The 57671-nt window shown below is 63.0% G+C and carries 53 protein-coding genes and 2 tRNA genes (2 of these 55 cut by a window edge); 11 read left to right on the top strand and 44 right to left on the bottom strand.

What is annotated here, in order from left to right; genetic code table 11:
* From OXH56_04810 to OXH56_04770, 9 genes are all read right to left on the bottom strand, one after another.
* Positions 1–228, bottom strand: partial view of an XdhC family protein gene (locus OXH56_04810; protein ID MCY3554623.1) — the 5' end (the start) only. It extends 882 nt beyond the left edge of the window; only the first 228 of its 1110 coding nucleotides appear in the window; it begins with the start codon at positions 226–228; its stop codon lies beyond the left edge, outside the window.
* 21 nt (positions 229–249) lie between these two features.
* Complete coding sequence (locus OXH56_04805; protein ID MCY3554622.1) at positions 250–819, bottom strand: Mov34/MPN/PAD-1 family protein; 570 nt, start codon at positions 817–819, stop codon at positions 250–252.
* Complete coding sequence (locus OXH56_04800; GenBank protein ID MCY3554621.1) at positions 819–1643, bottom strand: Mrp/NBP35 family ATP-binding protein; 825 nt, start codon at positions 1641–1643, stop codon at positions 819–821. The genes OXH56_04805 and OXH56_04800 overlap by 1 nt, the downstream gene beginning before the upstream one ends.
* An 81-nt stretch (positions 1644–1724) precedes the next feature.
* Positions 1725–2048, bottom strand: a complete 324-nt coding sequence (erpA, locus tag OXH56_04795; protein ID MCY3554620.1) for an iron-sulfur cluster insertion protein ErpA — start codon at positions 2046–2048, stop codon at positions 1725–1727.
* A 260-nt stretch (positions 2049–2308) separates the two neighbouring features.
* Complete coding sequence (locus OXH56_04790) at positions 2309–4219, bottom strand: S8 family serine peptidase (protein MCY3554619.1); 1911 nt, start codon at positions 4217–4219, stop codon at positions 2309–2311.
* A 213-nt stretch (positions 4220–4432) separates the two neighbouring features.
* On the bottom strand, positions 4433–4978 hold the full coding sequence (locus OXH56_04785; protein MCY3554618.1) for a DNA translocase FtsK 4TM domain-containing protein: 546 nt from the start codon (positions 4976–4978) through the stop codon (positions 4433–4435).
* A 22-nt stretch (positions 4979–5000) separates the two neighbouring features.
* Positions 5001–5849: a phosphoribosylformylglycinamidine synthase subunit PurQ gene (locus OXH56_04780; protein ID MCY3554617.1), complete on the bottom strand. Its 849-nt coding sequence runs from the start codon at positions 5847–5849 to the stop codon at positions 5001–5003.
* Between the two features lie 136 nt (positions 5850–5985).
* On the bottom strand, positions 5986–8415 hold the full coding sequence (gene purL / locus OXH56_04775) for a phosphoribosylformylglycinamidine synthase subunit PurL (GenBank protein MCY3554616.1): 2430 nt from the start codon (positions 8413–8415) through the stop codon (positions 5986–5988).
* Positions 8412–8900, bottom strand: a complete 489-nt coding sequence (locus OXH56_04770; GenBank protein ID MCY3554615.1) for a phosphoribosylformylglycinamidine synthase subunit PurS — start codon at positions 8898–8900, stop codon at positions 8412–8414. The genes purL and OXH56_04770 overlap by 4 nt, the downstream gene beginning before the upstream one ends.
* A 575-nt stretch (positions 8901–9475) precedes the next feature.
* On the opposite strand from OXH56_04770, the gene OXH56_04765 reads away from it, so the two are divergent.
* Both OXH56_04765 and secA read left to right on the top strand, forming a co-directional pair.
* Positions 9476–10276 carry an RNA polymerase sigma factor RpoD/SigA gene (locus OXH56_04765; protein ID MCY3554614.1) on the top strand — a complete coding sequence of 267 codons (801 nt, stop codon included), beginning with the start codon at positions 9476–9478 and terminating at the stop codon, positions 10274–10276.
* Positions 10277–10520: 244 nt separating this feature from the next.
* Positions 10521–13538 (top strand): preprotein translocase subunit SecA, encoded by a 3018-nt coding sequence (gene secA / locus OXH56_04760; GenBank protein MCY3554613.1) that lies wholly within the window; start codon positions 10521–10523, stop codon positions 13536–13538.
* Positions 13539–13600: 62 nt separating this feature from the next.
* Here secA and OXH56_04755 read toward each other — a convergent pair whose 3' ends face one another.
* The 20 genes from OXH56_04755 to OXH56_04660 form a co-directional block, all read right to left on the bottom strand.
* Entirely contained in the window at positions 13601–14377 is a 777-nt protein-coding gene (locus tag OXH56_04755) for an ABC transporter ATP-binding protein (GenBank protein MCY3554612.1), read from the bottom strand.
* A gap of 89 nt (positions 14378–14466) precedes the next feature.
* Positions 14467–15129 carry an ABC transporter permease gene (locus OXH56_04750; GenBank protein MCY3554611.1) on the bottom strand — a complete coding sequence of 221 codons (663 nt, stop codon included), beginning with the start codon at positions 15127–15129 and terminating at the stop codon, positions 14467–14469.
* Positions 15126–15521 carry a PqqD family protein gene (locus OXH56_04745; GenBank protein ID MCY3554610.1) on the bottom strand — a complete coding sequence of 132 codons (396 nt, stop codon included), beginning with the start codon at positions 15519–15521 and terminating at the stop codon, positions 15126–15128. The genes OXH56_04750 and OXH56_04745 overlap by 4 nt, the downstream gene beginning before the upstream one ends.
* 58 nt (positions 15522–15579) lie before the next feature.
* On the bottom strand, positions 15580–16533 hold the full coding sequence (locus tag OXH56_04740) for a hypothetical protein (GenBank protein ID MCY3554609.1): 954 nt from the start codon (positions 16531–16533) through the stop codon (positions 15580–15582).
* Positions 16530–17090 (bottom strand): CDP-alcohol phosphatidyltransferase family protein, encoded by a 561-nt coding sequence (locus OXH56_04735; protein MCY3554608.1) that lies wholly within the window; start codon positions 17088–17090, stop codon positions 16530–16532. Before OXH56_04735 ends, OXH56_04740 begins: the two co-directional genes overlap by 4 nt.
* 51 nt (positions 17091–17141) lie before the next feature.
* Positions 17142–18839: a DNA repair protein RecN gene (gene recN, locus OXH56_04730; protein MCY3554607.1), complete on the bottom strand. Its 1698-nt coding sequence runs from the start codon at positions 18837–18839 to the stop codon at positions 17142–17144.
* Positions 18840–18942: 103 nt separating this feature from the next.
* Positions 18943–19824: an NAD(+)/NADH kinase gene (locus tag OXH56_04725; protein ID MCY3554606.1), complete on the bottom strand. Its 882-nt coding sequence runs from the start codon at positions 19822–19824 to the stop codon at positions 18943–18945.
* Positions 19824–20921: a polyprenyl synthetase family protein gene (locus OXH56_04720; GenBank protein ID MCY3554605.1), complete on the bottom strand. Its 1098-nt coding sequence runs from the start codon at positions 20919–20921 to the stop codon at positions 19824–19826. The genes OXH56_04725 and OXH56_04720 overlap by 1 nt, the downstream gene beginning before the upstream one ends.
* A 59-nt stretch (positions 20922–20980) precedes the next feature.
* Positions 20981–21247: an exodeoxyribonuclease VII small subunit gene (xseB, locus tag OXH56_04715; GenBank protein ID MCY3554604.1), complete on the bottom strand. Its 267-nt coding sequence runs from the start codon at positions 21245–21247 to the stop codon at positions 20981–20983.
* Between the two features lie 17 nt (positions 21248–21264).
* The gene (xseA, locus tag OXH56_04710) at positions 21265–22572 is read right to left on the bottom strand and encodes an exodeoxyribonuclease VII large subunit (GenBank protein ID MCY3554603.1); all 1308 of its coding nucleotides are present in this window, start codon (positions 22570–22572) and stop codon (positions 21265–21267) included.
* Between the two features lie 125 nt (positions 22573–22697).
* On the bottom strand, positions 22698–24254 hold the full coding sequence (gene rny, locus OXH56_04705; protein MCY3554602.1) for a ribonuclease Y: 1557 nt from the start codon (positions 24252–24254) through the stop codon (positions 22698–22700).
* Between the two features lie 53 nt (positions 24255–24307).
* Positions 24308–24658 (bottom strand): cell division protein ZapA, encoded by a 351-nt coding sequence (locus OXH56_04700; protein MCY3554601.1) that lies wholly within the window; start codon positions 24656–24658, stop codon positions 24308–24310.
* 84 nt (positions 24659–24742) lie between these two features.
* Positions 24743–25006, bottom strand: a complete 264-nt coding sequence (gene zapB / locus OXH56_04695) for a cell division protein ZapB (protein ID MCY3554600.1) — start codon at positions 25004–25006, stop codon at positions 24743–24745.
* A 42-nt stretch (positions 25007–25048) separates the two neighbouring features.
* The gene (pheT, locus tag OXH56_04690) at positions 25049–27469 is read right to left on the bottom strand and encodes a phenylalanine--tRNA ligase subunit beta (protein MCY3554599.1); all 2421 of its coding nucleotides are present in this window, start codon (positions 27467–27469) and stop codon (positions 25049–25051) included.
* A gap of 110 nt (positions 27470–27579) precedes the next feature.
* On the bottom strand, positions 27580–28590 hold the full coding sequence (pheS, locus tag OXH56_04685; protein ID MCY3554598.1) for a phenylalanine--tRNA ligase subunit alpha: 1011 nt from the start codon (positions 28588–28590) through the stop codon (positions 27580–27582).
* A gap of 44 nt (positions 28591–28634) precedes the next feature.
* Entirely contained in the window at positions 28635–28991 is a 357-nt protein-coding gene (gene rplT, locus OXH56_04680) for a 50S ribosomal protein L20 (GenBank protein ID MCY3554597.1), read from the bottom strand.
* 104 nt (positions 28992–29095) lie between these two features.
* A complete protein-coding gene (gene rpmI / locus OXH56_04675) occupies positions 29096–29290 on the bottom strand; it encodes a 50S ribosomal protein L35 (protein MCY3554596.1) in 195 nt (64 codons plus the stop codon).
* 16 nt (positions 29291–29306) lie between these two features.
* On the bottom strand, positions 29307–29819 hold the full coding sequence (infC, locus tag OXH56_04670) for a translation initiation factor IF-3 (GenBank protein MCY3554595.1): 513 nt from the start codon (positions 29817–29819) through the stop codon (positions 29307–29309).
* 31 nt (positions 29820–29850) lie between these two features.
* Positions 29851–31794, bottom strand: coding sequence for a threonine--tRNA ligase (gene thrS, locus OXH56_04665; GenBank protein MCY3554594.1), 1944 nt, complete (start codon positions 31792–31794; stop codon positions 29851–29853).
* A 162-nt stretch (positions 31795–31956) separates the two neighbouring features.
* On the bottom strand, positions 31957–33414 hold the full coding sequence (locus OXH56_04660) for a magnesium chelatase (protein MCY3554593.1): 1458 nt from the start codon (positions 33412–33414) through the stop codon (positions 31957–31959).
* 187 nt (positions 33415–33601) lie between these two features.
* On the opposite strand from OXH56_04660, the gene OXH56_04655 reads away from it, so the two are divergent.
* A complete protein-coding gene (locus OXH56_04655) occupies positions 33602–34549 on the top strand; it encodes a hypothetical protein (protein ID MCY3554592.1) in 948 nt (315 codons plus the stop codon).
* 31 nt (positions 34550–34580) lie between these two features.
* The gene (locus tag OXH56_04650; GenBank protein MCY3554591.1) at positions 34581–36959 is read left to right on the top strand and encodes a PBP1A family penicillin-binding protein; all 2379 of its coding nucleotides are present in this window, start codon (positions 34581–34583) and stop codon (positions 36957–36959) included.
* A 58-nt stretch (positions 36960–37017) separates the two neighbouring features.
* Here OXH56_04650 and OXH56_04645 read toward each other — a convergent pair whose 3' ends face one another.
* On the bottom strand, positions 37018–37314 hold the full coding sequence (locus OXH56_04645) for a hypothetical protein (GenBank protein MCY3554590.1): 297 nt from the start codon (positions 37312–37314) through the stop codon (positions 37018–37020).
* A gap of 227 nt (positions 37315–37541) precedes the next feature.
* Between OXH56_04645 and OXH56_04640 the strand changes: the two genes are divergently transcribed.
* The 6 genes from OXH56_04640 to OXH56_04615 all read left to right on the top strand — a co-directional run bounded on the left by OXH56_04640 (position 37542) and on the right by OXH56_04615 (position 42012).
* Positions 37542–37613 (top strand) — tRNA-Gly (locus OXH56_04640).
* A gap of 9 nt (positions 37614–37622) precedes the next feature.
* Positions 37623–37694, top strand: a tRNA-Cys gene (locus tag OXH56_04635).
* 232 nt (positions 37695–37926) lie between these two features.
* Positions 37927–38979, top strand: a complete 1053-nt coding sequence (locus tag OXH56_04630) for a hypothetical protein (GenBank protein MCY3554589.1) — start codon at positions 37927–37929, stop codon at positions 38977–38979.
* Positions 38980–39073: 94 nt separating this feature from the next.
* Entirely contained in the window at positions 39074–39910 is an 837-nt protein-coding gene (locus tag OXH56_04625; protein MCY3554588.1) for a phytanoyl-CoA dioxygenase family protein, read from the top strand.
* Positions 39910–40728 carry a glucose 1-dehydrogenase gene (locus OXH56_04620; protein ID MCY3554587.1) on the top strand — a complete coding sequence of 273 codons (819 nt, stop codon included), beginning with the start codon at positions 39910–39912 and terminating at the stop codon, positions 40726–40728. The genes OXH56_04625 and OXH56_04620 overlap by 1 nt, the downstream gene beginning before the upstream one ends.
* Before the next feature lie 231 nt (positions 40729–40959).
* Positions 40960–42012: an outer membrane beta-barrel protein gene (locus OXH56_04615; GenBank protein MCY3554586.1), complete on the top strand. Its 1053-nt coding sequence runs from the start codon at positions 40960–40962 to the stop codon at positions 42010–42012.
* Between the two features lie 32 nt (positions 42013–42044).
* On the opposite strand, the gene acs is transcribed toward OXH56_04615, so the two are convergent.
* From acs to OXH56_04600, 3 genes are all read right to left on the bottom strand, one after another.
* Positions 42045–44012, bottom strand: a complete 1968-nt coding sequence (gene acs / locus OXH56_04610) for an acetate--CoA ligase (GenBank protein ID MCY3554585.1) — start codon at positions 44010–44012, stop codon at positions 42045–42047.
* Between the two features lie 64 nt (positions 44013–44076).
* Entirely contained in the window at positions 44077–44862 is a 786-nt protein-coding gene (locus OXH56_04605) for an SAM-dependent chlorinase/fluorinase (GenBank protein ID MCY3554584.1), read from the bottom strand.
* Positions 44863–44864: 2 nt separating this feature from the next.
* A complete protein-coding gene (locus tag OXH56_04600) occupies positions 44865–45680 on the bottom strand; it encodes a class I SAM-dependent methyltransferase (protein ID MCY3554583.1) in 816 nt (271 codons plus the stop codon).
* 237 nt (positions 45681–45917) lie between these two features.
* Here OXH56_04600 and OXH56_04595 point away from each other — a divergent pair, with 237 nt between their 5' ends.
* The gene (locus OXH56_04595; protein MCY3554582.1) at positions 45918–46355 is read left to right on the top strand and encodes a hypothetical protein; all 438 of its coding nucleotides are present in this window, start codon (positions 45918–45920) and stop codon (positions 46353–46355) included.
* Positions 46356–46427: 72 nt separating this feature from the next.
* Here OXH56_04595 and OXH56_04590 read toward each other — a convergent pair whose 3' ends face one another.
* From OXH56_04590 to OXH56_04540, 11 genes are all read right to left on the bottom strand, one after another.
* Positions 46428–47411 carry a sugar kinase gene (locus OXH56_04590; protein MCY3554581.1) on the bottom strand — a complete coding sequence of 328 codons (984 nt, stop codon included), beginning with the start codon at positions 47409–47411 and terminating at the stop codon, positions 46428–46430.
* Between the two features lie 8 nt (positions 47412–47419).
* Positions 47420–48049, bottom strand: a complete 630-nt coding sequence (locus OXH56_04585) for an O-methyltransferase (GenBank protein MCY3554580.1) — start codon at positions 48047–48049, stop codon at positions 47420–47422.
* A 26-nt stretch (positions 48050–48075) separates the two neighbouring features.
* Positions 48076–49005, bottom strand: a complete 930-nt coding sequence (locus tag OXH56_04580; protein MCY3554579.1) for an MlaD family protein — start codon at positions 49003–49005, stop codon at positions 48076–48078.
* 14 nt (positions 49006–49019) lie between these two features.
* Complete coding sequence (locus OXH56_04575; GenBank protein ID MCY3554578.1) at positions 49020–49796, bottom strand: ABC transporter permease; 777 nt, start codon at positions 49794–49796, stop codon at positions 49020–49022.
* Between the two features lie 46 nt (positions 49797–49842).
* Complete coding sequence (locus OXH56_04570; protein MCY3554577.1) at positions 49843–52005, bottom strand: sodium-translocating pyrophosphatase; 2163 nt, start codon at positions 52003–52005, stop codon at positions 49843–49845.
* 119 nt (positions 52006–52124) lie between these two features.
* A complete protein-coding gene (locus OXH56_04565; protein MCY3554576.1) occupies positions 52125–52865 on the bottom strand; it encodes an energy transducer TonB in 741 nt (246 codons plus the stop codon).
* Positions 52862–53380, bottom strand: a complete 519-nt coding sequence (locus OXH56_04560; protein ID MCY3554575.1) for a biopolymer transporter ExbD — start codon at positions 53378–53380, stop codon at positions 52862–52864. Before OXH56_04560 ends, OXH56_04565 begins: the two co-directional genes overlap by 4 nt.
* A 6-nt stretch (positions 53381–53386) precedes the next feature.
* Complete coding sequence (locus OXH56_04555; GenBank protein MCY3554574.1) at positions 53387–53872, bottom strand: biopolymer transporter ExbD; 486 nt, start codon at positions 53870–53872, stop codon at positions 53387–53389.
* A 34-nt stretch (positions 53873–53906) separates the two neighbouring features.
* Positions 53907–54602 (bottom strand): MotA/TolQ/ExbB proton channel family protein, encoded by a 696-nt coding sequence (locus OXH56_04550; GenBank protein ID MCY3554573.1) that lies wholly within the window; start codon positions 54600–54602, stop codon positions 53907–53909.
* A gap of 306 nt (positions 54603–54908) precedes the next feature.
* Positions 54909–56906 carry a tetratricopeptide repeat protein gene (locus OXH56_04545; protein MCY3554572.1) on the bottom strand — a complete coding sequence of 666 codons (1998 nt, stop codon included), beginning with the start codon at positions 56904–56906 and terminating at the stop codon, positions 54909–54911.
* Between the two features lie 33 nt (positions 56907–56939).
* Positions 56940–57671, bottom strand: partial view of a substrate-binding domain-containing protein gene (locus OXH56_04540; GenBank protein ID MCY3554571.1) — the 3' portion only. The gene runs 189 nt beyond the window's last position; 732 of the gene's 921 nt are visible here — the last part of the coding sequence; its start codon lies off the right edge, out of view; its stop codon occupies positions 56940–56942.

The raw sequence follows: 57671 nt of genomic DNA, 5'->3' as shown, positions 1-57671 counted from the left end.
GTGCTGCAACCTGGGAGCGGAGCGGTCCATGACTTCGCGGGCCTCGGCCCACACGTCGGCTTCCAGGCAGCCGCCGCCCACCGTGCCGGTGAACGAACCGTCGCCCTTGACGAGCATTTTCGCCTTCTTGCTCATCGGCAGCGATCCCTTGCTCGACACGATGGTGGAAAGCGCCGCCTTCTCACCTCGCGACAGGACGTTCACGACCTCGTCGAAAACTTCTTTCATGCGCACATCTCCACTAAAGTATCAGACCAGTTCCACGGGCAACTCCTCGAAACCCGTCTTATCGTCCACCCAACGGAACATCTTGATATCGCTTACGACGCCCCTCGTGACGGAAAGGACCAGGTAACCGGGTTCCGGGTCCAGCCAGCCGGTCAGAGCGTCCATCCGGTCCTTCTCCGAGAAATAGGCCGGCGCGTCCGGATGGGAATGATAGAATCCCTGGACCCGCGCACCCGGAGGGTCGAACTTCCCGAAGAACAGCCGCTCCATGTCCTCCCGGCTGAATGCGTACGCGGTGCGGGCATCCCGGGGATGTTCCGCCGGGTCTTTCGCGTGCAGCTCGTCCTGGATGTTCCTGCACCGGTGCACCTGCCAGGATGCCGGGTCTACCGAGTCGACCGAGTCGAAAGGTTCCGTCGGGTTGGCGGGGTCGGCGAGGTCGCCCGGATCGCCCGGATCGCCCGGATCGCCCGGATCGCCCGGATCGCCCGGATCGCCCATACCGGTCAGGAACCCGCAGCACTCCTTTGGATACTCCGCCACGGCATGGGCGGCCATGCCTTCGTAGACGGTCCGGGGAAGCCGCAGCATCAGGTCCGGACCGGACCGGGCAATGGCGCCGGCTGGTTCTCGATCTCGGCCTCGACGGCCGCCCGGACACCCTTGAACGCCGCAGTTTCGACGGTGTTCCCGGGCTCGAGGAAGATGGGTTTTCCTGCGTCTCCTCCCGCGCAGACGGCCGGCGAGAGGGGAATCTCACCCAGAAAGGGCAGGCCCAGTTCATCGGCCAACGCACCGCCGCCGCCCCGGCCGAAGATGTGGGTCCGTTCACCCGTCGCGGCGTTAAGAAAATAACTCATGTTTTCGACGATGCCCAGGACGGGGACCCGCAACCGCTGGAACATGGCAATCGCCTTGCGCACGTCAGACAGGGCGACCTGCTGGGGGGTCGTGACGATGACGGCCCCGGTGAGTTCGACCGACTGGGCTAGGGTCAGCGACGCGTCGCCGGTGCCGGGCGGCAGATCGACCACCAGGTAGTCCAGTTCCCCCCATGAAACGTTCCCGAGGAAACTCTTCACCATCTTGCCGACCAGGGGGCCCCGGTAGATCACCGCGTCAGACGGCCCCGCGACGAAACCGACGGAGACCAGCCGGATACCATGATTTACAACGGGTTGGATGCTGCCGGAAGGATCTTTCTCGAGGGACCCGGAAACGCCCATCATCTGGGGCACGTTCGGGCCGTAAATATCCGCGTCGAGCAGGCCCACCGCATGGCCGGCTTCCGCGAGGGCGAGGGACAGGTTGACGCTTACCGTCGACTTGCCCACGCCGCCCTTGCCGCTGGCCACGGCGATGACGTGTCGGATACCGGTCAGCGCGTCACGGGGGATATCGGTTTCCGCAGCCAAAGTGCTCGATCCGCGTTTACGGACTACCTGGGCTGTCCGAGCTGTCCGGGATGCGCGGGACCGATCCCGCGCCTTTCGGACCTATACGTAAAACGACTCGCCGCAGCCGCAGGTGCCCTTGGCATTGGGATTGCTGACCTTGAACCCGGCGCCCATCAGCCCTTCCACATAGTCCAGTTCCGCACCCATCAGGTAGATGGCGCTCTTGTTGTCGACGAAAACCTTGATGCCGTTCTGCTCGATAATCTGGTCGTTGTCGGTCGCGTTCTTGTCGAAAGCAAGCTTGTACTGAAAACCGGAACACCCACCACCGGAGATCATGACGCGCAGTCCGAGATCCGGATTTTCCTGGTCCTCGATCATGGTTTTGATCTTGTCGGCGGCAACGTCCGTCACGGTGACCATGATGTCCAACCCCCTTGCGAATGAATGGCGTAAGTAGCTTTGTTTGCGCTGACTTGTATCCGTCATGCACGACCGGAAACCTGTACCGTTAGTCGCTAAGGCTATATAAACCAGAACCTTCCTGGATGTCAACCTCTTTATCGAAGATCACCGGACTGCCTTCACCGCATTTCGACGTGCCGTAACGGTGCTTCGGCCAGCCTGAAACCGCATGACGCGACCCCGATTCACGCCGCCCCTGAAGCGGCAGCGCGCCGCCCCTAACGCAGCAGCAGCATCTTGCCACTCTGCTCGATTCCGCCCGCGGTCATGCGGTACAGGTACACGCCGCTGGGTACGGCGCGGCCGTCGCCGTCCATGCCGTTCCAGGGCAGGGCGTAACGGCCAGGTCCATACATCCGGTCCGCCAGGACCCGTACTCGCCTTCCTAGCAGATCGTAGATCGTCAAGTTGACCGTAGTAGATTCCGTCAGTTCAAAGCGAATATCCGTTCTACCGGCGAAGGGATTCGGCGCGTTCGGATAGAGGACCGCCGCCAGTTCACCGGACGCGCCGGACTCGTAGTCGATGCGAATCACGACCGGTTCCGCCGTCAACGCCAGCCCCGCGCGGCCCATGGGCTGCAACCGGTACTCGTAGGATGTTCCCGGTTGCGCGGCCGTATCCGTATAGTCGTAAGCGTTCGAGCCCGGGGGAGCTTCCCCGGACCGGGTTACCGGTACCGAGGCCAGCACTTCGAATGTTCCATCGGGATAGTCCCTGCGTTCGATCCGGTAGGACCGCAGGTTGATTTCCAACCCTGCAGTCCAGGAGAGGAACACACCACTCGGTCCGCTTTCGGCAGTGAATGACCGCACGGTTCCTCGCGACTCGGTCATCAGGGCATCGGCAGCCTGGACGATGCCGTACCCGTACAGGGTATCCGGGGCGGCGGTCTGGCTAGCCGTCTGGTGAAGAACCTTTTGCACTTTTTCAGGGGTCCAGTGGGGGTAGGCCTCCAGCAGTAGCGCGACGACCCCGGCCACCAGGGGCGTGGAAAAAGATGTGCCGTTGGTGCGGGCATAGGACTGGGCGGAAAACGGCTGCACTGTGTAGACGCCTTGGCCCATGGCCATCACGTCCGGCTTTATACGTCCGTCGTACGTAGGTCCAATAGACGAAGATGCCCACCGATTACCTGAGGCGTCGACAGCGCCAACGGATATCACCTTCTCCGCGTCAGCGGGAGCGCTCATCTTCTCGTAGGGCTGGCCGCCTAAGTTGCCCATGGCGCTCACAACTACGATGCCGCGGTCCGCCGCCATGGAAGCCGCCCGGGAAATCATGGCGGATTTGCCGTCCATGTCTTCAAAGGCATACCAGTCGATGTAGCCGAGTGAACTACTGATTACGTCCACGCCGAGGCTGTCGGCCCACTCCAGCGCGGCAATCCACCAGTCCTCCTCTATCTCGTCCTCGAAGGTAACGGCCTCCGTACTCGCGAGGAGGTAACGGGCGCCGAAGGCCGGTCCGACCAGTTTACCCGGCGCAAACCCACCAATTGCCGCGAGCACCTGGGTGCCATGCAAATCGTAAGGGGATCCCGCCATTCCCAAGTGATCCTCCACGAAATCGCGCTGTGCCTCCACCCGGGTTCGCAGGCTGTCGAAGGCCACGTGCTGCAGGCTGAATCCCGTGTCGAACAACGCCACCAACACGCCCTGGCCCGACAAGCCGATATCGTGCAACGCAGGTATCTGCAACTGGTTCAATTGGACGAAAGACGGTCCATAATCGAATCGATTGGCCAGGGTCCGACGATGACTCGGTGTTGTCTCCTGCGACACGGACGGGCGCGGTAAAACAGGTCGCGGACGTCGCAGGCGGTCGACCGCTTCTATCCTCAGGACGAAGGGCAGTTCTGCAAGGCTTTGAATCACCTTCGCATCGCCCGATACGCTTACCGCGTTGTGCCAGCGGGACATATGGTGGATCAGTCCGCCCGACTCCGCGATCCGGTTTACATAGGGTGTGTGGATCGGGATGTCTTCCCATCCAGCAGGACGATTCCCTCTGACCGCGAGTCTGCGCCGTGTGCGTGGGGTCAGTCGGTCTTCCGCCGCAGCCACGGCCAGGGCGTATCCTGTACCGTTGGCGTCCCCCTTATCCGCCAGGTAGATCCACACTTTCATGTGGTCATCCGGCAATCCAGTCGAAAGCGCTTCCTGTAGGCTTTCGGAAATTCTGAGCGCCAACGGAACAGCACCAGGCTCGAAGGTACGTTGGTCAACCGGATCCGCAACGATCGCCGGAGATGCGGCGAGTATGAACAGAATTACGGCACATTGCTTCATAGACATTGCTCTGGTTTGGTCCGGTCGAGGCCATGGGTGGACCTCGCTGGTTCAGGAGCTGGATTTGACCTGCCGGCGTGCACGGCGCCTGACAGTCCAATACAACATGGCCACCAGGACAACCAGAAATAAGGCGCCGCCCAGTACCAGAGACCAGTCCACACCCAGCGCACCCGCCATCCGACCGCCCAGGTAGAACCCCAGCACGCCGCCGATCCTGAACCTGAGGGTCTCGGGAAGCACCGGTATCAGGCTCCCCGTGGAAACCCCGGCTAATACGAGCACCAGGAGCCAGGCGGCTTGCACGCACAGTCTCACCGGGTGCTGCCCCCGGATCCGGTTCCATGCCAGCAATCCAATGAGGACGGGGACGACGTATCCCCCGTATCCCAGGGCGAGCATCACGCCGTGAGATACCAGGGCGCCGGGCAGACCGCCCAGGTTGGTGACTTCACCCGGACTCCGGCTCGAATTGGGGTAGTCGGTTTCGGCGTGGGTTACGAGACTGAGCAGCACGAAGAGCGCGACGGGGACCAGGAGGATCCCGATCACGTACATGCGGCGTTCGATGGCTCGGGTGAACGGAGGGAAGCTCATTTAAGCGCGCTCCCTTCGGCAGCTACAGGACCCCGCGGACATAGTTCACGGCGTTCCGGAAGATATGCAGGCCGTCCGGCTCCCTGCCTCCCTCCCGGGTCCACCGGGGATGATGGGTCGGGTGGGTATAACGCTCCGGATGAGGCATGAGCCCGAAGATCCGTCCCGTGGCGTCGCAGATCCCGGCAATGGCGTCCACCGAGCCGTTGGGACTCCAGGGATAGGCCGTCTCAGCCGTTGCCTCCAGGGCGGCCGCCCCGATCACCTCACTCGTGGCCGCCCCTACATCCACCCAGGGCGGGTTGACGTACTGCAATGCGATGTGGCCGCCCGGCCCCAGCCGAAGCCGCACATCCTCGGACGCCAGCATGACCTTGCCTTCCCCGTTCGCGACCGGTATGTAAATAGTCTCCGGCATGTCCCGGGTGAAGACGCAGGGACTGCCGGGGTTCCTGCGCAGGTAGACCCAGCGGCACTCGAACTTGCCGGAGTCGTTGTAGAACACCGTTGCTTCCTGCCGCCTGCCACCCGTTTCCGTCTGGGGAAGCAGCCCCATCTTGACCAGCACCTGGAATCCGTTGCAGATGCCGAGGATGAGTTTGCCTGCCCCGATGAACGATTCCACGTCCTCCATCAGCTTGCACTGCATCTCGTTGGCGAGCACTTTGCCTCCGGAGAGATCGTCGCCGTAGGAAAACCCGCCGGACAGGACCAGCACGTCGTACTCGGACAGGCGGCGGCGCCCCTGGATGAAGGCATTGATGTGGACGGGATCCACCCGCTCCGCGCCGGCGAGGCGGAAGGCGTGGGCCGTTTCCTCGTCGCAGTTGATCCCCGCGGCGCGCAGTATCAGGACCGAGACTTTGGACATGGATGCTCCAGGGTCATATAGGAACGGCATGGAGGACGGCCGCTGGACGCGACGCCACCGGTTGGGCCGACGTTCGCCGGGACGCTGCCGGACGGGTCGCCAGCCATCGAGCCCCCGTACGGCCTCCCTCGCGGCATCACCACCGCAGGGGCCGCTGCCATGCTTCCTTCAATATGGACAGTTCCGTAGAAACGATCTCATCGCCGCCCAGTCCGCGCACGAGGAAGCGGTCCTCCCCGGTCACGGTCCCCACGCGGCCGAATGGGCTTCCTTCCAATTGGGCTTCGAATTCGGCTTCCCGGCCACCGGGCACCTCCACCACGAAGCGGCTGTTCGACTCGGAAAAGAGGACGGTGTCGTCACGGTCCGATTCCGGGTCCCGGGGCAGGGCGCTTAAGTCCAGGGCCATGCCGTATCCACCCGCGAAGGCCATTTCCGCCGCGGCCACGGCAAGGCCGCCCTCGGAGCAGTCGTGGCAGGCGGCCACGAGGCCTTGCGAGATGGCCCCGTGCAACCGGTTCATGGTCCCGCTCCCGGCGGCGGCGTCCACGGTCGGCACGTTCCGGCCGATGTATCCGAGCATGCGGTAGTACCGGGAACCGCCCAGTTCGTCGCCCGTGCGTCCCACGACGTAAATGCTGTTTCCGGGCGACTTGACGTCCATGCTGACCGCTTTGCGGACATCGTCCATCACGCAGATGGCTGAAATGAGCAGCGTGGGCGGGATGGCGATGGTCCGTTCGCCGTCGGAGAACTCGTTATAAAAACTGTCCTTCCCCGAGATGAAAGGCGTGCCGTAGGCTACCGCGACGTCGTAACAGGCCTTGGCCGCGCGGACCAGCGCGGCGAGGCGGTCCGGTTTGTCCGGGTTGCCCCAGCAGAAGTTGTCCAGCAGCGCGGTCCGGTCGATACGGCCTCCGACGCAAGTGATCTGGCGCAGGGCCTCGTCGATGGCCGATGCCGCCATCCAGTACGGATCTACGTCGCCATAGGCGGGGTTGATGCCGTTTGCGACGATGACGCCCCGGTCCGACGAGAGCACGGGACGCACGATAGCGGCGTCGCCCGGACCGTCGTTGCGAGCGCCCTGCAGCGGTTTCAGCACGCTTCCGCCCTGTACCTCGTGATCGTACTGGCGGACGACCCACTCCTTGCTCGCCACGTTCCAGGACGACAGCAGCCGGACCAGGCTCTGCGCGGGACCGGGGCGGCCGGCCACGGGAGGCTCGGGATGGTCCGGAGGATCCCACCGGGCCGTCCGGACGATGCGCGGCACCCCTTTGTGCAGGAACTCCATATCCAGGTCCGCGACGGTGATCCGGCTTTCTCCCGCATCGGGCTTGTGGGTGACCCTGAGCCGCCGGTCGCCGGTGAATTCGCCGATCACCGAGGCCTCGACATCCTCGCTCGCGCAGAGGTCCCTTAAGGACTCGATGTGCTCGGGGGGAACGGCCAGAATCATGCGTTCCTGGGATTCCGAGAGAAAGATCTCCCACGGTTTCAGGCCGCCGTATTTCAAGGGCGCCTTCTCCAGGTGCACTTCCGCGCCCGTATCCTCTCCCATTTCGCCGATGGCCGATGAGAACCCGCCGGCGCCGCAGTCGGTGATGTTCCGGTAGAGCCCGCGGTCCCGCGCCTGCATCAGGACGTCGAGGATCTTCTTCTCCTCGATGGGATTCCCGATTTGAACGGCCTGCGTGGCGGTGGATTCCGAAGCGTCGGTCAGTTCGATGGACGAGAACGTGGCCCCGTGGATCCCGTCTCGGCCCGTCCGCCCGCCGATGGTGACGACGAGATCGCCCGGTTTGGCCGATTTCTCGCAACGGTCGACCGGTATGATGGCCGCCGTGCCGCAGTAGACCAGCGGGTTGCCCAGGTACCGCTCGTCGAACAGGATGGCCCCGTTGACGGTCGGTATGCCCATGCGGTTGCCGTAATCCCGGACGCCGGCCACGACGCCCTTGAAGACGCGTTTCGGGTGCAATACGCCTTCCGGCAGATCCTCATAGGGGAAGTCGGGCGGCGCGAAGCAGAAGACGTCCGTGTTGAAAATGGGCTTGCCGCCCAGGCCCGTCCCGAGCGGATCGCGGATGACCCCGCCGATGCCCGTGTTGGCGCCGCCGTAGGGATCCAGCGCCGAGGGATGGTTATGCGTTTCTACCTTGAAGACGAGATGATAGTCGTCGTCGAATTCGATGATCCCGGCGTTGTCGACGAACACGGATACACATCGGTCCTTCGGCCCCTGGGCCTGGCGGATGTCTTCGGTCGCCTTCCTGATGGTGCGGGCGAAGAGGTTGTCGATACGCTCCGTCTTCCGGCCCGATACGTAGTCGATGACCCCGTTGAAGACCTTGTGCTTGCAGTGCTCGGACCAGGTCTGGGCGAGCGTCTCCATTTCCACGTCCGTCGGGTCGCGGCCCAGCACGCTGAAATGTTGCCGGATCGACCGCATTTCCTCCAGGTTGAGCGCCAGCATGCCGTCCCGGCTCAGCTGCGTCATTTCATCGTCGGTCGCCTTCAGCAGGGAGAAGGTCTCGACGGTGTCGTCGGACTCGAAGGTCATTGTCCCCCTTCGTAACACGCGTATCTTTCGATCACGTCGTTGGCCAGCAGCCGACGGCAAATGGTGTCGACCTGCGACCGGATGAGCGAACCCGCAAGGATGTAGCCTCGCCCGGTGTCCACCGATTCAATCCCCGCGACGCCCAGGTCGCGGCTGCCTTTCAGTGCCGTTTCGCCCACGGCGTCGGTCACTCCGGGCCTGAACCACACTTCCACGCCCCACTCTCCGGGGACGACAGGCAGGCCCGTTTCGGCGATTTCGAGATGTTCCTGGGTGACCGGATCGGCGAGCAGACCGGTGGTGATCCGGTCCAGTTCGGCGGTCGACAGGGCGCCGTGGAGCGCGTAGAGGCGGACGTGCCGAACGCCCTCGACGCCCCCGATGCCCAGGTCGAGGATATCGCCGCGGAGACCTTCGCCTACGGCGTCCACCACGTCTTTCCTGTTCACGACGGCAATACGCCGGGTCTTCGATTCCGCGGCCATCCGCTCCTGTTTCCTTCGCGGGAAGGATCTCCATTCGTGGGGTCGGCGTCCGGTTTTGAGCGTGCCCAATCTATCCACCGGCCCTTCACCTGTCAATCTTAAAGGGAAAACACTTGACTTGACGGGCGTTTCGGTATAATTTACTCACACTGGGACCGTTCGTCCGGGCCAGTCCTTGTCGATGGTCCGTATGGACCTTGCATGTTGGATCGCGGTCGCATTCGACGGCGGTCCATCCCGGTTCCCACTGGCTTAAGCAACGACGCAATTATCGATTTCGAACGCGCACCCGCTGTATTGTCCTTTCCGTCTGTCTGACGATGGCGTCTATGCCGTTCGCATATTCTGGACAGCTTTTACAGGACCCCGTATGGCACGCATCGTTCAGCACACCGTTCACACCACATTCGATCACGGGATAACGGGAAACGGGCCCGCATAGGCCGGAGCGGACGGGACAGAAGCGCATTGCGCATGTCGCGAGGGGGAGGTGAGGCAAGATCGGCACATCATACCAGGAATCCTATGGAAACGGGGCCAGGTACGAGCAGGCGCTGTACCGCTATCTGGCCGAAATGTCGAAGTATCCCTTGATCACGGCCGAGGAGGAAGTGCGGCTGGCCCGTCTGATCAAGCAGGGCGACCAGAATGCGCTGGACAAGCTGGTGAAGGCCAATCTCAGGTTCGTCGTCAGCGTGGCCCGTCAGTACCAGAACTACGGCCTGCCCCTGCTGGACATGATCAACGAGGGCAACATGGGCCTCATGCGGGCCGCCAAGAAATTCGACGAAACCAGGGGTTACAAGTTCATCTCCTATGCCGTCTGGTGGATACGCCAGGCCATCATACAGTCCATCGCCAACCAGTCGAGGACCGTTCGCGTACCCGTCAACCGCTCCGAAGAACTACGCCGCATCAAACAGACCTCGAAGCATTTGCAGCACGAACTCGGCCGCAAGCCCGATATCGATGAAATCGCCGAGGAAATGGATATTTCGGTCGAAGAGATCAACGAGGCTCTCAGTTCGTTCAGCCACTGCATTTCCCTGGACGTACCCTTCAATCACGACGACGACCGCAGCCTGCTCGACCTGCTGCCCGATGAAATGCAGACGGCGCCGGACGAGAGCACCATGCTGCAGTTTCTGAAGTCGGACGTCGGCAAGGTGCTGGACACCCTTCCGCCCCGCGAGGCGGAAGTGATCCGACTGTACTTCGGCGTGGGTTCGGAAAGGGCCCACACGCTCGAGGAGATCGGCATTCGTTTCGGCCTGACGCGGGAACGGATCCGCCAGATCAAGGAACGGGCGCTGCAGCGTTTGCGTCACGCGACCCGCAGCGGCAAGCTCAGCCCCTACCTCAGAGACGACGACTGACAGGGGCATGTCCTGCCGTTCGAAAACCGCACGCAACCCCGGCGCGCACGCCTGCCCGCCGGGGTTTTTTCATGGGCGGCAGAAGGCCCGATCCGACCGTTCCGATTCGAAGAAAAGGGTTGTCCCCATCCGGCCGCTCCCTTAAGTTTCATGGTTGGAGAATACGGCCGTCGAGCCTGGGCTAGACCGGACCAGCTTCCGGCCAGCGCGCGCCCGCGGGGCGCCGAACCAAGGACCAGAGACCATGATCACCCCGATCAAAAACCTGATCGCCAGCGCTTTCGGGACCAAGCACGACCGGGACGTCAAGCGGATGGAACCGCTCGTCGAGGCCGTCAATGAATGGGCCGACGAATACCAGACGCTTGACGAAGCCCAGTTCCCCGAGAAAACGCGGGAGTTCCGGGCCCGTTGGGAAGACGGTGAGGACCTGGACGACATCCTTCCGGAAGCCTATGGCCTGGTCAAGGAAGCCTGCAGGCGCATGATCGGCAGGTCGTGGTTTGTCCCCGGCCAGGGCGACATGGTGTGGGACATGACGCCCTACGACGTGCAGATCATCGGCGGGATCGTGCTCCACGAAGGCAAGATCGCCGAGATGGCAACCGGTGAGGGCAAGACGCTCGTAGCCCTTTTCCCCATGTATCTCAACGGACTGACCGGCCGCGGCGCCCACCTGGTGACGCACAACGAGTTCCTCGCCAAGCGCGACCGGGCCTGGATGGGACCGGTCTTCGAGTTTCTCGGGCTCACGGTCGAGTGCTTGCAGAACAACGATCCCGACGTGGAGCGGAAGAAAGCCGGCTACCAGGCGGACGTGACCTACGGGACCACCAACGAATTCGGATTCGACTACCTCCGGGACAACATGAAGTGGCGCCTGGAGGACCGCGTGCAACAGGGCCACCCTTACGCGATCGTAGACGAGGTGGATTCCATCCTGATCGACGAAGCCCGCACGCCTCTCATCATCGCGGGACAGGTGAGCGAGTCGAACAGCGGTAAATACGCCGAGTCCCTGCCAGACGTGCAGAAGCTCGTGCGCGCCCAGACCCGCTTCGCGGCGAAGATCATCGCGGATGCGGAAGCGATGCTGGACAACGAGGAGGACGACTACGAAGCCGGGATCAAGCTGCTGCAGGCACAGCGGGGCATGCCGAAGAACAAGAAACTCCTGAAACTGCAGCAGGAACCCGGCATAAAGAAGCTGATCCAGCAGGTGGAGGGGGACTACATCCGGGAAAAGAAGATGCCCGTGCTGGACGACGAGCTCTACTTTACAGTCGACGAGAAGACCCGCCATACCGAAATCAACGAGAAGGGCCGGGAACTTCTTTCACCGGGCGAGCAGGAACTCTTCATCATTCCCGATCTCGGCGAAGGCATCGTGGAAATCGACTCCGACGCGGGTCTTACCGATGAGCAAAAGAACGAACGGAAGGCCGAGCTGGAGAAACTGTACTCCGAACGCAGCGAACGCATCCACAACATGCACCAGCTGCTCCAGGCCTACGCGATCTACGAAAAGGACATCGATTACGTTATCGAGAACGGGAAGGTCGTTCTGGTCGACACCTTCACGGGCCGGCTGATGTACGGCAGGCGGCTGGCCGAGGGCCTGCACCAGGCCATCGAAGCCAAGGAAGGCGTGAAGATCGAGCAGGAAACGCGCACGGTCGCGTCCATCACCATACAGAATTACTTCCGCATGTACGAGAAGCTGGCGGGCATGACCGGCACGGCCGTGACGGAAGCGAGCGAGTTCTTCGCGATATACAAGATGGACGTGGTGGAGATTCCGACCAATCAACCGATCCGGCGCACCGACCACGACGACGTGGTCTTCCGCACCCGTCGCGAGAAGTATAACGCGGTCATCGATGAGATCGAGGAATTGAACGGGAAGCGCCAGCCCATCCTGATCGGGACCACCTCCGTCGACGCCTCGGAAACGCTGAGCCGCATGCTGAAGCGCCGGGGCATCAAGCACAACGTGCTGAACGCCAAGTTCCACCAGCAGGAGTCCGAGATTATCGCGAAAGCCGGCCAGCCCGGCTCGGTGACCATCGCTACGAACATGGCGGGCCGGGGCACCGACATCAAGCTCGGTACGGGCGTAGTCGATCTCGGCGGCCTCCACATCATCGGGACCGAACGCCACGAAGCCCGGCGCATCGATCGCCAGCTCCGGGGTCGCTCCGGACGCCAGGGAGATCCGGGTTCGTCGCGATTCTACCTCTCGCTCGAGGACGACCTGATGCGGCTCTTCGGCTCCGAGCGCATCGCCTCCGTCATGGACCGCCTGAAAATTCCGGACGGAGAAGTGATCGAGCACTCCATGGTGACCCGGTCCATCGAACGCGCCCAGAAGCGGGTGGAGGCCCAGCATTTCGACATGCGGAAGCACGTGCTCGAATACGACAACGTCATGAACCAGCAGCGCGAAGCCGTGTACGACCGCCGCCTGCACGCCCTGGAGCGCAAGAACCTCAGGGAAGATGTCAACGAGATGATCCGAGGTGTGGCGGAACGGAAGGTGGCGGAATATACCGATCCCAAGACCTATCCCGAGGACTGGGACCTGGACGGTCTGAGCGGCGACCTGGCCCGGAACTTCCACGTGGCCGTGGCCGTGGCCGAAGAGGAAATGGCGGATCTGAACGTGGAATCACTGGTGGAACTGGCCAACGAGAAGATGCTCGAGTCCTACGAGCGGAAGGAAGCGGCCCTGGCGCCTTCGCCGGAACTGATGCGCGACCTGGAGCGCTTTGCCACCCTGCACGTCATCGACAACGCCTGGCAGGAGCACCTGTACGAGATCGACCGGATGCGGGAGGGCATCGGCCTGCGTGCCTACGGCCAGCTGGATCCGCTGATCCAGTACAAGAAGGAAGCCTACGCCATGTTCGAGGAGTTGTGGGACCGGCTGGACGAGGAGATCGTCAAGACCGTCTTCAACGCCGAACTGGCCGAAACGCGCATGCCCCGCCAGGAAACTCCGACCAACATGCGGGCGATTCACCAGGAAGCCCCGGCCATGGCCGGCATGGCCGGCGCGGCCACCGAAGAATCCGACGCGGATGCCGACGTCCAGCAACTCGGGCGGTCAGGACGGTCCAGGCGGTCCGGACGTCGCGGCGGCCATTCCGACAGGGACCCGTCCCGTCCGGTCAAGGTCGAGCAGAAAATCGGCCGCAACGCGCCCTGTCCCTGCGGCAGCGGGAAGAAGTACAAGAAGTGCTGCGGAGCCGGCGTCGCCTGACGAATCCGAGGCGCGTGTCAGCCACCCTGAACACCTGAATTCATTCCCACCAGAAATCCGTATTATTCTTCTTCGGCGCCGATCTGGCCCAGGTCCAGATCCAGCTCGTCACGACGCTGGTTCTTGGTGATCCTGCCGTCCTGCACCCACAGGATGCGGTCTGAAACGTCCAGCATCTTCAGATCGTGGGTCGCCGAAATGATCGTCACCTGCTTTTCCTGGTTCAGTTCCCGCAACAGCTCGATGATCTCCCGTCCCGTTTTCCGGTCCAGGTTACCCGTGGGCTCGTCCGCGAGGACGATGGCCGGATCGTTGGCCAGTGCGCGGGCTACGGCGACGCGCTGCTGCTGCCCGCCGGACAGTTCCAGCGGCTTGTGCTGGACCCGTTCACCGAGCCCCACCAGTGTAAGCAGGTCGACGCCCTTGTCGATGGCCTCGTCCGTCGCCAGTCCTGCGAAAATCATCGGCAGGGTAACGTTCTCCAGGGCGGTCATGACCGGGATCAGGTTGAAGGTCTGAAAGATGTAGCCGATCTTGCGGCACCGAAGCCAGGCGAGTTCGTAGGCGTCCAGCTGGGCGACGTCGACCTCGTCGATGTAGACCTTACCCTCCGTGGGCTTGTCCAGCGCGCCGATCATGTTGAACAGGGTAGACTTGCCCGAGCCCGACGGGCCCATGATGGAGATGTACTCCCCGCGCTGGACCTCCATGTCGATGCCCTTGAGCGCCTCCAGGGAGAGCTTGCCCATCTGGTACACCCGCTTGACCCCGCGCGTGCGCACAATGTTCTGGGTTTCGGTATCCGGCGCGTCCATTACCGCGGTCTGTTCTTCAGTCATTTCCCGCCCCTTTCAGGTCGACTTTCCAGATTGATTCCATCTCCAGGAAAGTGTTCCGGTGGTACTCCTCGTACGCCGGTAGTCCCTCGTCAGACTTCCGTGCGCATGGCGTCGGCCGGCGGCATCTGGGATGCCCTGTACGCGGGGTACAGCGCCCCGATGATGGCAAGACCCAGCCCGGCCCCCAGCGAATACAGGCCGCTCTGGACCACATCCAGTACCGGGAATAGCACCAGGGGATCCCATCCATAGGAGGTCATCATCGAGACCAGCATGAACAGGCAGCCCATGATGACCCCGCCTACCGATCCGACCAATCCCTGGAAGGTGGACTCCAGCACGAAAAGTTGAATGATGAACTTGTCCAGTGCCCCCAGGCACTTCATGGTTCCGATTTCACGGTACCTTTCGGTTACCGACATCAACATGGCGTTGGTGATGCCGACGACGCACACGAGCAGAGAGAGGGAAACTAGCCATACCTGCTGAGTCGCCGAATCGCCGTCCGCGCCCTTTTGTTCCAGCAACGCCCGGACCTGAGGGGAACCACCTTCCACGAGCGCTTCGTTGATGGAGGCGCTGGTCAGGATGGACATGAGAAAGGCGATGCCGAAGAAGATGCCTCCGATCGTGATCAGCGACCGCCAGAACCGGATCCTCAGGCTGCGGAAACTGATCTCGATCGCCTTGGACAGGGGCAGCGAAATCTGTTTCTCCGTCGTGCCGGCCGTCGCGGCCGATTCCGTCGTCATGCGTTCCTTTCTCCTTTTCTGTTTGCCACGGCCAGTCCGATCAACCCCTTCTCCGTGAGTTGTTTCAGGTAGGTCAGCGTGGAGACCTCCGCTTCCTTGCGTTCCAGCTTGTATTCGGTCCGGATCGTCGATATGACATGGTCCACCGTATTCTGCCCGTCACACAATCCCCAGAGGAACGAACCGATCCGGTCCAGCACCACCGTCCGCCGGCTCGGCACGTAAAACATCCGGGACATGGTGTTGATCCACCAGGTCTTGCGCCTCGGGATGCCCAGCACGATCTCCCCGTCGGAGTTCTCCTCGCAGGTCAGCTTCTCGTTGCGAACCGGCTTTGCGCGCAATAACTCCCTTCGGGGCAGCGGGGGCGGCTTCTTTCGAAACAACGGCATGGTGACGACCCTCGTGAAAGTTCCCGGTCATGGACGCGGTCTCACCCTTCCCGCGAGATCAGTGGCAGACCACCGTACCGGCTATTTCGTCCAGGAACTCGGGCCGGTGTGATTCGTCCAGGTGGCGCAGCACGTATATCCTATTGCCATCGATACAATGCCAGCCGCGACAACTCAATGGTTTTTTGCGCGGTCGCCGCCACGGCAGCCACGCCATGTGGTTGTGAACCGACTCGGGATCAACGCCCTGGCCCGTCCCGCCGATGGACGGGTGGCCGCCCGTGAGACCGGCGTCGTCGATCCAGACGTCGATTTCGCTGCCATAGGTGTCCTGGAACCAGTCCGGGAACGTCCGGCCCTCCATGTGCATTTCGGCAAGGCTCATCCTTAACAGTTCCAATCTGGCGTTGCCGCGCTGGAAAGTCAACTCGATACGGCCCGTCATGAAGGAGTGGTGCTTCAGGACGCAGTCGGCCGGCAGCTCGATACGCAGTCCGTATACGGCCCAGGTGGCGGTGTCGCCGCGCGCGTGGTCGTCCAGAGTATTCAGCAGTCTCGAGGCCCGGGTCATCATGGACTCTCCCCCGCGTCCGAGGACCTGGGCGAAGACCGTGCGACCGCAGATTTCGCACATCCACAGGCAGCCGTAGGCCTGCAGGGGCTCGGGTCCTTCCGTCCGCCAGTGAAACCCCTCCACGGTGCGGTCCGCCAGTACGGTCTCGTCCTTGATGAGCGCCAGGTCGCGCCGGACCTTGACGGGCGGCGCCTTCTTTCCGCCCCTCCCGCCCTTCCCGGTGAGGTTCCTGAGGTATCTCGCGACCACCTGATCGGCCGATTCCTGGCCGCGCGTGCGCTCCCATCTCAGCTCGAAACGGGGCATCTCCGCATCGTCGAGCCGAAGATAGCCCGTCGAAAAATCGCCCGATACCGCGCCGATGCTCCAGTCTTCCGGCCGCTCGAACGACAGGTGATGCCAACCGGTGACCACCCATTTCGATGCCCCTCGATTCATGTGACCGATCTTTCCCGCCGCGTGAATTCCAGTATGTAGTGCAGACCCGATCCGACCACGCAGCAGAGGGCCGCCCAGAGAGCCCACGTTCCGTACGGCTGCCACTCCACCACGTAGAGGACCAGTGCGACGCCCATGGCCAGGGTGGTCAGCTTGCCGACCCGGTCGGCCGGCAGGACCACGTTCCCGGGCTTGAGATACAGATACGCGCCCGCAGTCAGAATGGACAGGTCGCGGGCGATGATCAGCGCGGCCGCCCACAGAGGGAATTCCCGGAACAGGACCAGGAAGACCGACAGGCTGCCGACCAGGATCTTGTCGGCCAGCGGGTCGAGTACGAGCCCCCATCTGGATGACCAGCGGAAGCGGCGCGCCAGGTAACCGTCGGCCGCGTCCGTCAGAAAAGCCCACCCGACGAGTAAATACAGGGCAACGAGTACATCCCCGGCGAAACTCCAGTAGATGAAAGGAACGGCGGCGATGCGTGAAAGGGACAGCACGTTGGGCGGCGTCCAGAACCGTCCCGTTCTACCGTTCCCTCCGGAATCCGGACTCATGCCGCCGCCCTTCGCGGACTCATGCCGCCGCCCTTCGCGGGATGGGGTAGTTCACGCGGCCGCCGTGCGCCGGAGCATCTCGCGGGCATGGGATAGGGCCATGGCGTCCACCGTTTCTCCGGCCAGCATGCGCGCGATCTCCCTGACCCGGCCGTCCTCGTCCAGGTGATCTACCAGCGTGATCGACCGGCCGCGGGCCGACTGCTTGTGCACAGTGAAATGCGTACGACCCCAGCAGGCCACCTGATGAAGATGGGTGATGCACAGCACCTGGTGGTCCCGGGAAAGCAACTTCAGGCGGTGGCCGACCGATTCGGCAATGCGGCCGCCGATCCCGATGTCCAACTCGTCGAATATCAGCGTCGGCATGCGGTCGGATTCGGCCAGGATCACTTTCAGCGCCAACATGACGCGGGAGATCTCGCCGCCGGAAGCGATGCTCGCCAGCGGTTTCAGGGTCTCTCCCGCATTGGGTGATATCAGGAACTCGATCCGGTCCATCCCGTGGCCGTCCACGCGGTAGCTGCGCCCGTCGATCCGCACAGGTCCATCATCGGACTCCTGCCACTCGATCCCCACCTGGAAACCGGTCTTCTCCATGCCCAGTTCGGCCAGTTCCGCCACCACCCGGCCTTCCAGCTTGTGGGCAACCTGTTTACGCCGGTCCGACAGGGCCTTCGCCCTTTCGGCCAGTTCCTGCCGTGCTGCTTCCACCTCCACGCGAAGGTGGTTCCGCCGCTCGTCGGCCGTGTCCATCCGCTCCAGTTCTCCGGCGATCCGGTTGCGGTGGCCCGCGACCTCCTCGATCGTGGCACCGTATTTCCGCTTGAGCCGTCCGATGAGATCCAGCCGGTCCAGCACCTCTTCCAGGCGCGCCGGGTCATATTCGACGCGGTCGCGGTAACGACGCAGGAAATCGGTGCAGTCGTCGAGCTGGTATCGCGCGGTGCGCACGCTTTCAAGGGCCTCGCCCAGAGAGGGGTCGATACGTTCCGCTTCCTCCAGCGCGCGGATGACACGGACCAGTCCGTCAACGAACGCGTCCTCTCCTTCGGAAAGCGCCTCGGAAGCCTCGGAAGCGACCCGGATCAACTGCTCCGCGTGCTCAAGGACGGCCCGTTCCCTTTCCAGTTCCTCGTCCTCCCCCGGCGAAAGGTCCGCCTGGTCGAGTTCGTCGAGCTGGAAGCGGTGGAGTTCCTCCCGTTCCCGGGTGGCGGCGAGTTCTTCCTCCAGTTGCCGCAGGGCCTCCGACCGTTCAGTGAACCGGCGGTAGGCTTCCGCGACGCGTTGCTTCGGCGTTCGCACGTCCTCGAAACCGTCAAGGAAGTCCCGGTGCGTCCGCGGGTTCAGCAGCGTCTGGTGATCGTGCTGTCCGTGCAGGTCAACCAGCAGGACGCCCAGTTTCCTGAGGACGGAAACGGTGACCAGGCTGCCGTTTATGGTGCACCGGTTGCGCCCGTCGCGGCTGACCTCCCGACGGACAATCAGCCCATCCTCCTCCGGGGCCACGCCGATCTCCGAAAGCAGGTCCCGCAGGTGCGGGTCGCGCTCCCCTTCGAACAGCCCCTCGACGATCGCGGTCCGTGCACCGCCCCGAATGGTATCCGACGCGGCCCGGCCGCCGAGAATGAGTCCCAGCGCGCCGATCAGGATGGACTTCCCGGAGCCGGTTTCACCCGTGAGCACGTTCAATCCGGGAGTGAACTCGATGTCCACCTCGTCCAGGAGCGCGTAGTTTCTGACTCTCAAGTTCGCGAGCATAGGCTACAACAAGAACGGCGGGACCAAACGATACCGGTCGAGCAAGGCCGGGAGCGGGCAGGTGCGTCCGGGACCATGCGGACCGGGTGGTTCAGCGTTCCCCCCATTTCAGCTTCGTGCGCAGGACATCGTAAAAGGAACGATCCGTGAACCGGATCAGGTGTATGGTGTGGTCCGCCCGGTAAAGCTCGACGGTACTGCCAGGCTGGATGACCACGTTCTCCTGGCCGTCCACGGTAAGCAGGAGATCGGGATGATCCGCACGGACTTCGATCCGGACGCGGTCCCGGGCGGCGAGTACCATGGCGCGGTTGGAAAGTGTATGCGGACAGATGGGCGACACGACCATCGCTTCCATGTCGGGCGCCAGAATCGGGCCTCCCGCCGCCAGTGAATAGGCCGTGGAACCGGTCGGAGTCGACACGATCAGCCCGTCGGCCATGACGTCGTTTACGTATTCGTCATTTACATAGATGCCCAGTTCGATGACCCGGCAGATCGCGCCCTTGTCGATCACGATGTCGTTCAGCGCCGAAAACGCGCCGGCTGCGTCCGACAGCGCCCCGTTGGCGATCCGTCCCTGCAGGACCAGCCGCTTGTCCAGCGTGTACCGCCCCTCGAAGACGCGTCCCAGGGCGTCGTCCAGATCGCCGGGCGTCGTCTGCATCATGAAACCGAGCTTTCCGGAATTGACGCCGAGAATGGGCGTGCCGGAAGCGCCCACCAGCCGCGCGGTCTTGAGCAGGGTGCCGTCCCCGCCGATGGCGATGACCCAGTCGACTCCCTCCACGGCGCGTTCGTCCGAATCCACGACCACGCACGACCTGCGGGCTTCCTCCTCGACGACCGTGGCCGCCAGGTCGGCCGCGAGCGTCGGCGTTCCGGACCGAGACGAGATCAGTCGAACAAGCTCCGGTATCAGGCCGGTGACGACGGGCCGGGCCGGATTGGCGATGATGCCCACGCGATGCATCAGAAGGTCCTTCCGATCAGGTACTCCGCCCAGTTGACCAGATATCCCTTATAAGAAGAGTCGGGAATCGCGTCGAGATTTCGAATGGCATCTGCCACGCGGCGTTCCATAAGCGTCCGGGCGTGGTCGAGACCGCCGTAGGACAGGATGAGGTCGCGTACTTCCGCGATCTGCTCGTCGGTAGCCCCCGGTTTTCCGACGACGTCCAGCAGAAACCGCCGCTCGGCGGCTGTAGCTTTTTGATAGGTGTGGACGAGCAGCAGCGTGCGCTTCCCTTCCCGGAGGTCGGAGCACACCGGTTTCCCCAGCGTGGCCTCGTCGGCCGTGAGGCCCAGGATGTCGTCCTGCAGCTGGAAGGCCACGCCGCATTGCCCGGTGAACGATGAAATCGCGCGCACCATGGGGTGGTTCCGGTCCGGCGTATTCAGGCCGATCATCGCGCCGGCCGCGCCCGCGAAGGCGTAGAGCGCGCCGGTTTTACGCCAGAACATGTCGATCACGGACGCTTCGTCCAGGCTGTCCATGGGTGCCTTGGCGTACTGAATGTCCAGCGCCTGTCCGCCGACGAGGGAAAGGAGGACTTCCGTCTCCAGGTAGCGGATGAGTTCGATCACCACCTCGCAGTTGTCCGCGTCCGCGTCGTACAGTTCGGTCAGGAGCCCGGTGGCCCACCCGTGCTGGACCTCTCCGGTCATGATCCCGATGGACAGGCCGTAATGGGCGGCTTCCCTTTCGTCGAAAGCCCCGCCGGCCAGCGCCCGCCTCCGGAACTCCTCGTGGACGGTGGGCGTGCCGCGGCGCAGCGCGTCCCGGTCCATGATGTCGTCATGCACGATGGTCCAGGTGTGGAACAGTTCCACCGCGACCGCCGCGGGCGTTGCGGCCTGCTCCCGGCCGCCCACGGCACCACAGGAGAAGTAGAGCACGCACGGACGGAGCACCTTGCCGGACGTCTTCAGGTAGCTGAACACCCCGTCGTGTATGTCTTCCGGTACGAACAGGACACTGCGGCGGTCCTGCGCCAGGTACTCGCGCACCCATTCCTTGCGCACGGCCAGCGCGTCGAGGAAGTCCTGCTTGCCCGGGGTATCGGTCATATACGACGCCATTCATTTGGTGCGGCCCTGTCGGAACGCTCGATGGGGGTCGCCGGAATCTAGAACTGCAGGTCGTTGCCCTGGCTGGGTGGCGATTCCGGTTCGAAGGGCTCGATGACGAACCGGCCGTTCTCCACGCGTACCAGCTTGCGCACGTGTTCGTCCGCCGCGTTCAGCTGCCGGGTGCAGATCCGGGAGAGTTCGATGCCCTCCTGGAAGAGGGCGAGTGATTCATCCAGCGGGAGATCGCCCTGTTCCATGCGTTCGACGATGTGCTCGAGGCGTTTAAGCGCCTCCTCGAAAGTCGGTTTTTCCTTCTCGTTCATCCTTGGTATCCCGTCGGTCAGGCCGGTTCGGAGGTATCCGATTCATCGAACAGGCCGAAATTGGCCGGCGCTTCCTCGCGCCGTTTCCCGTGGGCGGAGGCCCCGGAGGGTTCCGCCCCGTCATGCAGGTGCTCGACCCGGCAGAGCGCTTCGCCTTTGCGCAGGCGTACATTCACGCGGTCGTCGACGCTGAGTTCATCGGCGTCGCGGACGATGCGCCCGTCCGACGCGCGCTGGCATACGGCGTATCCGCGTTCCAGGACCGAGAGCGGGCTAAGGGCCTGGAGCCGTCCGGCCAGTCCGCCGACAAGCTGGACGCGTGTTTCGTGGTCGTGGAAGCACCGGTCGGCCAGGCGGCGGGTCAGTTCATCGGTGAACTGGGCGAACTGGCCGATCTGGTCCACGGGCCGCCTGAGTCCGTAACTGGTCAGCGCCGTGGCGACGCGCTGGCGGGACCGGTCCAGATACCCCGTCATGCTGCCGCAGAGCCGTCTCAGCACGGCCTCCGACCGCTCCTTCAACTCCCGCAGGTCGCGGACGACGATTTCGGCCGCGCCCGACGGCGTGGGCGCCCGGACATCGGCCGCGAAGTCGGTCAGCGTGTAGTCCGTTTCGTGTCCCACGGCGGAGACTACCGGGATTCGGGACTGGAAAACCGCCCGGACCACCGCCTCTTCGTTGAACGCCCACAGGTCCTCCACCGATCCGCCTCCCCGGCCGACGATCAGCACGTCCAACTCGCCGTAGTCGTTCATTTCTTCGATGGCGGCCGCGATCTCCGCAGCGGCGCCTTCACCCTGCACGGGCGTCGGCCGGAGAATGATCGAGACCCACGGCGCGCGACGGCGCAGGACCTGGATGATGTCCCGGATCGCAGCGCCGGACGCGGAGGTGACCACACCCACCCGTTCCGGGAAGGAAGGCAGCGCCTGCTTGTGTTCCTCGCGGAACAGGCCCTCACTCTCGAGCCGGGCCTTGAGCCGCTCGAAGGCCGCCTGGAGCGCGCCCGCGCCCACGGGCTTCAGTTGCTGGGCGACGAGCTGGTACTGTCCCTGCACGTCGTAGACGGAAAGGGCACCCCGGGCCAGCACTTCCATGCCGTCTTCGGGTTCGAAGGTCAGTTTGCGGTTCGCCGACCGCCACATGACGCACCGCAGCTGGCTGCGGTCGTCTTTCAGCGAGAAGTAGGCATGGCCGGACGAGTGCCGCTTGTAGTTGGAGATTTCACCGGATACCGATACGTAGGGAAACGATTCTTCGAGGAGCGTCTTGATCCCCGCGGTCAGTTCGGTAACGGTCAGAACGCCGTTGTCGCTCTCGTGCACCAAGCCTGGCCTTCCTCCCTTGCCTGTTCCGGCACCGCCGCTTTACCGGCCATGTCGCACTACCTGCAACGCCGCTTTATCGGCCATACCGCGCTGCCGTCAATACCGCTGAGCCAGCCACACCCCTACCTGGCGATTTCGACCGCCCGGGTCTGCCGGATGACCGTTACCTTGATCTGGCCCGAGTATTCCATCCGGACCTGGATCTTTCGGGCGATTTCCGTTGCGAGCTGGACCGCGCGGAGGTCGTCGACTTCCTCGTGATCGATCATGACCCGCACTTCTTTCCCCGCCTTCATGACGAAGGCCCTGGATACGCCGTCGAAGGAACTCACCAACCGTTCCATCTCCCGTAGGCGGCGGACGTACTTTTCCAGCGGTTCCCGGAGCGCGCCCGGCCTGGACATGGAGAGGCTGTCGGCGGTTCGGACCACTACGGCCATGGGGCTGACTTCTTCCATATTGTCGTGGATGGCGTCGATGCACTCCAGCACTTCGGGCGGTTCTCCATACTTCTCCGCGACCGATCTACCCAGCTCTCCGTGCGCGCCTTCCGGACCGCCTTCCACGGCCTTGCCGATGTCATGGAGCAGTCCGCAGCGCCGGGCCAGGGTCACGTCCAGGTCCAGTTCCTGCGCCATGATCCCCGCCAGTTCGGCCACTTCGCGGCAGTGATGCAGCGCGTTCTGTCCGCCGGTCATCCGGTACTTCAGTTGCCCGAGCAGCATAGCCAGCTCGGGACGGACGCCGGTAATGCCCAGGTCGAAGAGCACCTGCTCGCCCGTATCCTGAATCAGATCGCTGATTTCTTCCTGGGTTTTGGTGACGACCTGCTCGATGAATCCGGGATGGATTCTCCCGTCCTGGATCAGCTTCTCCATGGAGAGCTTCGCGATTTCGCGGCGCATGGGGTTGAAACCGGAGAGGACGACGGCATTGGGGGTGTCGTCGACGATAACGTCGATCCCCGTGGACATTTCGAACGCCTGGATGTTGCGTCCGTCGCGCCCGATGATGCGTCCCTTCATTTCATTATCGGGCAGGGATATGACCGACGTCGTCGTTTCCGTCACGTGATCCAGCGTGTACTTCTGCATCGCGTGCGTGATGATTTCCCGGGCTTCGACCTCCGCGTTCTGGCGGGCTTCTTCGATGATGCTGCGGGCTTGCTGGCCGGCTTCGGCGCGTATCCGGGCGTCGATGTTGCTGAGCAGCGACTTTCTCGCCTCCTCCGTCGTCATGCCGGCGGACTGCTCGAGTTGTTCGGTCTGCCGCTTGATCAGCTGATCTAGCCGCTCTTCGGACTCCACCAGTTTCTCGTCCCGTTCCTGCAGCGACTGGAGGTGCTTCTGAATGCCTTTTTCGCGCTTGGCCACGTAGTCGGCCTTGCGCTCCAGGTTCTGCTCCCTGATCGCGATCCGCTTTTCGACGCGCTGGAAGTCCTGGCGGGTCTGGTTGCTTTCTCGCTCGAATTTTGCCTTGGCCTGGTAGGATTCCTCCTCCGTTTCGATCCTTGCCGTATTCTTTATCGTTTCAGCTTCTTCCACCGCCTCTGTGAGGATGCTCTCTGCCAAGCGCTCCATACTGTCCGTCTTACGTTTTTCGACACGCTTTCGAATGAACCATCCGAAGAGAAACATGATCAGGGCGGTGCCGGCGTAGAGACTGATCGTCACAAGCATAGTGGCAGCCACCTTCTTCAATTATGACGGTTGTTCCGGACATGGTCCGTTCCTCAACAAGATTGGTCATGGTCTTCCTTCTCTTCATCCTGTTCAGGAACCGGGTGCTCCAGCAACTCGTCCATGCGCCGGATCAACTCTGCGATCCGATCGTGATGCACGGACTCCGATACGACCTGGTTCTGCTGTTTTTCACGTTCCTTGTGCAGTTCGTCGGCGATCCTGATCGCCGTGAGGACCGCCACGCTGGTGAGGGACTGCATGGTCACGCTGACGGGTACCTCGCGCATGCGCTCGTCGACATAGGCGGCGATCCGCTGGATGTATTCGGCTTCCTCTTCCGCCTGGATCGGATATTCGGTCCCGCAGATGTTGACGCGTACGGTGACTTTCTCGTCATCCATAATGGGTCCATCCCGGTGAGCAACCGGCCAGGAAACGCATGCCGGACGCCAGGCGAACTGCGGCGGACAAAACAGGGACTGAACTTACTCGATGACGTCCAGGCGCGACAGCATCGTGTCTATACGCGCCTTGATGTCGTCCTGCTTGACGCGCAGCGCCTCGTTTTCCTGTTCCAGTTCTTCCTTGGAGGTAACCGAATGCTCCTGCTGCTGCTGCAGTTCCTGGACCTGCGTCTCGAGGTTCTGGTTCCGGCCGCGCAGATCCGCGTTCTCGTCCTTCAGCCGCTGGATCAGGTCGATCATGGTTTCGATCCGGCCCAGCAGCAGCTCGATGGATTGTTCTTGCATGAATCCCTCCGCAAAGGTGTATTCCAGCGCGCCTCGGCGACGCTAGGAGCGAAGTTCCGCCCGGTACCGGCTCACCAGCCGGCGCAGCACCTTGTCCTGAAGCCGCGTGACTTCAGCGTCCGTCAGCGTCCGTTCACCGGACCTGAACCGCATGGCGTACGCCATGCTCTTGCTTTGGGCCGCGATCTGCGTTCCCCGGTACACGTCGAACAGTTCGATCGATTCCAGGAGGTCGCCGCTACACGCGCGGATTTCTTTCAGTATGTCCCGATGAGTAACCTCTTCGGGCACGACAATTGCCAGGTCTCTCTCGACCGCGGGGTACTTGGGCGGCGCACGATAGGTCCTTCGATCAGACGCCTGGCCGAAGAGGACACCGCAGTCGATCACCCCCATCCATACGGGTTCCCGGATCTCGTAATGGTCGAGGACCCGTTGCGCCACCGCGCCGAAACGGCCCGCCCGCACCCCGTCCGCGAGCAGTTCTCCGGTCCGGTCGGCTTCGAACAGAGGATCGACCTTATCATACGGGACGGTTTCGACCCTGTCAAGTCCTAACCGGGCGAGCAGCGCCTCCGCCAGACCCTTCAAATCGAAGAAATCGAAGGCCCCCGGAGGGCCGTCCCAATGCGGGCTGTGGCGCTGCCCCGTGACGGCGATACAGAGTTGTTCGGGTTCGTCGGGAAGGCCTTCTTCGTTCGCCCAGAAAACGCGCCCGGCCTCGAATATCCGGATGTCCCGCACCTTGCGGTTGGCGTTCCAGCGCAAGACGCCCAGAACCGAGGCCGCCAGGCTTGTGCGCATGGCGGAGAGTTCGGGGCTCAGGGGATTGTCGATCATGACGCTGGGACGGGACGGATCTATGAGCTGGTTCAGGTCCGGGTGAAGGAGACTGTGGGTAACCACCTCCGTGAAACCGAACCCGGTCATTGCGTCCCGCAGGCGTCGCTGGTCGTCCTGCCGGCCGCGACGGGCTTCCTCCCGTCCCCGGGCTTCGGCCGAATCGTCGCGGGGCGGCGTCGAAGCCACCGGTTCGATCTTGTCGTAGCCATATTGGCGGGCGACCTCCTCGATCAGGTCCACTTCGCGGGACACGTCCCGCCTGAACGACGGCACGCCGACCTCGATATCCGCGCCGTCGGGCCGGGCGTCGAACCGCAGCCGCCGCAGCAACGCGACGATTTCGTCCCGGTCCAGGCCGGTGCCCAGCAGCCCGTTCACGCGCCTCGTGCGCAACCGGATCACCGGGTCGGGTCCGGCCGGGGTCCGGACGTCGATCATGCCTTCCGCCACCACGCCGCCGGCCACCTCGGCGATCAGTCCCGCGGCCCTGCCCACAGCCTCGCCCTGCAGTTCCGGGTCCATGCCCCGCTCGAACCGGCGCGACGCGTCCGTCTGCAGCTGCAGCGCCTTCGAACCCCGCCGGACCCGCACCGCGTCGAAACAGGCGCCTTCCAGGAAGACCCGGTCGGTTTCAGGGGTGATCTCGGTATCCAGTCCGCCCATCACGCCGCCGACGCCGATGCCCGTTTCATGGTCGGCGATCATCAATACCTCGCTGTCGAGGGTACGGTCCACCCCGTCCAGGGTGGTGAAGGCCTCCTCGTCCCCGGCGCGGCGGACGACGATGCCCCGTCCCGCCAGCCGGTCCAGGTCGTAGGCGTGCAGCGGCTGTCCCATTTCGAGCATGACGTAGTTCGTCACGTCGACCACGTTGCTGATGGACCGGATCCCGGCGGCTTCGATCCGCCGCTTCAGCCAGTCGGGCGAAGGCCCGATCCGGACGCCGGTGATCACGCGGCCCACGAACCGGGGGCAGTCACCGGGGGCGTCGACGCGGACGCTGGCCAGGGTATCGACGGGAGGGCCCGCTTCATCGACGACGCCGGACGGTGGGCGCAGTTCGCCGCCCGACAGGGCCGTAATCTCCCGGGCTACGCCGACCAGAGAGAGGCAGTCGGGCCGGTTGGTGCCCACGTCGATGCTCAGTACCGTTTCCGGTCCGCCCACGATGTCCTTCAGGGGCCGTCCGGGCTCGATACCGCCATCGAGCACCATGATGCCTTCGTGGTCGTCGGAAAGGTTCAGTTCGGCCTCGGAGCAGATCATCCCGAAGGACTCCACCCCGCGGATCTTCGCCTTCCGGATCTCCATCCCGCCGGGCAGCACCGCGCCGACCCGCGCGACCGGCACCTTCTGGCCGGCGGCCACGTTCGGCGCCCCGCAGATGACCTGCAGGGACTCGCCGCCCACATCCACGGTGCAGAGGGAAAGGCGATCGGCGTTGGGATGGCGCTCCACGCGCTCCACGTGTCCGACGACGAACCCCTCGAAATCGCTGCCCACCGTATCGACGCCGTCGACTTCCAGGCCGGACATGACCAGCCGGTCCACCAGTTCTTCGACGGACCACGGGACGTCGCAGTACGCCTGCAGCCACGAAAGGGGTACTTTAATCACCATGGGACGCTTGGCTCCTTGCCCGGGACGCCCGGCTCCCTGCCCGGGACGCTTGGCTCCTTGCCGGGATGTCCGGCGCGCTCACTTCCGGCGCACTCACGGACGCACCGCGCTCAGCTGCCTTCGAGCTGGCGCAGGTCGTTCTCCAGAAACATGTGGATACTGTCGATGCCGTACTTGAACATGGCGAGGCGGTCCAGCCCCATGCCGAAGGCGTAGCCGGTGTATACTTCCGGATCGTAGTCCACGAATCCGAAGACGGCCGGGTCGACCATTCCGGCGCCCGAGATCTCCAGCCAACCCGTGTACTTGCAGATCCGGCAGCCTTTGCCGCCGCACGCGACACAGGAGAAGTCGTACTGTACGCTGGGTTCGGTGAAGGGGAAGAAATCGGGGAGGAAACGGACCTTGACCTTCCCGCCGAAGAGCCGCTGGGCGAAGTAGGTCATGTCGCCCTTGAGCTGCGCCATCGTGACCCCTTTGTCCACGTACAGGCCTTCGCACTGATGGAAGGTGAAGGCGTGGGTGGCGTCGGGGTTCTCGTGGCGGTAGGTACGTCCCGGCACAATCACCCGCACCGGGGGTTTCTGCTGTTCCATGACCCGGACCTGTACCGGCGAGGTATGGGTCCTGAGCACGATGTCGCTGCCGAGGTAGAAGGTGTCCTGGGTATCCCGTGCCGGATGGTCGCGCGGGATGTTCAGCGCTTCGAAGTTGTAGTAGTCCCACTCCACCTCGGGACCGTCCACCACCGAGAATCCCATGTCCCGGAAGATCTCGGTGACTTCCTCGCGGATCAGCGTCAGCGGATGCTTGCTTCCGAGGGGCGGGGGGCGTCCCGGCAGCGTGACGTCCAGGGCGCCGGCCGCGGATTCCCCTCCCGCTTCGCACGCCGCCCTGCGCGCTTCCAGGGCTTCGCCGATGGTCTTCTTGGCCTGGTTGACCCGCTGACCGATGCGGGGACGTTCTTGGGGATCCGCCTTGCCCACGGACCGCAGAACGCGGGTCAGGTCGCCGTTCTTCCCCATGTACCTGATGCGGATATCTTCCAGGTCCGACGGGTCGGCGGCGCGGGCGATTTCCTCCAGCGCCCGGGCTTCAATCGCTTCTGCTTCCTGTACCATGGATGGTCCGGTCCCGGTCCTTCAGCGGTCTTCCGTGGTGAGCCTCAGGAAAACTGCGCTTTGGCCGCGTCTGCCACCACGGCGAAGGCGGGCGGATCGTTGACGGCGAGTTCGGCAAGGAGTTTCCGGTCGATTTCGATTCGGGCCAGCTTCATGCCGTGTATGAGTTGACCGTACGTAAGGCCGTTGAGCCTGGCCGCCGCGTTGATCCGGGTGATCCACAGACGGCGGAAATCGCGCCGGCGCCGGCGGCGGTCGCGGTACGCGTAAGCCCAGCCCCGGTTGACGGCTTCACGGGCCGTCCGGTAAAGCCGGTTGCGACGGCCCCAATATCCCCTGGCCAGCTTGATGGTCTTCTTGCGCCGCCTGTGCGAGGCGGCGGCGTTCGTGGCACGTGGCATGTTTCTTGTTCCTTATCTGGTTCAGCGTCCCAGGCCGTGCGGTCAGGCACACCATGACATCTGGTTCAGCGTCCCAGGCCGTGCGGTTAGGCACACCATGACATCTAGTTCGGCATCATCCGCTTGAGGCGCGGCGTGTCGGCCTTGCTCGCCATGGCGGTGCCGCGAAGCCCTCTCGTGCGCTTGCCGTTCTTGGACAACTTATTGTGGGTCGCGTGGGAATGGCTGCGTTTGAACTTGCCGGAGGCGACCTTCTTGAATCGTTTCGCCGCCGCTTTCAACGTCTTGATTTTCGGCATGATCTACTCCTGGTATCTACCTGGGCATGAGGACCAGCGACATGCTGCGGCCTTCCAGCCTGGGCCGCTGTTCGATGGTGCCTACGTCTTCCAGTATCTGCGCCATGTGCTCGAGCTTTCGCTGGCCCAGTTCCACATGCGTCATCTCACGGCCCCAGAACCGCACGGACACCTTGACCTTGTTCCCGTGCTTCAGGAAATCACGGGCCTGGGCGGCCCGGTACTCCAGGTCGTGTTCGCTGATCTTGGGCGTCTTGAACCGGATTTCCTTCAGTTGCGTTACGTGCTGCTTCTTGCGCGATTCCTTCACCCGCTTGCTCTGCTCGTACTTGTACTTGCCAAAGTCCATGATCTTGCAGACGGGCGGGCGGGCATCGGGCGACACTTCCACGAGGTCGAGGTCGGCGCCGGACGCAAGCTGCAGGGCCTCCCTGGTCTCCATGATGCCGACCTGCTCGCCTTCCGCGCTGATGACCCGCACCTGGGGCACGCGAATCATTCCGTTGACTCTGACGGTTCTCTTTTGAATGGCTTTCCTCCCGGATCCTAGTGCCTTCGATTCATACCGCTGCCTGGACGGTCCGGCTTGTCCGGACGGTCCGGTCGATTTCTTTCTCAATCGCGCCGATCAGGGCATCCACCGGCATGTTCCCCTGGTCACCCTTGCCGTGACGGCGTACGGACACGTCGCCAGCCTCCATCTCGCGTGCTCCGGCAATGGCCATGTAGGGGATCTTCTTCGTCTCCGCCTCGCGGATCTTGTACCCGACTTTCTCGTTTCTCACGTCCGTCTCGACCCAGAATCCGGCGTCTTCGAGCCTGCGCGCCACACCGCGGACGTACTCGGTCTGGTGTTCCGAAATCCCGATCACGATGACCTGGACCGGCGCGAGCCAGGTCGGGAACGCACCGGCGCAGTGTTCGATGTACACGCCGAGGAACCGTTCCAGGCTGCCGAGCATGGCACGGTGGATCAGCACCGGGCGGGCGGGCTTTCCGGTTTCGGTAATGTATTCGAGATTGAAGAGTTCCGGCATGTTGAAATCAAGCTGGCACGTACCCAGTTGCCAGGGGCGCTGCAGGGCGTCCTTCACGAAGAAATCCACTTTCGGTCCGTAGAAGGCCGCTTCGCCGGGCGACACTTCGTAAGCGACACCCAGGTCGTCCAGCACGCTGGCCAGGGTCTCCTCCGAGTGATCCCAGATCTCGTCGGAACCGGCGCGTTTGTCCGAGCGCGTGGACAGGTAGATGCCGATGTCGTCGAAGCCCAGCATGGTGTAAGCATCCGACAGCATCTTGATGAAATCATTGACCTCGTCGCCGATCTGCTCGGGGCGGCAGTAGATGTGGGCGTCGTCCTGCGCGAAGGAGCGCACCCGCATCAGGCCGGCCGTCACCCCGGAACGTTCGTGCCGGTGCAACCGGGCGAAATCGGCGTACCGGACGGGCAGATCGCGGTAGGAATGATGGCCTGCCGCGTACATGAGGCAGTGGCTGGGACAGTTCATCGGCTTAGGCGCGTATTCCCGGTCGTCGGCGTTTATGGTGAACATCTCGTCCCAGAAATGCTCGTAGTGGCCGGAGGTCTTCCACAGGTCGGCTTCGTAGATCAGCGGCGTGATGACTTCGTCGTACCCATACTTCTTATACAGTTCGCGCACATAGTCGGTCAGGGTGTTGTAAACCCGGGCGCCTTTCGGGAAGAAGAAGGGCGACGCCGGCGAAGAGGGGTGGAACATGAACAGCTCGAGTTGCCTGCCCAGCTTGCGGTGGTCCCGCCGTTCGGCCTCTGCGCGCCGTTCCAGGTACTCGTCCAGGTCCTTTTTGCGGGGATAGGACACGCCGTATATCCGCTGCAGGCTCTGGTTGTTCTCGTCCCCGTGCCAGTAGGCGGCCGCGACGTTGAGCAGCTTGAAGGCCTTGATCTTTCCGGTCGACGGGATGTGCGGGCCCCGGCAGAGGTCGATAAAATCTCCCTGCTCGTAGATGCTGATCACTTCGTCCGCGGCGAGGTCGTCGATCATCTCGACCTTGTAGGACTCGCCCCGGTCGTTGAACAAGGCGCGGGCATCCTCGCGGGAGAGCTCGTGGCGCCGGATGGGCATGTCCGCCCGGGACAGCTCGACCATACGGCCTTCGATGCGCTCGAGATCATCGGTCGTGAACGGCTCCGGCATGTCGAAGTCGTAATAGAATCCCTCATCGATCGGCGGACCGATGGTGAGTTGCGCTTCGGGGAACAGCTCCTTGGTGGCCTGGGCCATCAGGTGCGTCGTGCTGTGCCAGTACACTTCCCGGCCCTCGGGATTGCTGAAAGTCAGCACCTCAAGGGAAGCGTCCCCGTCCAGCCGGTGGTCCAGGTCGACCTGGGCGCCGTCGATCTTGGCCGCGAGCGCAGCCTTGCCCAGTCCGGGACCAATGCGCGCCACCGCGTCCATAACCGTAGATCCCTGCTCCATTTCGAAGTGCCCGCCGTCGGGAAGTGTGATCCTGACGTTTTTCAATGACTGACTCCCGGTTTACTCCACAACGTATGCCAGGCTGGCCCAGGCTGGGCCAAGCTGGACCGCCCGGTTAAGCAAGGCCCTTCTACCTACCGGACAAACAGGAAAAAATATAACGCGCGCCTGTATTTGTCAATAGATTTACCATGCCTGAAAATCCCCTCATTGTTCGAACAGGCTGCCCATCATATCGCTGTAGGAACGCCGGCCGTCGGCGACGTTCTTGCTGATCCTCGAATGCTGGTGCAGACCCTCGAGCAGGAACTCCATGGCAACGGAAAGTTCCGCCCGGTTTTCCGTCCGGACGTGCCGGCCCGCCAGCTTCCGCAACCCGTCGACGCCGTTCAGCGCGCTATAATAGGATCTGTCGTCCATGGTGTCCGAAATCTCGACTGTCTGTCCTTCTTCGAACCAGGCGAGGACTTCCTGGTAGCACGCGTCGCGTTCATCATCCTCGCCGAAGGCCGCGGGGAAATAGTGCCCGAAGACCTCCTTCACGGCCCGGCCGATCAGCGCCTCGGCCACTTTGACTTCGCCTTCCTGCTCGCCCTCGTACACGAGTTCCAGCTTACCCGTCATCGCCGGGATCACGGCGGACAGGTCGCACATGCGGGGCACGACAGACCGCTTGCCCAGCAGGATGCATCGCTTCTCGACCTGGCTCACCAGGTTCTCCATGGCGGCGATGGTCATGCGCGTGCTTACGCCGGAGGTCTGGTCGATGAACTCGCTGCTCCGGGCCTGGAAGGCGATCTCCTCCACTGTTTCACGCAGAAACGGCGGCATGTCGACCCGCACGCCGCCGGGCCGCTCGGTCCAGGCCTCCTGGTCGGTGATGGCCATGGCGTATTCGCGGCTGACGGGATAGTGGGTCAGAATCTGCGAATCGATCCGGTCCTTGAGCGGGGTGATGATAGTGCCGCGGTTGGTATAGTCTTCCGGGTTCGCCGAGAAGACGATCATAACGTCCAGAGGGATCCGCACCGGGAATCCCCGGATCTGGATGTCTTTCTCCTCCATGATGTTCAATAGGCCGACCTGGATGCGGGGCTGGAGATCGGGCAGTTCGTTTACGGCGAAAACGCCCCGGTTCATCCTCGGGATGATGCCGAAATGGATCACGCCTTCGTGGGCGTAGTGAAGCCGCTGGGAGGCCGCTTTGATGGGATCGATGTCGCCGATCAGATCGGATATGGTCACGTCGGGCGTGGCGAGCTTCTCGCCGTACCGCCGCGACCGGCCGATCCATTCGATGGGGGTGTCGTCCCCGTGTTCGGACACGAGGTCCCGGGCGCGCCGGCTGACGGGCGCGTAGGGCGAACTGTTGATTTCGCATCCCGCGATCACGGGCAGGTACTCGTCGAGCAGCGTGACCAGGGCTCTCAGGATACGGGTCTTCGCCTGTCCCCGCAACCCGAGGAGAATGAAGTCGTGCCGGGAAAGGATCGCGTTGACCAGTTCGGGGATGACGGTCTTGTCATAACCGACGATGCCGGGAAAGACCTGCTCGCCGCGGGCAAGCTTGACCATCAGATTGTCCCGCATTTCGTCCTTGACGGTCCGTTGCGGATATCCCATGCCGCGCAGCGCACCGATGGTCGTGGCAGCGGTGTAGTCCATGTGCTCCCGGGCGTCCGAAAATGGATGGATTCGAGGGGAGGATCCGTGGCGTGGATTTCCCTTCCGACAGTCGACGGATTCTATCCCGCGAGGCCCGTCCTGTCAACCTTTTTTTGGCTTCTTCCGGCGGCCGCCGACGCGCCTTTTCCTTTGACTTGGGCGGGTTTGTTGGCTATGTTGAAAGGTCATGAAGAACGTGATCCACGCAGCGCTCACCGCGTCGCTGGCCGTCGCGCTGGTTGCCGTGGGCCTGGTCGAATTGCGCTGGCATGTCATCGAACGGTTTGTCGGCGCGTACATGGACGCCCGCAACGATTCCCGGGACCGGTTGGAGCGGTTCGTCGACCAGGAGAGCCGGACCAACCAGGCGCTGGAGACGGCGAACGAGTTGATTGAACAGCGCAGCCAGTTCACGCTGGACGAAGGAGAGGATCCGGGCCGGCCGGAAGCCGGGTTCGCGCCGCCGTCCGACGTCGTCCGGCTGGATCGCGGGCAGAAGCTGATCATGACCCGGGACCGTTTCCTGGCCATGCCCGAATGGCTGACCGGCGCGGACAGTCCTCCCGGGACGCGTACCGCGGCCCGGACCGGCTTCAGGCCCTATGAGCCGGTGGTCACGCCCGTTGCCGTGGGACCGGATGAGCCGGCCGACACGCCTGTTGCCACGGAGGCGGATTCACTTTCCCGGTCACAGGCGGCCTTCGAACCCGATTCCCTTACAGCCTGGACGCGCACGGTCGTTATCCGCCCGGGGTGGATTCGCCGGGGCGAGGTCTACATGGTGGACGACGAAAACTACATCCTGCACCGCATGCCCATATCGGCCGGGCAATTCGATCTCATCGACGCATACGCATCGGCGTCCGAGGGACGGATGCACGAAGACATGGAGCACGTGTACGAGGCCGGGGTGTTCTTCGACACGCTGCGCAGCCTGGACATGGAAATGCGGGACGAAATCATCGATCCGATCCGGTTCAGGGACCTGGAAGAGACCGCGCAGCGGGTAGGGGTATCGGAGAACCAGCGGATCATCCAGATCGAACGGCTGGTCGACGGCCGGATCGCCGTGGTCACCATACCGGTGTCCGCGGACCTGTTCGTGGAACTGTACGTAGCGCTCGGAGCGCTTTGATCCGTCCACAGCGGACGGACCGGGATAGGCGATGGACGATTTAAGAGAACACCGGGAAACCCCGATCGCGCGGTCATTCAGATATATCAGGCGTGTGATATACGCCGGATTCGGCTTGCTGTTCTTCGGCGCGTTCGTGGCCGTCGTGCTGTTCTACCTCACCGTGCCGTCCATTCCCCGCCTTCCGGACGACCTGAACGACATCTTCGGACGGATGACCCGGATCTATGCCAAGGACCAGGAGGGCAATCCCCGCCTGGTACATACCCTGGGCGGCCATCGCCGGGTCGCGCTGGAAGAAATCGCGCCGGTGTTCCGGGACGCGATCATCGCCACCGAAGACGCCGATTTCTTCCATCATCGGGGCGTGGACAAACCCGGCATCATCCGGGCCTTCGTGACCAATCTCCGCGAGGGCCAGATCCTGGGGCAGGGCGCGAGCACGATCACCCAGCAACTGGCGCGCCACCTCTTCTTCACCCGCGAGAAGGTATGGATCCGCAAGATCCGCGAAGCCATGGCCTCCATGCAGATCGAGGCGAGGTTCAGCAAAGACGAAATCCTGTCCGCCTACTGCAACAACATGTATTTCGGCGCCGACGCCTACGGCGTGGAAGAGGCCGCGCAACGGTTCTTCAGCAAGCGCGCGAGCGAGCTCACACTCGGCGAATCGGCACTGCTCGCCGGGCTGGTCCAGCGGCCGAGCGATTACAACCCCTACTATCGCATGGACCGTGCGCTCAGCCGCAGGGAGACCGTGTTCCGCCGCATGATAGACAACGGGTACATCACGGAGGAAGATGCCGCGCTGGCCCGGGAGCAGGAGATCACGCTGAAGGGGACGAGTATCGGTCCGGCCAGGGGTCCTTACTACCTCGATTACGTCGAAGACCTCCTGATCCGCCGCTTCGGCAGCAACCTGGTCTTCAACGGCGGGCTCACCGTGCACATCGCCATGGACCTGGACCTGCAGGAACTCGCCGAGGAGACCATCAGCAACCGGATGGCCTACGTGGATTCGCTGGTCGGCGACCCGACCTACGGAACGGCCACGGCGGAAGAGCGGAAGCAGGCGCTCGAGGCGGCCCTGGTCGCCGTCGACACGCGCACCGGAGCGGTACGGGCGCTGGCCGGGGGCCGCGACTACACGGCGAGCGAATTCAACCGGGCCGTCGAAAGCAACCGGCAACCGGGGTCCGGCTTCAAGCCGGTCGTCTACCTGGCGGCGCTGGACCACCTGGGATATTCTGCCAATACGGTCGTGGTGGACGAGCCCGTGGCCTATACCACCGAACTGGGGGATCTCTGGGAACCGCAGAACTTCACCCGGGAGTACGAAGGACCCGTCATCCTTAAACGCGCTTTCATGCGTTCGATCAACGTGGTCTCCGCGAAACTGGTCAGTGAGGTCGGTCCCTCGACGGTCATCGAGTATGCCCGCCGCCTGGGGATAACCAGCCCGCTGGAGCCCATACTCTCCCTGGCGCTGGGTACCAACGGCGTCTCGCCGCTGGAGATGGCTTCCGCCTACTCCGTGTTCGCCACGGGCGGGATCTACCACAGGCCCTACGTCATCACCCGCGTGGAAGATTCCGAGGGCAGGGTGATCGAGGAAACCGAACCGGAATCGCGTCGCGTGATCAGTGAGCAATCCGCGTACCTGATGCTCGACCTCCTGCGCGGTGTCATAATTGGCGGCACGGGGGTCGGCGCACGCTACAGATATGGCTTCACGGCCCCGAGCGGCGGTAAAACGGGGACTTCAAGCGAATCCAGGGACGTCTGGTTCAACGGATTTACGAAGGACCTTGCGACCTCCGTCTGGGTGGGATACGACGATGCCCGGCCCCTCCTGTCCATCGTGGAAGACGAGGAGATTACCGGCGCTTCGGGCGCCATACCCGTCTGGGCGCCCTTCATGAAACAGGCCGCGGAACTGCAGGAGCAGCGTGAAGTCCAGGCGGCGATGGCGGCGGCCGATACCGCGGACGGACGGCTGGCCGTTCTACCGGCCGAAGGCATCGGCATTGAGGACGGCGGACCGGAAGCCGGGGATGAAACGACCTCAGACGAGGAAGTGAAACCTCCTCCGGCTTTCCCCATGCCGCTGGGCATCGAGAAGATCCGCGTCGACTTCCGCACGGGCCGGCTGTCCCGGGACCTGGAACGCTCCCTGGTCGTGACCGTACGGGGCACGAATCCCAGGGTAAGGACGGAGATGATCCCATCGGGCGGAGCCGCAACCGAAGAGACAGGATTGCTGGAGCCAGGCGGACCAGCAGACAGGACAGCACCCGAAGAGACCGGATCCGGCGGACCGGGCGGAAGGGACGAACCAGGCGGACCAGGCGGGCCAGGCGGACCAGGCGGGCCAGGCGGACCAGGCGGACCAGGCGGACCGGTTGATTAACAGGGCTGGCGTTCGATGTTCGTGGGTCTACGCGGGAGGTCAATTCCCGTGCGGGTGCTCAGGCCCGGAACTCAGGCCCGGACCGGTTGCGGTCTATCGCATCCCGGACCGCGGGAATCAGGAATACGTTTTCCAGGGGAAATTCGGAGAAGGCGCGGCCGAGGAGGTTGATCCGGCCGTCGGTATCGAGCCGCTTGTTGATGACGATATGGTACCTGCCACGGTACCGGCACAGCCCGCCGTCGCCGTCCAGCTTGCCGTAGCGGACCCGGATCGACATCCGTTCCGCCAGGTCTTCGAATTCCTGCAATAGGGTCGTACTGTCCATGGCGCACACGAAGGCAAGACGATCCACTGTAGCTCGCCGGTCCTGGAAAGTCCCTTAGAAGCCGCGGATCGGACTCCGACTCGCACGTCGCTGTTACAGGACGCTTTAATGAGTCGTAACATATATCGGTTGCCTTCACGGGTCAAGTCCCGATGTCCCGATACGGGGGAACAAAACACTTGACACCGGGCGACCGGATCAAGATATTTCCGGGGAAGTTTGCAGTACGGTTTTCGAAGGTTTGCGTGTTATCAGCGGGAGTAGCTCAGCGGTAGAGCATCACCTTGCCAAGGTGAGGGTCGCGGGTTCAAGCCCCGTCTCCCGCCTTCGGACGTGGCGGCATAGCCAAGTGGCTAAGGCACGGGACTGCAAATCCTCGATCGCCGGTTCGAATCCGGCTGCCGCCTTGCAACTTCCAACTCCCCAATCCAATCTGCAATCGATCGTGGCCTGGCTTCCCGGAAACACCTCGTTTTCCGGCCATCGCGCTGCGTGCTTACACGTGGTTGGTCCATGCGATGCCAGGGGCGCCGACGGGCCCGTCATTCCTTCTTGCACCCCCCGAAACCCCACAGTATAATAGCCATCGAACAGGCCATCGCTCCGACCGGATACAGCTAGCATCGAGACACGGGAATCATGGCGAAAATCGAATGGGTCCGGCGCATCTACGAAGACGGCTGGCACAACGCCTTTACGGATTTCCAGTTCTTCAAGGGCCGGTACTACATCTGCTTCCGCAACGGCCTTTCCCACGTGAGTCCCGACGGGAAGGCAGTAGTTATCGCCAGCGACGACCTGGTGGACTGGCATCGGGCGGGCGTGCCGGTCAACACCACAGGCGATGACCGGGACCCCCATATGGTCGCGACCGAAGACCGACTGTTCTTATACGCCGGAAACGTCACCCGCCCTGACCCGGTGCAGCACGGCGATGAGGGGCCGCGCCTCATACGGTCCGTTTGTTCATTCAGCGAAGACGGCGAGGCTTGGACGGAACCCCGGCAGGTGTACCGGGACGGGTACTGGCTCTGGGGCATCGGGCGAGGAAACAACCGGTTCTACGGGCTCGCCTATGGAAACGAACCGGCGGAATGGAACCGAAAACCGACAGAGCTACACCTGTTGCAGTCTGCGGACGGGCTGGACTGGGAATGGGTGTCCGTGGTCACGCGAAACGGCAGTGAAGCCACCTTTCGCATCACCGACACCGGTACCATGCGAATCGCCATCCGCGGCGGCGACGAAAAGCGATTCACCCTGGCCTCCGCGGAACCTCCGTACACGGACTGGCGGCTCCAGGACATGGGGTACGTGATCCCTGCGCCCCGGCTCGTGGTGGCCGGCGGACGGGAATACGTCATCGGACGGCAGCACATGCGCGAGCCAGGCGGTCGAGGCGGAGCGGGCAGACCAGGCGGTCGAGGCGGGCGAGGCGGACCAGGCGAGGCGGGCGATGCCGATGACCCCGGGCGGATCGTCGAACGGCGCACAAGCATCTGGCGGGTGGAAGAGGACGGCGTCGTCCACATGCTGGACCTGCCCTCGGGCGGCGATACGTCCTACGTCGGCGCGGTGCAGCATGAAGACGGCGCCCTGCTGCTGAGCTACTACTCGCAGCACGAGGTGGAAACGGGCGAGAAGCACTTTCTCTATCCGGCGAACATCTACCTGGCCAAGGTCAGACTGTAGGTCGGGAACCGGACCGTACGTCCGAAGTGTTACCGTCGCGCGCCCGAAAATCGTCCGCGATTCTTGCTCCCCGTAACAAAAACCAGGAGTAGCCATGGCACTGAGCGCCATCCAGACCGGCGAACGGTTCACCGACGAAGAGACCGATCAAATCCGCAGTTGCTTACAGCGGGACGGCTACTACGCCTTCGGCCGGTTGATGGAAGACGAAGAGGTGGAGACCCTGCGGGCGGACATGCAGCGTAAGTGGGACGATCCCCGCATGCACGAACCGGCGCGGGACCAGATCCGCGGTACCAGCCTGATGCGCATGTTCGAGTATTCCTATGCTTTCCGCGACCTCATCGTGCGAGAACCGTTCGCGAGCCTGGCAGAGGCCATTCTCGGCGACGACTGCCACTGCATGTCACAGAACGCGCTTTACACGCCGCCCAATCCAAAGGCGGTCGAGGACGGTCCCGGAGGATGGCACCTGGACGACCTGGTCCATTTCCCCCTGCCGGACGGCGTACCGCGCCACGACTCCGCCGTGCCTCCGCCCTGTTTCGTCCTGCAGATTTTCACGCCGCTGACCGATGTGGAGGAGGTGCGTTACGGTCCCACGCAGGTCGTTCCCGGCAGCCATTTAGCGGGACGCCAGCCGCACCTGCCCCATGAGCAGGACCGGCCCACATTCGACGGACAGGGACCTCACTCCTTCCTCGTCCGGAAGGGCGACGCCTACATGTTCAACAACCAGATCTGGCACCGCGGAGCGCCGAACGCGTCGGACCGCACCAGGCTGATGGCCGGCGTCACGTACAGCAAGCGGTTCATCGCTCAGAAATACTACCCCTTCATCGACTACCGCATGCCCGATCACGTTTGGGCCGAGGCGTCGCCCCGCCTGCAGCGCATGCTGGGACGCCACAGCAAAGGAGCGTACGGCTGATGGCTGATTCATCGACAGAGTCCGCAGGGTCCGATCAATCCGGGCTATCAGGACGGTCCGAACGGGTCAATCGGTCCGCGGAATTCTCGGGACGCACCGCCCTGGTGACCGGCGGTTCCCGGGGGATCGGAAGGTCCACGTGCCGCATGCTGGCGGAACAGGGCGCCCGGGTGGCGATCAACTACGCGCGCAACGAGGAAGCGGCAAGAGCGTCCCTCGCCATGGTAGAGGAGGCCGGCACGGAAGGCATGATCGTACAGGCCGACGTATCATCGGAGGCCGACGTGAACCGGATGGCCGCGGAAGTACGGGCGCGCCTGGGACCCGTAGACCTGCTGGTCAATAACGCGGGGATCGCGAAGAACCAGCCCCATTCGGAACTCGCCTTCGCGGACTGGAAACGCATGTTCGAGGTGAACGTGGACGGGGTGTTCCTCGCGACCTGGGCGGTGAAGGACGAAATGATCGAACGCGGATTCGGCCGCATCGTCAACGTGGCATCGCTCGCCGGCATCATCCTGAAGAAGGACATGATCCACTACGCCACGACCAAGGCGGCGGTCATCTCCCTCACGCGGCACTGCGCAGAGGCCTTCGCGCCCCATAACGTCCGCGTGAACTGCGTGGCGCCGGGGCTGACCGATACCGACCTGGCCGGATCGGGCAACCCGGGCATGATCGACCGGCTCATTGCTTCCACGCCCATGGGCCGAATAGCCCAGCCCGGGGAAATGGCCTCGGTGATCCGGTTCCTGCTTTCGGAAGACTCAAGCTTCGTGACCGGCCAGACCGTCACGGCCTGCGGCGGCCGGAGCTGAGCGGCGGGTGTCCCGGAGTGCAAAGCCGAAACGGCAGCGGTGAGATTACATATATAAATGGTAAGGATAAGATACACCGACTCTTTTTCCTTGAAACCTCCTGGGTGGAGAGCTTAAATTTGTTAAGTAGTTCCCGTTCATAAGGTACACCGGCACGCTCAAAGCCCAATCCTGCTCGAAACAGTCCTGTTGTGCAGGTTTCTTGCGGGAGCGTGTAACCTGCGACCATCTATGACAACCCGGAAGATGACGGCGCACACTCTTCTCCCAAGACGCCAGAACGGCTACGCCCGGACAAGCAACAGCGATCAGGACCTCTCTTCGCAGACGAATACTGTCTGGAAAAGCGACTGTCCCGTATATCGCCTCTTTGTCGCTGCCCTTGTCATTCTGGCAGCCTGCACCACTACGCCGAGCTGGGCTCAGGAGGCGCCGGGCTTCTATCTCGGCAGCGGTCTGGGCGCAAATTTCGCCCCGGCGGTAAATCTGGCTGGAAAGGACAACGATCACAGCATGGGCAGCGGATGCGACGAGTTCATCAATCCAAACGCCACACAGTACGACTTCTGCAACCTCGGAAACCGGGGGGATAGCTGGAACAACCGCTTTGACGGTGCCGCCGGGATACTGGCGAACGCTGTCGTAGGCTATCGCCTGCGAAACCGACTCCGTCTTGAAGTCGAGTACTTCTATCGGGATTCGGAATACGATCAGACTGACCCGGTGCTCGGCGGAGGCGGCTCAATTGCGGACAAACTTGCCGCTGAGCTTCAACGGGCTGAACTCCGGGTCGGCAGCATCACCTCGCACAATCTGTTTGGCAACTTCTACTTCGACTTTCCGAATCGCAGTCGCTTCACCCCATACATAGGCCTCGGGATCGGTGGTGGGTTCGCAGACATGGACTTTGGCGCGCTTTGGGCGCGGAATCTCAATCCTGCCCATATCACGTCGGTCGAAGGCAAGTTCAGCGAAGACGACACCGAAGCGATTCAATCCAGACTGGCGGGAACGACTACAAGCGCACAGACCGAGTTGAATGATACGCTGTTGGGATTCCAGGTTCTGTTGGGGGTGAATCGCGCGCTGACCGATGCGGTTTCACTGGATGTCAGGGGACGCTGGACCAACTTCAGCTCATTCCACGACAGCGATTCCTATGAGCGTCTGCGTAGCCACGAGTCCAACCTGCGCGTTGACGGCAGCGCACCGGTGGAATACCAGCAATCCACGGATGATACCGAACTATTCGGGATCAACGTAGCGATCAGGTATCAATTCTAGCGTCCGGGATTGATACGTCTGGATATCCTGACCTACCTGTTTTCGATCAACTGGTCCACCACGGCCGGGTCCGCCAGCGTGGTCGTATCGCCGATCTGGTCCAGCTCGTTGGTGGCGATCTTCCGCAGGATGCGGCGCATGATCTTGCCGGAACGCGTCTTGGGCAGGGCCGGCGCCCAGTGGATCACGTCGGGCGTGGCGATGGGACCGATGATCGAGCGCACCTGCTTCTTCAGGTCGCCGCGCAAGTCTTCCGTGTATTCCTCACCCACGTTCAGCGTCACGTAGGCGTATATCCCCTGCCCCTTGATCTCGTGGGGGAACCCAACCACGGCCGCTTCGGCCACCGAGCCGTGGGCCACCAGGGCGCTTTCCACCTCGGCCGTGCCCATCCGGTGGCCGGAGACGTTGATGACGTCGTCCACCCGGCCCGTGATCCAGTAGTATCCGTCCTCGTCCCTTCGGCAGCCGTCCCCGGTAAAGTAATACCCCTTGTACTGCTGAAAGTAGGTTTCCTCGAACCGCTGGTGGTCTCCGTAAACGGTGCGCATCTGCCCGGGCCAGGGCTCCCGGATGGCCAGCACGCCCATGATGCCGTTGCCTTCGAGTTCTCTTCCGCTCTCGCCGTCCAGCAGCACGGGCTTCACGCCGAAGAAGGGCAGGGTGGCGGAACCCGGCTTGGTAGGGATGGCGCCTGGAAGCGGGGTGATCATGATCCCGCCGGTCTCGGTCTGCCACCACGTGTCTACGATCGGGCACCGCTCCTTGCCCACGTTCACGTGGTACCACCGCCAGGCCTCGGGATTGATCGGTTCTCCCACCGTGCCCAGGAGCTGGAGTGTGGGCATAGGATGGCGTGCCGGCCAGTCTTCGCCTTCCCGTGCCAGCGCCCGGATGGCGGTCGGCGCCGTGTAGAACTGGTTGACGCCGTACTTCTCGATGATCTCCCAGCACCGGTCGGGCGCCGGGTAGGTCGGAATGCCCTCGAACATGATCGTCGTGGCGCCGTTGCCCAGGGGGCCGTAGATGATATAGGAATGTCCCGTGACCCAACCGATGTCCGCGCCGCAGAAGTAGATGTCGCCCTCGTGGTAATCGAAGACGTAGCGGTGGGTGACGCCGGTATAGACCATGTATCCACCCACGGTATGCTGCACGCCCTTCGGCTTGCCCGTGGACCCGGAGGTGTAGAGAATGAACAGGGGATCCTCGGCGTCCATCTCCTCGCACGGACAGTCGGCGTCGGCCCCGGCCATCAGGTCATGCCACCAGAAGTCCCGTACTTCCTGCATGGGAAACTGAAAGTCCGGATCGTCCTTGACCCGGTCGACCACGATGCAGGTAGTGACCGGCTCGCCCATCTCCTTTTCCGCCGAAGCCATGGCTTCGTCCGCCACCGGCTTCATGAAGACCGGCTTGTCGCCGCGATGGGTCCCGTTGGCGGTGATGACCGTCTTGCAGGTCGAATCCACGATGCGGTCCGACAGCGAATCGGCCGAGAACCCGCCGAACACGATGGAATGGACCGCGCCGATCCGGGCACAGGCCAGCATGGCGACGGCCAGTTCGGGGATCATGGGGAGGTAGATCGATACCCTGTCGCCCTTCCCGACGCCCCGCGACTTGAGCACGTTGGCGAACTTGCAGACCTGCTCGTGCAGTTCCCGGTAGGTGAGGTGCGCGTCCTCGCCCGGCTCGTTGCCTTCCCAGATGATGGCCTTCTGGTCGCCGCGCGTCTCGAGATGGCGGTCGATGCAGTTATGCACGATGTTCGTCTTGCCGCCTTCAAACCACTTGATGGACACGGGACCCTTCCGCATATCGTAGTTATAGGATCGGATCCGGTCCCACTTCCTGAACCAGTGGAACGATTCCGCCTTCTCGGCCCAGAAGGCCTCCGGGTCGGCGACGGAACGCTCGTATTCCCGCCGGTATTCTTCCAGGCTCTTCAGGTGTGCCTTGTTGCGAAAGGTCTCATTGGGCTGATACAGGTCGGACATGTTCGGTCTCCGGTCTTCAGTTTAGGCTTGCGGGTGATGCCTGTCTTCGAGCGTAGTTGACTGCCTACTCCACTTCCACGTCCACGCGGTCTCCGGTCGACGCGCCCAGTGTCTCGGCCGCGCTGCCGCCGTTGACGGCGATCTCGAGCAGTCCCGCGCTGTCCAGGATCGCCAGGGACGCGCCGGAGGCGGCTTCGTCGTAGGATATGCTGACGCGGTCCAGCGCCAGGTCGGCCAGCCGGATCCGGAATCGCTTCCCCCGGGTCTTTTCCAGGAAGAGGGAATCGCCGATATCCGTTATTATATTGCCATACCGGTCGATATGCAATACGCGACCGGTGATCCCGCCTTCGTGCACCGCGGGTTCGGTGACCGTTCCGGTAACGTAATCGTCGATCTCGGGTCCGAAGTCCGAAACGGGCGCGCCGAGGGCGAGATGGGCGGCCACGGGCGCGAAGACGTCCCGTCCGTGGAACGTGTTGCTGATTTCCGGCAGCATGAAACGGGGCTCGGTCACTGAAACGACCCGGAGATCCGTCTCCTTCGCGTACACGTGGGCGAAAAGGCCGTTGTCCGGTCCCACGAACCGGTACTTGGGCGTTTCCACGACCAGGGCCCGCCGCGCGCCGCCTACACCCGGGTCGACCACCGCCAGGTGCACCGTGCCGTTCGGGAAGTACGAATAGGCGGTGCGCAGGACGAAGGCGCCTTCTTGGATCCTCTGGGGCGCGATCCCGTGGGACAGGTCCACGATCCGGGCCTCCGGGCAGACCCCCAGGATGACCCCCTTCATGGTGCCCACAAAGGCGTCGCTGAGGCCGAAGTCGGTAAGCAGCGTGATCACGGACATGGCTAAGCCGGTTTCTCGTCGCGGGATGCGGCATCCGTGGGCGATTTCGATCGGCCCACCAGAATGTTTCGGGGGGCGTCGCCGGTGACCGGTCGGCCGTCGAAATCACCGTAGGTATGCGTGACCATCAGTCCGGCGCGGTCCATCATGGCTTCGAGCTCATCCAGGGTATACATCCGGACGGACTCGTCGTAGCTTCTCTCCGCCCCGTCTTCCCTGATCCGCACCTGTTTGTTGATGCGCACGTGCCCGCCCGCCGTTGACGGGTCTCCGGTGATCCAGCGCCGCTGCTCGACTTCCATGCCTTCCACGGTGCGACGGTCCGACGGAACGAGCGTGGAGATCACGTATGCGCGGTTCAGGTAGTCCATGAGGAAACGTCCGCCGGGACGCAGCGCCCGCGATATGGCTTCGAGGACCCGGGCATTCTCGCTGTCCTCTCGGAAATAGCCGAAACTGGTGAAAAAGTTCACCACGAGATCGTATGCGCGGACCGCGGGCGGGTCGCGCATGTCGCCCTGGATGAACGTGATGTCCAGCCCCTCGTCCGCCGTACGGTGCCGCGCCCGTTCCAGCAGTTCTTCCGACAGGTCGAGCCCGGTAACCCTGAAGCCGCGCCGGGTGAGCTCCAGGCTGTGCCGCCCGTCGCCGCAACCCAGGTCCAGCACCTCGCACGTATGAGGCACGTCCAGTTTATCCACGAGGAAATCGACCTGCCGCCGCGCCTCCTCGTCGTTCCGGTGGGGATATACCCGCAGGTAGTCGTAACGAAAGGCGGTCTTGTACCAATCGGACGCCGGACTGTGGTGAGTAGCCATATCCATCCATGGGTTTTCGGGTGCTTGAATCGACGAGTTTCAATATACAGCACATGGGGTTCCCGTCAATCCGCGAATACCGGTCCGCCCCGTGCCGCATGGTCCGCCCGGTTCGCCCGGTCCGCCCCGTGCCGTAGCGCTTTCTATTGACAACAGGTACTCATACGTTTAGTTTTACCACGTCGACTCACGGCCGTGGCGCCAGGTACTCCGGCCCGGCCCTGACTGGAGCATGACATGGCAGACAAAGACAGGCGAGCGAACGGTTCCGCGAAGCGGGCAAACGGTTCCGCGAAGCGGGCAAACGGTTCCGCGGCGGACGACGCGGAATTCGAGAAATTGCTCGAAGAAATGGACGAACTGGGACGGCAGGCCGACGCCCTGCGTGCGAAGGTGAACCACCTCATCGACGAGATGCGGGAGAACGATGTTCCGGCGGACGATGAGGCGGACGATGAAGCGGGCGACGGAGCGGACAGCGTCGCGGTAGACGAGGAATCGAACGGCGTCGCGGTAGACGAGGAATCGAATGGCGTCGCGGTAGACGAGGAATCAAACGGTGTCGCGGTGAAAGAGGGCAGCGCCGCGGACAACGAGGGCAGCACCGTGGACGACGAGGGCAGCGCATCAGACGTCGAAGCGACCGATGAGGACGGTGAACTGGAAGCTACGTGATTCCGCCAGCCTGCCTGGCCGTGCGCATAAGCTGACGTAGCCTCGCGTTCCCTCACGTAGCCTCACGTTCCCTCACGTAGCCTCACTTAACCCCTCATACACGCCGAAAGCCTCTTCCCGTGTCGGAATCGAGTAGGTCGCCCCACGGCCGCGGACTTTGAGACCCGCCATGACGACACCCAGCCGGGCGGATTCGACGGCGTCCATACCGTGGGTCATTCCGTAGAGCAGGCCGCCGTTGAACACGTCCCCGGCCCCCGAGGTGTCGGACACGCGCTCAGGGACGTAGGCCGGGATTTCGTGGATTCCGTCGTCCAGACCCAGCAAGGCGCCTTCCGCGCCGCACTTCACCGCGACCATGGCCACGCCCCGCTCACGGGCCCATTCGATCACCGCGCGGGCGTCCTCTGTTCCGAAGAGCGACGCGCTCTCCTCAGGCGCGCTGGGCAGGAGGATGTCCACGTGGGGGATGATCTCGTCCAGGGCGTCCCGGGCTTCCTCCAGGGACCACAGGCCGAGTCTCAGGTTGGTATCGAATGCGGTCGTGACGTTGTGCTCGCGCGCGATCCGGAAGGCCTCCAGCACGGCCGCCCGGCTGCTCTGCGAAATGGCCTGGGTGATGCCGCTGGCATAGACGACCTTCGCGCTGCCGATGTAGTCCGGGTCGATGTCGGCCGGCTCGAGGAAGCTCGCGGCGCTGCCCGCACGGTAGTAGGTGAACTCCCGTTCGCCGCCGGGAAGAATGGAGATGAAGTAGAGGCCGTTGGGCCGGTCGAGGGGCGTGGCGCAACGCAGGTCGATGCCCTCAGACCGCCACGCTTCGGTCAGGAAGTCCTGGAAAGGATCGTTGCCCACGTGGGTGACGTACCCGGTCTTTGCGCCGAGGCGGGAGGCCGCTACGAGCATGTTCATCGTGTCGCCGGCGAAGGTGCGGGTATAGGTGTCGGTCGTGGCGAGGGGACCTTCGCAGAACATCTCGATCATGCATTCGCCGATCGAGATGATGTCCAGTTCTGGCGGCCCAGGCGGCCCAGGCGGCCTTTCGGATATCCGCACGGCGGATCCTACCTCTTCAGGCTTACGGCCACGCCGTCCCTTAAGGGGATGATCGTCGTCCAGACCTCGCCGGTGCCGTAGGCCTTCCGGTTGTATTCCTGGATGGCCGAGGTCCAGCGGTCGTCGGACGGTTCGGTCACGCGGCCGCTCCAGAGCACGTTGTCGGTGATCAGCAGGCCGCCCGGCCGGACGCGCGGCAGCGCCAGGTCAAACACGCGGGGATAGTCGTGCTTGTCCACGTCGTTGAAGATCAGGTCGAAGCTGCCCTCGGTCTGCTCGAGCAGTTCCAACGCGTCGCCCACCTGGATCACGACGCGGTCCGCCACGCCGGCGCGCTCGATGAACTTCCGGGCCTGCGCGGCGTTCTGCTCGCTGCCGTCGGTGTAGTAGACCCGGCCTTCCGGCCCCACCGCCCGGGCGAGCCAGATGGTCGAATAGCCGATGGCCGAGCCCATCTCGAAAACGCGTTTGGCGCCGCTCAGCACGGCCATCTGGTGCAGCACGCGGCCGACCAGCGGGCCGACGATGGGGATCCGCTCCGCCTGCGCCTTCTCTTCCATCTCGGCCAGCACCTCGTCCCTGTCGGGCATCAACTCCGTCAGGTAGCCGTCCAGCGCTTCCGAAAGTACGTTGGGCATGGGGTTGTTGCTCCTGTTTTCAGACATCAGAATATCTCGACAGTCACGTACCGGCCGGGATTGGATTTGAGATCAACGACGAGTTCATCGAGACTGGTCACCAGCCGGTCCATTTTTCCGGCCACGCGGACCGCGTCTTCATACAGCCTTTCATCCTGAAGCAGTTTCCCTATCGTGCCTTCGCCCCGGTCGATCCGCGTGAGGATATTACCGAGCGCCGTGGTCGTGCTTTGCAGTTCGTCCATCATGGAACTCAGCCGACCCGAAGTGTCTTCCAGATTGTCCAGCGTGCTGGATACCTTGGACCGCTCGGTCTCGCTCAGGTCCCTCACGTTGGTCACCAGCGAGTCCATATTCGCCATGACCCGGTTGATCTGGCCGCTCTCCCGTTTCAGGGTCTCCCGCAGTTCGATGGTCAGGTCATGCACGCCGGAGATACTGCTCTTGATTGACTTTTCACGCTCGGGGTCCAGGAGGATGTTGGCGTTCTTGAGCAGGTTGCGCATGTTTACAGTGACGGAATCGACCTGCGTAAACATGTCGGAAATCCCCGGTGCGGCCGTTCCCTCGATCGTGCCGCCCGGCGGCACCATCACCGCGCTGACCCCCTTGCGGATGTTGATGGATTTCTCGCCCATGACGCTGCGCGAGATCACCTCTACCTGTGAGTCCTCGGGGATTTCGTAGGGCTCGTCGACACGCAGGGTGATAATGGGCGACATGTCGTCGAGCGTCACGGCCTCCACCTTGCCGATACGCACGCCGCCTACGAGGATCGGGTCGGAGGACTTGACCCCGACGGCGCTGCTCAGGCGCACGTCGACGAGGTAGGTATCCCCCGTTACCCGCCACTCTTTCAGATAGAACAGACCCCAGACGAAAATGATGATCGCCAGGAGGAAGACCATGCCCAGTTTCGCCTCGTCGGGCAGCAGGCTGTTTTTTGTGTACGTCACGTCACACCCCCGGTTTACAATATCGTCCTGGCCAGCAGGTAGTCCAGGCACAGGATCAGAATGCACGAGACCACCACGGTGTTGGTGGTCGCCTTGCCCACGCCTTCGGCGCCCGAACCCGGTTTCACCTTGAAACCCTGGTAGCAGGCGACCGTGGTGATCGTTATCCCGAAGCAGAAGGCCTTGGACAGCCCGAAGAAGGCGTCCTGGGTCCGGAAGAACTCCCGCATCCCCCGCTCGAAATCCGGGATGCTCACCCCCATCCGGTCGATGGCCGCGACCATGCCGGAAAGCGTGCCGATCAGGTCGGCGAAGACCACGAGGACCGGCAACATGAACATGCCCGCGATGATGCGGGGGATCGCCAGGTAGACGATGGGGTTCATGGCCATCACCTCGTAGGCGTCGATCTGCTCGGTCACCCGCATCGTACCGAGTTCCGCCGCGATGGTGGCGCCCACCCGTCCCGACAGCACCAGGGCGCCCAGGACCGGCGCGAGTTCGAGCACCACCGATGACAGGACGACGCTGCCCACCAGGTAGGCAGGTACGTATCCCTGGAACTGGTAACCGGTCTGCACCGCGGTCACCAGACCGGCGAAGAAGGCAATGATCAGGACGATCGGCATGGAGTGGATGCCGATCTCGAACATCTGGTGGACCATCAACCCCCAGTACGTCCGGATCTTCGGAAGGTTACGGACGACTTCGACCATCATCATGCCGAAGTCGCCGATATTCGTCAGCGCCCAGAGGACGCGCCTGCCAAGGAAGGAGAGAAAAGCGGTCATAGTCGGCTAAAGGGCCACGCGGGTACAGGATAACGCCATCACGCGGCTACAGCGCGATGAGCGGGGCGATGACCAGGGAAACCACCGACATCAGCTTGATCAGGATGTTCAGCGACGGGCCGGACGTGTCCTTGAATGGATCGCCGACCGTGTCTCCCACGACGGCGGCCTTGTGGGCCTCCGATCCCTTCTCGTAACGCACACCGTCGATGGTCAGTCCCTCTTCGATCATCTTCTTGGCGTTGTCCCACGCGCCGCCCGCGTTGGCCTGGAAGATCGCCATCAGCACGCCGCACACGGTGACGCCGGCCAGCAGGCCGCCCAGGGTCTCCGGGCCGAAGACGAATCCCACGACGACGGGTGTCAATACGGCCAGCAGGCCGGGAAGGACCATGCGGCGGATGGCCGCCTTGGTGGAGATCTCGACACACCGGGCGTACTCCGGCTTGCCGCTCGCCGCCTCGAAGACTTCCCGGTCCTCCTGGGACCAGTCCCCTTCGTCCACCCCGTCGTTCTTCTTCATCACCGACAGCGCGTTCTTGAGTTCCGGGATGGCGTTAAACTGGCGCCGGACCTCCTCGATCATGGCCATGGCCGCCTGGCCCACGGCGTTCATGGCGAGGGCGGAGAAGAGGAAGGGCAGCATGCCTCCTACGAAGAGCCCCGCCATGACGCGGGGATTGGCGATGTCGATGCTCGAAATGCCCACCTGCACCATGTAGGCCGCGAAGAGCGCCAGCGCGGTCAGGGCCGCGGAGCCGATGGCGAATCCCTTGCCGATGGCCGCAGTCGTGTTGCCCACCGCGTCGAGCTTGTCGGTCCGCTGCCGGACCTCGGGGGGCAGCTCCGCCATCTCGGCCACGCCGCCCGCGTTGTCGGAAATGGGGCCGTAGGCGTCCACCGCCAGCTGGATGCCCGTGTTGGACAGCATGCCCAGGGCCGCCATGGCGATCCCGTAGAGCCCGGCAAAGTAGTAGGCGCCTATGATGCCGGCGGCGATGATCAGGATGGGGATGGCCGTGGACCGCATGCCGATGCCCAGGCCGGCGATGATGTTGGTCGCGGTGCCCGTCACGGACTGCCGCGATATGGACGTGACCGGACCCGTATGGGTGCCCGTGTAGTGTTCGGTAATAAGGCCGATGCCGAGACCGGCCAGCAGGCCGATGGTAGCCGCGATGAAAACGCCCAGGCTGGTGTAGGTCTCGCCGCCCAGGGTGAAGTCGCCGGGCAGGAGGTAGTCGATGAGCAGGTACATGACGGCGACCATGATGGCCGATGAGCCGAATTCGCCCTTGTTCAGGCCGGACTGGGGATTGCCGCCCTCCTTGACCGAGACCATGAAGGTGCCGAGAATCGAGATGATGATGCCCGCGCCCGCGATGATGAGGGGCAGGGTAATGAAGACCGGATCGTAGACGCCCGCCACGAGAATGCCGGCGCCCAGCACCATGGAACCGAGGATGGAGCCCACGTAGGACTCGAAGAGGTCGGCGCCCATACCCGCCACGTCGCCCACGTTGTCGCCCACGTTATCGGCGATGGAGGCAGGATTAAGGGGATGGTCCTCGGGAATGCCGGCCTCCACCTTGCCCACCAGGTCGGCGCCCACGTCGGCCGCCTTGGTGTAGATGCCCCCGCCCACGCGGGCGAAAAGGGCGATGGACGAAGCGCCCAGTGAGAAGCCGGAGATGACGTTCAGCACGCGGCCGATACCCGACTCGTCGATTCCGAAAAGCCCCGTGTAGAGGATGAACAGGCCGCCGAGTCCCAGGACACCCAGACCCACCACGTTCAGACCCATGACCGACCCGCCGGCAAAGGCCACGTGCAGCGCCTGGGCCAGTCCGGACCGCGCCGCGTGGGTCGTCCGCGTATTGGCCCGTACGGCCACGCGCATGCCCAGGAATCCGGCCAGACCGGAAGCCAGGGCGCCGGTGACGAAGGACAGGGCGATGAGGGCGCTGGACTCGACCTTGCCCATGTTCGCCACGGCCAGCAACACGGCCACGACCACGACGAAGATAGCCAGGACCCGGTACTCCGCCTTGAGGAAGGCCATGGCGCCTTCGGAAATGCTGGCGCCGATGGCTTTCATCCTGTCCGTCCCCTCATCCTGCCCGTTGATCCAGGCCGCCCTCCAGACAGCGTAGATCATTCCCAGCAGGCCCGCGACGATCACACCGTACATCAACTCGTTCTCGATCATGTCCCTTTACCTTCTCCCTTGAAACCTGTCTGCCCTGATGACTACACACACAGAGGGCGGGTCAGAAACCCGCCCTCTGCAGCTAACGTTCAACAGTTCTGTACCGCGGCATCGCGAGATCAGCGGAGCTTGAAATCGACCGGCTGCGCTACCCATACGGCCACCGGCCGGTTGTTCTGAATGGCCGGGGTATACACCCACTGCCGCACGGCCTCGAGTGCCGATTCATCTAGACCCGCGCCGATGCCCCGCACCAACAATGCGTCACGGACCTTGCCTTCCTTGTCGACCAGGATCTTGATATAGACTCTTCCCTCGATCCCCGCCTTGCGGGCCAGTTCAGGATACTCGGGCTGAACCTGGTATACCGGTGCCGGAGGCGTCTCGTGGGGCGTAAACGCATCGGGCGGAGGCAGAGCCTCATCCTCGATGACGATGTTCTCCTCCTCCGGCGCCTCGATGATGATGTTCTCCTCCTCGATGTCCTGGATCACCGGGGCGATCTGCTGGCTCATCTCGGTCTGGGTGGCGATCGTCATCTCGGCGGACACCTCGGCGTCATCCACGGGCTCGGGTATACCGATCACCGGCCTGGAAGGCGCTTCCACCGGTACTTCCAGCATTTCCGGCGCGTCGGTCAGCGCCGGGGGCGGCCCCAGGTCGGCGTAATCCAGGATCCGCGTCGCGTAGACCCGGCTCTGCTCCTGGTACCACCAGACGCCCCAGTAGGTCCCCAGGGCCAGCGCGTGGATGATCACGGCCGCCACAATGCCCCGCTTCGCGTTCCGCTGGTAGAAGAACTTCATGGGGGATTCTTTCTTCAGGGGAAAATGTTCGATGCTGAGCAGCGAACCCATCATGAGCCAAACACCTCCTCGAACTTATCCTGCTCCAGGACCGTGATGCTGAACCGGTCGATGGCGCCCAACTGAAGTTCGTCCATGACGTTGACCATCTGTTCGTAGGGACTCGTGCGCTGGATCATCACCAGGGTCACCAGCTTGGATTCGCCGTCGTGCAGATCGGCGTTCTCCACTTCCTTCTCCTTGATGAATTCCTGGACGTCATCCAGCGTCAACTCCTCCGGCGTCATGTCCCGGCCGATCTGCCAGAACATGCGATCGTCGTCCAGCATGTAAATCAGCAGCACGTTCGATTCCGCGATCTCGACCTTGTCGTCCTTGTCGGGCGGAATGTTGAGCTCCATGGTCTGCGGCGCCCTGAAAACCGTGGTGACCATGAAGAAGATGAGCAGGAGGAATGCGATGTCCACCATGGGCGTCATGTCGATGAAAACCTGGTTGCGAGGCTTTTTCTTCTTAGCGCCTTCCTTATTCCTGTCGCTGGCTTTCTGAGTGCCCTGGACGGCTGCCATGTGCCATCACCTCCTTACCAGGTCTTGGTTGACCGGCCTCAAGCTGGTCGGCTCGTCGCCCGAGGTTTCCGTATCGTCCTCGAAGTTCGTGACCAGGTTGAACCGGGTGTTGTTCGTTTTCTGGAGGATCTCCATCATGTCGCTGATGACGCCGAACTCGGCGTCCTTGTGCGCCTTGATGGCGATACGCAGACGGGGGTTCCTGATGCGCGCCTCCACCAGCGCATTCTCCATTTCCGACATCTCGATCCCAACTTCGGGCTGGGGTTCCAGCCGCCAGAACAACTCGTTTCCCGGCTTCGGTCCGACGGTCAGGATCACCACGTCCGATTCGGGCAACTTGATGGCCGAATGGGACTCCGGAAGCAGGATGTGAATCGATTCGGGGGCCTTGAACTGCGTCGTGGCCATGAAGAAGATGAGCAGCAGGAAGGCGATATCCACCATCGGCGTCATGTCGATAAAGACCGGCTTGTGTTTTCCGTGCGCCATATCAAAGACTCCTTAACGCCTTAAAGCCGTCCGATTAGGCCCGGCCGGTAAGAATTGCCAGGACTTCCTGAGCCACTTCGTCCACGGCGTAGGTGAACATGTCCACCTTGTTGACGAAGTAGTTGTACGCTACGATACCCATGATGGCCGCGGCCAGGCCGCCTGCCGTATTGATCAGCGCCTCGGAGATACCCAGCGCGAGCTGAATGGCGTCCGGCGCGCCTTCGTTGGCCATGGCGGCGAAGGCCCGGATCATACCGATCGTCGTCCCGAGCAGCCCCACCAGGGTGGCGATGGTCGCGATGGTCTGCAGCGCGATCAGGTTGCGTTCGAGCAGCGGGGTCTCGAGGGCGTTGGCCTCGTCGAAGGCCCGCTTGATCTCCTGCACCTGCCGGTCGCTCGTCAGGTTCTCCTCGGAGATGGAATCGAAACGCTCGAGACCGGCGCGCAGCACGTTGGCCATGGTGCCCTGCTGCGAATTGCACAGGTTGACCGCACGCTTGATGTCGTTGTTGCGGATCGCGGCCATGGCGTCCTTGAGAAAAGCCACCTGCGGCCGCTTGCCGCGGGCTTTCTTCAGCGTCAGCGAACGCTCGATGATGAAGGTGATGTCCAGCATGGTGAGCACCATGAGGCCGATGACAACATATCCGCCGTCCTTTACGAACTGTGGCAGAAAGAACTCGAAGATAATCCATGAAACAATAAAGCAAAGGACGATGATGATCATGATAAAGGCGCCTGGCCGCATATCAGATTCTCCTTAGACTTTGTACAGTTGCGATCGTGAACGTAGCAGCGAAACAATCATCTCTGGTGTGATATAATCCCTGCCGTATAAACCAAGAAACTATCGTGTCGAAACGCGTCCTCTTTTAGTAGGCGGGACAAACGCCTTCCTTCACCACCACCTTTCCATCCGTGTCCTGAGTGTCGCCTGAAACAGGCTGGTTTTAAAATGTCGTTGTCCAGATACTCCGTCTAGATTCGTCTATAATGGAATGCCAGGTAAATGGACGGCCTGGCAATCGGCCCCTCAGTCTCCCTGCAACTGCTCGTAGATCGCCTGCACGGTGTTCAGCTGCTCGCGCGCCCTTCCATTGTTCGGATCGAGCTTAAGGGTTTCCCGGTAGTGGCGGATCGCCGGCGCGAGTTGCTGCGAGTTCGTGTAGGCCTGGGCGAGCAGGAGATGGTAGGACGCCTCGTCCGGCTTCAACTCTATGGCCTTCCGAAGCTGGCCGATCGCGCCGCCCCAGTCCTCGTTCAGCACCCGGTCGAACCCCAACCGGTAGTAGGCCTCGTGATCCGTGGGATCGATTTCAAGCACGCGCTGGAAGGTCGTGCGCGCGTTGCGGTAATCCTCCAGGATGAGATAGGCCGTTCCCAGGTATTTCAGCGGCTGCAGAATGGTCGTCGGGTCCTCCTCGGCCTCTGCGGTCCGCAGGTCCCGGGCCTTGATGAGGGCGTCCCGTGCAACCGCGCCGTTCTGGGCCACCAGGCCCGTGATGCCCATGTTCAGATAGGCGAAATAGTCCGTGCTGTCGTGGGCGACCTTGGCCCGGTACATATCCAGCGAAGCGTCGTACATCGCCGGCCGCTGGTCGCGCTCAACCTCGCGGGAGGCGCCGTAGATCTCCCTGCCGAGGTTGTAGTACACGTTGCTCAGCGTGAGTTTCGTCCGTTCGTCCTCCACTGCCTGAATCGCCGGTTCCAGCACGGTCTTGACGGCCGTCACGGCCTGCGCGTACTGTCCCTGCTCGATGTACGCCCGTCCGTAGTACGCGTAGGGGTTCTGGTCGTTGGGATTGACCTTGATGGCCTCTTCGAGAAGCGGAATGGCCTCCCCGTACTTTTCCTGGTCGAAATAGACCAGCGCGAGCTGGATGTAGGGCTTCTCCGACGAGCCGTCCAGTTCAATGGACTTCTTCAGGTTGACGATGCCGTCGTCGTACTGCCCCACCTCCGGCTGCGTCTGTACCCAGCCCAGGCTGAAATGCAGCTCCGCGTTGTCCGCGTTCTGCATCACGGCTTCCTTGTAGGCGTTAACCGCCTCCATGTAACGGCCCTCGGCGACCAGTCCGTCCCCCATCGGCAGATAGGCTTCGACCCGGCCCGGGTCCAGCTCGATGGTCTTCATGTAATGGGGCACGGCCATCTTGATCCGCTGCGTCTTGTTGAAGGACTCGGCCAGCATGAAATAGGCTTCGGCGTTGGTCTGGTCCAGCGCCACGAATTGCTCGATCGGCTCGACGACGAGGGGATACCGTTCGGCCACGTACTGGATGTAGCCCTGTTGGTACCAGGCGTCCTCCAACGTGGGATCGAGTTCCGTCGCCATCTGGTACGCGGCGTAGGACTCGTTCCATTGCCGCGCCTTGAAATGCAACTGGCCGATCCGGTAGTGGATCATGGCCGCGTCCGGGGAATCGGGCTCCATGGCGAGGGCCTGCCGGTAGTTGGAAATCGCCAGTCCCCAGACATTCCGCGCTTCGTAGACGTCGCCCAGTCCCCGTACGTACAGCGGGTTCTGCGCATCGATACTGCGCGCCCGGGTGAATTGCACCTCGGCGCTTCGCAGATCCTCCTGCGCGATGGCAAGCTGTCCCTGTGCGTAGAAGAACCGCGCGTCCTTATCCTTGGTGCGCTTCAGGCCTTCCTCGATCGTCTTCTGCGCGTCCTCGAACCGGCCCGTGCGGATCTCCTGCAGGCTCAGTTCGAAGCGGGCGTCGTGGTTCTTCTTCTGCTGGTCGACTGAGATCAGGAATTCGGAGTACGCCTCGTCGAGGTGGCCCTGCCGCTTGAGCGCCAGGCCGAGCAGGTAGTGGGCGTCCGTGTTCTTCTTACCGTTGCTGAGCACGTCCCGGAGTATGGAAACGGTCCGGTCGTAGTCCCCGCTGTCGTAGGCCGCCCGGGCGGCGTCCACGCTCTGGGCGTTCGCCACGGCCGGCGCGCCGGCCAGGCTGACCAGCAGCAGCGCGCCGAGTACGAACAGGGCGCTTTTGCCTATCCTGCGGTTCTCACCTGCGATCCACATGTTGGATACCTCCCGATGCTCTTGCGAGCCTTGTTATTGCAGTTTGACCGTCCGGACCGGCATGGTCGCCGGAACGACGCCTTCGTCAATGGCGATCTGCTGTCCCTTGACCGCCGTCAGAAAGGTTACGTATCCCGATACCAGGTTGACTTCCAGCGACGACCGCTTGAAGTAGCACAACACGAGGGGCCGCCGGAGCGGATACAACTCCTGAAGCAGTTTATGCTGCGTGGGCAGCAGATAAGGACCGCTTTCATCCTCGGCGATCCGGATCGTCTTGTAATAAGCCATCGTGGCCCCGGAACGGGACGAGTTCGTGATCAGCAGTCCGGTTATCCCGATCGTGCCCGGATAGGCGCCCGCGATGCTGGCCAGGGCGGCCATCGTGCTGCAGGGATACACGTTGGCGCCGTATTCCGCGCCTTCGAGCACGACGTCCTCGAAAACCTCGTACGTGCCGGAATTCCGGTCGCGGACCAGGGGGCGGATCGCCATGTCCTTGCCGCCCAGCTCACGCCAGTTGGTAATCTTCCCGGTGTAGATGTCCCGTAACTGCCCCACAGTCAGGTCTTCGACCGGATTGTCTCCGTGGACAATCACCGCCAGCGCGTCGTGGGCGACGGTCCGGGTAATGAAGTCCGCTTCGCCGGCCGAAAGCGCTTCGACCTCGGATTCATTGGGTTCGCGGGATAACACCGCCAGGCGGCTTCGTCCCTCGGAAAGGTCGACCAGCGCTTCACGGGAGGTCGTCTTGCCAACGTCGAT

This window comes from Gemmatimonadota bacterium, assembly GCA_026702745.1.
GTDB lineage: Bacteria > JAAXHH01 > JAAXHH01 > JAAXHH01 > JAAXHH01 > JAAXHH01.
The sequence above is the reverse complement of the archived record's forward strand: the minus strand, read 5'-3'. Positions and strand labels throughout refer to the sequence as shown.

Coding starts and splice junctions, on each gene's coding strand:
- OXH56_04805 (MCY3554622.1), bottom strand. CDS start 819: ATGCTGCGGCTTCCCCGGACCGTCTACGAAGGCATGGCCGCCCATGCC.
- erpA (MCY3554620.1), bottom strand. CDS start 2,048: ATGGTCACCGTGACGGACGTTGCCGCCGACAAGATCAAAACCATGATC.
- OXH56_04790 (MCY3554619.1), bottom strand. CDS start 4,219: ATGAAAGTGTGGATCTACCTGGCGGATAAGGGGGACGCCAACGGTACA.
- OXH56_04785 (MCY3554618.1), bottom strand. CDS start 4,978: ATGAGCTTCCCTCCGTTCACCCGAGCCATCGAACGCCGCATGTACGTG.
- OXH56_04780 (MCY3554617.1), bottom strand. CDS start 5,849: ATGTCCAAAGTCTCGGTCCTGATACTGCGCGCCGCGGGGATCAACTGC.
- purL (MCY3554616.1), bottom strand. CDS start 8,415: ATGACCTTCGAGTCCGACGACACCGTCGAGACCTTCTCCCTGCTGAAG.
- OXH56_04770 (MCY3554615.1), bottom strand. CDS start 8,900: ATGGCCGCGGAATCGAAGACCCGGCGTATTGCCGTCGTGAACAGGAAA.
- OXH56_04765 (MCY3554614.1), top strand. CDS start 9,476: ATGTCGAAGTATCCCTTGATCACGGCCGAGGAGGAAGTGCGGCTGGCC.
- secA (MCY3554613.1), top strand. CDS start 10,521: ATGATCACCCCGATCAAAAACCTGATCGCCAGCGCTTTCGGGACCAAG.
- OXH56_04755 (MCY3554612.1), bottom strand. CDS start 14,377: ATGACTGAAGAACAGACCGCGGTAATGGACGCGCCGGATACCGAAACC.
- OXH56_04750 (MCY3554611.1), bottom strand. CDS start 15,129: ATGACGACGGAATCGGCCGCGACGGCCGGCACGACGGAGAAACAGATT.
- OXH56_04745 (MCY3554610.1), bottom strand. CDS start 15,521: ATGCCGTTGTTTCGAAAGAAGCCGCCCCCGCTGCCCCGAAGGGAGTTA.
- OXH56_04740 (MCY3554609.1), bottom strand. CDS start 16,533: ATGAATCGAGGGGCATCGAAATGGGTGGTCACCGGTTGGCATCACCTG.
- OXH56_04735 (MCY3554608.1), bottom strand. CDS start 17,090: ATGAGTCCGGATTCCGGAGGGAACGGTAGAACGGGACGGTTCTGGACG.
- OXH56_04725 (MCY3554606.1), bottom strand. CDS start 19,824: ATGCATCGCGTGGGCATCATCGCCAATCCGGCCCGGCCCGTCGTCACC.
- OXH56_04720 (MCY3554605.1), bottom strand. CDS start 20,921: ATGACCGATACCCCGGGCAAGCAGGACTTCCTCGACGCGCTGGCCGTG.
- xseB (MCY3554604.1), bottom strand. CDS start 21,247: ATGAACGAGAAGGAAAAACCGACTTTCGAGGAGGCGCTTAAACGCCTC.
- rny (MCY3554602.1), bottom strand. CDS start 24,254: ATGCTTGTGACGATCAGTCTCTACGCCGGCACCGCCCTGATCATGTTT.
- OXH56_04700 (MCY3554601.1), bottom strand. CDS start 24,658: ATGGATGACGAGAAAGTCACCGTACGCGTCAACATCTGCGGGACCGAA.
- zapB (MCY3554600.1), bottom strand. CDS start 25,006: ATGCAAGAACAATCCATCGAGCTGCTGCTGGGCCGGATCGAAACCATG.
- pheT (MCY3554599.1), bottom strand. CDS start 27,469: ATGGTGATTAAAGTACCCCTTTCGTGGCTGCAGGCGTACTGCGACGTC.
- pheS (MCY3554598.1), bottom strand. CDS start 28,590: ATGGTACAGGAAGCAGAAGCGATTGAAGCCCGGGCGCTGGAGGAAATC.
- rplT (MCY3554597.1), bottom strand. CDS start 28,991: ATGCCACGTGCCACGAACGCCGCCGCCTCGCACAGGCGGCGCAAGAAG.
- rpmI (MCY3554596.1), bottom strand. CDS start 29,290: ATGCCGAAAATCAAGACGTTGAAAGCGGCGGCGAAACGATTCAAGAAG.
- OXH56_04660 (MCY3554593.1), bottom strand. CDS start 33,414: ATGGACTACACCGCTGCCACGACCATCGGTGCGCTGCGCGGCATGGGA.
- OXH56_04655 (MCY3554592.1), top strand. CDS start 33,602: ATGAAGAACGTGATCCACGCAGCGCTCACCGCGTCGCTGGCCGTCGCG.
- OXH56_04650 (MCY3554591.1), top strand. CDS start 34,581: ATGGACGATTTAAGAGAACACCGGGAAACCCCGATCGCGCGGTCATTC.
- OXH56_04630 (MCY3554589.1), top strand. CDS start 37,927: ATGGCGAAAATCGAATGGGTCCGGCGCATCTACGAAGACGGCTGGCAC.
- OXH56_04625 (MCY3554588.1), top strand. CDS start 39,074: ATGGCACTGAGCGCCATCCAGACCGGCGAACGGTTCACCGACGAAGAG.
- OXH56_04620 (MCY3554587.1), top strand. CDS start 39,910: ATGGCTGATTCATCGACAGAGTCCGCAGGGTCCGATCAATCCGGGCTA.
- OXH56_04615 (MCY3554586.1), top strand. CDS start 40,960: ATGACAACCCGGAAGATGACGGCGCACACTCTTCTCCCAAGACGCCAG.
- acs (MCY3554585.1), bottom strand. CDS start 44,012: ATGTCCGACCTGTATCAGCCCAATGAGACCTTTCGCAACAAGGCACAC.
- OXH56_04605 (MCY3554584.1), bottom strand. CDS start 44,862: ATGTCCGTGATCACGCTGCTTACCGACTTCGGCCTCAGCGACGCCTTT.
- OXH56_04600 (MCY3554583.1), bottom strand. CDS start 45,680: ATGGCTACTCACCACAGTCCGGCGTCCGATTGGTACAAGACCGCCTTT.
- OXH56_04595 (MCY3554582.1), top strand. CDS start 45,918: ATGGCAGACAAAGACAGGCGAGCGAACGGTTCCGCGAAGCGGGCAAAC.
- OXH56_04585 (MCY3554580.1), bottom strand. CDS start 48,049: ATGCCCAACGTACTTTCGGAAGCGCTGGACGGCTACCTGACGGAGTTG.
- OXH56_04575 (MCY3554578.1), bottom strand. CDS start 49,796: ATGACCGCTTTTCTCTCCTTCCTTGGCAGGCGCGTCCTCTGGGCGCTG.
- OXH56_04570 (MCY3554577.1), bottom strand. CDS start 52,005: ATGATCGAGAACGAGTTGATGTACGGTGTGATCGTCGCGGGCCTGCTG.
- OXH56_04565 (MCY3554576.1), bottom strand. CDS start 52,865: ATGATGGGTTCGCTGCTCAGCATCGAACATTTTCCCCTGAAGAAAGAA.
- OXH56_04560 (MCY3554575.1), bottom strand. CDS start 53,380: ATGGCAGCCGTCCAGGGCACTCAGAAAGCCAGCGACAGGAATAAGGAA.
- OXH56_04555 (MCY3554574.1), bottom strand. CDS start 53,872: ATGGCGCACGGAAAACACAAGCCGGTCTTTATCGACATGACGCCGATG.
- OXH56_04550 (MCY3554573.1), bottom strand. CDS start 54,602: ATGATCATCATCGTCCTTTGCTTTATTGTTTCATGGATTATCTTCGAG.
- OXH56_04545 (MCY3554572.1), bottom strand. CDS start 56,906: ATGTGGATCGCAGGTGAGAACCGCAGGATAGGCAAAAGCGCCCTGTTC.